At 72.8% G+C, this 55,329-nt stretch carries 55 protein-coding genes (1 of these 55 only partly in view); 26 read left to right on the forward strand and 29 right to left on the reverse strand.

The annotated features are described in order from the left end of the window. Positions 1-323: 323 nt before the first annotated feature. From rseP to rpsB, 8 genes are all read right to left on the reverse strand, one after another. Entirely contained in the window at positions 324-1,454 is a 1,131-nt protein-coding gene (gene rseP, locus QWZ14_RS21190; protein ID WP_290318870.1) for an RIP metalloprotease RseP, read from the reverse strand. 59 nt (positions 1,455-1,513) lie between these two features. Beyond that, entirely contained in the window at positions 1,514-2,695 is a 1,182-nt protein-coding gene (gene dxr, locus QWZ14_RS21195; protein WP_408903735.1) for a 1-deoxy-D-xylulose-5-phosphate reductoisomerase, read from the reverse strand. Positions 2,696-2,703: 8 nt separating this feature from the next. Beyond that, positions 2,704-3,555, reverse strand: a complete 852-nt coding sequence (locus tag QWZ14_RS21200; protein WP_290318873.1) for a phosphatidate cytidylyltransferase — start codon at positions 3,553-3,555, stop codon at positions 2,704-2,706. Between the two features lie 13 nt (positions 3,556-3,568). After that, the gene (gene uppS / locus QWZ14_RS21205) at positions 3,569-4,288 is read right to left on the reverse strand and encodes a polyprenyl diphosphate synthase (RefSeq protein WP_290319113.1); all 720 of its coding nucleotides are present in this window, start codon (positions 4,286-4,288) and stop codon (positions 3,569-3,571) included. Positions 4,289-4,338: 50 nt separating this feature from the next. Then, positions 4,339-4,911: a ribosome recycling factor gene (gene frr, locus QWZ14_RS21210; RefSeq protein WP_290318874.1), complete on the reverse strand. Its 573-nt coding sequence runs from the start codon at positions 4,909-4,911 to the stop codon at positions 4,339-4,341. Positions 4,912-4,990: 79 nt separating this feature from the next. Continuing rightward, positions 4,991-5,716, reverse strand: coding sequence for a UMP kinase (gene pyrH, locus QWZ14_RS21215; RefSeq protein WP_290318875.1), 726 nt, complete (start codon positions 5,714-5,716; stop codon positions 4,991-4,993). A gap of 154 nt (positions 5,717-5,870) precedes the next feature. Continuing rightward, on the reverse strand, positions 5,871-6,791 hold the full coding sequence (gene tsf / locus QWZ14_RS21220; RefSeq protein WP_290318876.1) for a translation elongation factor Ts: 921 nt from the start codon (positions 6,789-6,791) through the stop codon (positions 5,871-5,873). Between the two features lie 94 nt (positions 6,792-6,885). Beyond that, positions 6,886-7,794 carry a 30S ribosomal protein S2 gene (gene rpsB / locus QWZ14_RS21225; RefSeq protein ID WP_290318877.1) on the reverse strand — a complete coding sequence of 303 codons (909 nt, stop codon included), beginning with the start codon at positions 7,792-7,794 and terminating at the stop codon, positions 6,886-6,888. A gap of 216 nt (positions 7,795-8,010) precedes the next feature. On the opposite strand from rpsB, the gene QWZ14_RS21230 reads away from it, so the two are divergent. The 11 genes from QWZ14_RS21230 (at position 8,011) to QWZ14_RS21280 (ending at position 17,275) form a co-directional block, all read left to right on the forward strand. Continuing rightward, a complete protein-coding gene (locus QWZ14_RS21230; protein ID WP_290318878.1) occupies positions 8,011-8,907 on the forward strand; it encodes an ROK family protein in 897 nt (298 codons plus the stop codon). A gap of 69 nt (positions 8,908-8,976) precedes the next feature. Then, on the forward strand, positions 8,977-9,756 hold the full coding sequence (locus tag QWZ14_RS21235; RefSeq protein ID WP_290318880.1) for an SDR family oxidoreductase: 780 nt from the start codon (positions 8,977-8,979) through the stop codon (positions 9,754-9,756). Between the two features lie 72 nt (positions 9,757-9,828). After that, positions 9,829-10,221 carry a dihydroneopterin aldolase gene (gene folB / locus QWZ14_RS21240; protein WP_290318882.1) on the forward strand — a complete coding sequence of 131 codons (393 nt, stop codon included), beginning with the start codon at positions 9,829-9,831 and terminating at the stop codon, positions 10,219-10,221. 308 nt (positions 10,222-10,529) lie between these two features. After that, positions 10,530-12,470 (forward strand): excinuclease ABC subunit UvrC, encoded by a 1,941-nt coding sequence (gene uvrC / locus QWZ14_RS21245; protein ID WP_377750668.1) that lies wholly within the window; start codon positions 10,530-10,532, stop codon positions 12,468-12,470. A 64-nt stretch (positions 12,471-12,534) separates the two neighbouring features. Beyond that, on the forward strand, positions 12,535-13,203 hold the full coding sequence (gene pgsA / locus QWZ14_RS21250; protein ID WP_290318883.1) for a CDP-diacylglycerol--glycerol-3-phosphate 3-phosphatidyltransferase: 669 nt from the start codon (positions 12,535-12,537) through the stop codon (positions 13,201-13,203). A gap of 106 nt (positions 13,204-13,309) precedes the next feature. Further along, entirely contained in the window at positions 13,310-13,993 is a 684-nt protein-coding gene (locus QWZ14_RS21255) for a hypothetical protein (RefSeq protein WP_290318884.1), read from the forward strand. A 22-nt stretch (positions 13,994-14,015) separates the two neighbouring features. Then, positions 14,016-14,270: a molybdopterin converting factor subunit 1 gene (moaD, locus tag QWZ14_RS21260; protein ID WP_456307264.1), complete on the forward strand. Its 255-nt coding sequence runs from the start codon at positions 14,016-14,018 to the stop codon at positions 14,268-14,270. Then, positions 14,267-14,788, forward strand: a complete 522-nt coding sequence (locus QWZ14_RS21265; RefSeq protein WP_290318885.1) for a molybdenum cofactor biosynthesis protein MoaE — start codon at positions 14,267-14,269, stop codon at positions 14,786-14,788. Before moaD ends, QWZ14_RS21265 begins: the two co-directional genes overlap by 4 nt. Then, positions 14,785-15,147 carry a VOC family protein gene (locus tag QWZ14_RS21270; RefSeq protein ID WP_290318886.1) on the forward strand — a complete coding sequence of 121 codons (363 nt, stop codon included), beginning with the start codon at positions 14,785-14,787 and terminating at the stop codon, positions 15,145-15,147. The genes QWZ14_RS21265 and QWZ14_RS21270 overlap by 4 nt, the downstream gene beginning before the upstream one ends. Further along, entirely contained in the window at positions 15,144-16,514 is a 1,371-nt protein-coding gene (locus tag QWZ14_RS21275; RefSeq protein WP_290318888.1) for a hypothetical protein, read from the forward strand. Before QWZ14_RS21270 ends, QWZ14_RS21275 begins: the two co-directional genes overlap by 4 nt. Positions 16,515-16,522: 8 nt before the next feature. Further along, a complete protein-coding gene (locus QWZ14_RS21280) occupies positions 16,523-17,275 on the forward strand; it encodes a sulfite exporter TauE/SafE family protein (protein WP_290318889.1) in 753 nt (250 codons plus the stop codon). 108 nt (positions 17,276-17,383) lie between these two features. On the opposite strand, the gene QWZ14_RS21285 is transcribed toward QWZ14_RS21280, so the two are convergent. Then, complete coding sequence (locus tag QWZ14_RS21285) at positions 17,384-18,589, reverse strand: E22 family MetX-like putative esterase (protein WP_290318890.1); 1,206 nt, start codon at positions 18,587-18,589, stop codon at positions 17,384-17,386. Positions 18,590-18,821: 232 nt separating this feature from the next. Between QWZ14_RS21285 and QWZ14_RS21290 the strand changes: the two genes are divergently transcribed. Continuing rightward, complete coding sequence (locus QWZ14_RS21290; RefSeq protein ID WP_456307265.1) at positions 18,822-20,930, forward strand: sodium-translocating pyrophosphatase; 2,109 nt, start codon at positions 18,822-18,824, stop codon at positions 20,928-20,930. An 86-nt stretch (positions 20,931-21,016) separates the two neighbouring features. Here QWZ14_RS21290 and QWZ14_RS21295 read toward each other — a convergent pair whose 3' ends face one another. The 8 genes from QWZ14_RS21295 to QWZ14_RS21330 form a co-directional block, all read right to left on the reverse strand. Continuing rightward, positions 21,017-21,235 carry a hypothetical protein gene (locus QWZ14_RS21295; protein ID WP_290318893.1) on the reverse strand — a complete coding sequence of 73 codons (219 nt, stop codon included), beginning with the start codon at positions 21,233-21,235 and terminating at the stop codon, positions 21,017-21,019. Between the two features lie 30 nt (positions 21,236-21,265). After that, on the reverse strand, positions 21,266-21,460 hold the full coding sequence (locus QWZ14_RS21300; protein ID WP_290318895.1) for a hypothetical protein: 195 nt from the start codon (positions 21,458-21,460) through the stop codon (positions 21,266-21,268). 105 nt (positions 21,461-21,565) lie between these two features. Next, positions 21,566-21,778 carry a hypothetical protein gene (locus tag QWZ14_RS21305; RefSeq protein WP_290318896.1) on the reverse strand — a complete coding sequence of 71 codons (213 nt, stop codon included), beginning with the start codon at positions 21,776-21,778 and terminating at the stop codon, positions 21,566-21,568. A gap of 75 nt (positions 21,779-21,853) precedes the next feature. After that, on the reverse strand, positions 21,854-22,060 hold the full coding sequence (locus tag QWZ14_RS21310; protein WP_290318897.1) for a cold-shock protein: 207 nt from the start codon (positions 22,058-22,060) through the stop codon (positions 21,854-21,856). Positions 22,061-22,292: 232 nt separating this feature from the next. Continuing rightward, on the reverse strand, positions 22,293-22,865 hold the full coding sequence (locus tag QWZ14_RS21315; protein WP_290318898.1) for a GNAT family N-acetyltransferase: 573 nt from the start codon (positions 22,863-22,865) through the stop codon (positions 22,293-22,295). Then, entirely contained in the window at positions 22,865-24,790 is a 1,926-nt protein-coding gene (rpoD, locus tag QWZ14_RS21320) for an RNA polymerase sigma factor RpoD (RefSeq protein ID WP_290318899.1), read from the reverse strand. The genes QWZ14_RS21315 and rpoD overlap by 1 nt, the downstream gene beginning before the upstream one ends. A 58-nt stretch (positions 24,791-24,848) precedes the next feature. Continuing rightward, the gene (dnaG, locus tag QWZ14_RS21325; protein WP_290318900.1) at positions 24,849-26,738 is read right to left on the reverse strand and encodes a DNA primase; all 1,890 of its coding nucleotides are present in this window, start codon (positions 26,736-26,738) and stop codon (positions 24,849-24,851) included. A 9-nt stretch (positions 26,739-26,747) separates the two neighbouring features. After that, positions 26,748-27,209: a GatB/YqeY domain-containing protein gene (locus QWZ14_RS21330; RefSeq protein WP_290318902.1), complete on the reverse strand. Its 462-nt coding sequence runs from the start codon at positions 27,207-27,209 to the stop codon at positions 26,748-26,750. A gap of 131 nt (positions 27,210-27,340) precedes the next feature. Here QWZ14_RS21330 and carA point away from each other — a divergent pair, with 131 nt between their 5' ends. The 9 genes from carA (at position 27,341) to QWZ14_RS21375 (ending at position 37,159) form a co-directional block, all read left to right on the forward strand. Beyond that, positions 27,341-28,792, forward strand: a complete 1,452-nt coding sequence (gene carA, locus QWZ14_RS21335; protein ID WP_290318904.1) for a glutamine-hydrolyzing carbamoyl-phosphate synthase small subunit — start codon at positions 27,341-27,343, stop codon at positions 28,790-28,792. Continuing rightward, positions 28,789-29,898 carry a hypothetical protein gene (locus QWZ14_RS21340; RefSeq protein WP_290318906.1) on the forward strand — a complete coding sequence of 370 codons (1,110 nt, stop codon included), beginning with the start codon at positions 28,789-28,791 and terminating at the stop codon, positions 29,896-29,898. Before carA ends, QWZ14_RS21340 begins: the two co-directional genes overlap by 4 nt. Positions 29,899-29,924: 26 nt before the next feature. Continuing rightward, entirely contained in the window at positions 29,925-30,692 is a 768-nt protein-coding gene (locus QWZ14_RS21345; protein ID WP_290318908.1) for an SDR family NAD(P)-dependent oxidoreductase, read from the forward strand. A gap of 3 nt (positions 30,693-30,695) precedes the next feature. Continuing rightward, complete coding sequence (locus tag QWZ14_RS21350; RefSeq protein ID WP_290318909.1) at positions 30,696-31,328, forward strand: LysE family translocator; 633 nt, start codon at positions 30,696-30,698, stop codon at positions 31,326-31,328. Next, positions 31,328-31,588 (forward strand): hypothetical protein, encoded by a 261-nt coding sequence (locus QWZ14_RS21355; protein ID WP_290318910.1) that lies wholly within the window; start codon positions 31,328-31,330, stop codon positions 31,586-31,588. The genes QWZ14_RS21350 and QWZ14_RS21355 overlap by 1 nt, the downstream gene beginning before the upstream one ends. Then, a complete protein-coding gene (locus QWZ14_RS21360; protein ID WP_290318912.1) occupies positions 31,585-31,875 on the forward strand; it encodes a hypothetical protein in 291 nt (96 codons plus the stop codon). The genes QWZ14_RS21355 and QWZ14_RS21360 overlap by 4 nt, the downstream gene beginning before the upstream one ends. 14 nt (positions 31,876-31,889) lie before the next feature. After that, positions 31,890-35,135, forward strand: coding sequence for a carbamoyl-phosphate synthase large subunit (carB, locus tag QWZ14_RS21365; RefSeq protein WP_290318914.1), 3,246 nt, complete (start codon positions 31,890-31,892; stop codon positions 35,133-35,135). Between the two features lie 238 nt (positions 35,136-35,373). Further along, on the forward strand, positions 35,374-35,847 hold the full coding sequence (greA, locus tag QWZ14_RS21370) for a transcription elongation factor GreA (protein ID WP_290318916.1): 474 nt from the start codon (positions 35,374-35,376) through the stop codon (positions 35,845-35,847). Between the two features lie 82 nt (positions 35,848-35,929). Continuing rightward, on the forward strand, positions 35,930-37,159 hold the full coding sequence (locus QWZ14_RS21375) for a threonine ammonia-lyase (RefSeq protein WP_290318918.1): 1,230 nt from the start codon (positions 35,930-35,932) through the stop codon (positions 37,157-37,159). Positions 37,160-37,355: 196 nt separating this feature from the next. Here QWZ14_RS21375 and QWZ14_RS21380 read toward each other — a convergent pair whose 3' ends face one another. Beyond that, positions 37,356-37,835 (reverse strand): Lrp/AsnC family transcriptional regulator, encoded by a 480-nt coding sequence (locus QWZ14_RS21380; RefSeq protein ID WP_290318919.1) that lies wholly within the window; start codon positions 37,833-37,835, stop codon positions 37,356-37,358. Positions 37,836-38,014: 179 nt separating this feature from the next. Here QWZ14_RS21380 and trxB point away from each other — a divergent pair, with 179 nt between their 5' ends. The 3 genes from trxB to QWZ14_RS21395 all read left to right on the forward strand — a co-directional run bounded on the left by trxB (position 38,015) and on the right by QWZ14_RS21395 (position 41,174). Next, entirely contained in the window at positions 38,015-38,992 is a 978-nt protein-coding gene (trxB, locus tag QWZ14_RS21385) for a thioredoxin-disulfide reductase (protein ID WP_290318920.1), read from the forward strand. Between the two features lie 2 nt (positions 38,993-38,994). Further along, complete coding sequence (locus tag QWZ14_RS21390) at positions 38,995-39,882, forward strand: LysR family transcriptional regulator (RefSeq protein ID WP_290318921.1); 888 nt, start codon at positions 38,995-38,997, stop codon at positions 39,880-39,882. Between the two features lie 317 nt (positions 39,883-40,199). Then, positions 40,200-41,174 carry a Bug family tripartite tricarboxylate transporter substrate binding protein gene (locus QWZ14_RS21395; RefSeq protein WP_290318923.1) on the forward strand — a complete coding sequence of 325 codons (975 nt, stop codon included), beginning with the start codon at positions 40,200-40,202 and terminating at the stop codon, positions 41,172-41,174. 5 nt (positions 41,175-41,179) lie between these two features. Here QWZ14_RS21395 and QWZ14_RS21400 read toward each other — a convergent pair whose 3' ends face one another. Further along, positions 41,180-42,145: a Bug family tripartite tricarboxylate transporter substrate binding protein gene (locus QWZ14_RS21400; protein WP_290318924.1), complete on the reverse strand. Its 966-nt coding sequence runs from the start codon at positions 42,143-42,145 to the stop codon at positions 41,180-41,182. Positions 42,146-42,302: 157 nt separating this feature from the next. Between QWZ14_RS21400 and QWZ14_RS21405 the strand changes: the two genes are divergently transcribed. Then, entirely contained in the window at positions 42,303-42,521 is a 219-nt protein-coding gene (locus QWZ14_RS21405) for a hypothetical protein (protein ID WP_290318926.1), read from the forward strand. A gap of 13 nt (positions 42,522-42,534) precedes the next feature. Here the strand turns inward: QWZ14_RS21405 and QWZ14_RS21410 are convergent, their stop codons facing one another. The 6 genes from QWZ14_RS21410 to QWZ14_RS21435 all read right to left on the reverse strand — a co-directional run bounded on the left by QWZ14_RS21410 (position 42,535) and on the right by QWZ14_RS21435 (position 50,490). Next, positions 42,535-43,350 (reverse strand): amidohydrolase family protein, encoded by an 816-nt coding sequence (locus QWZ14_RS21410; RefSeq protein ID WP_290318928.1) that lies wholly within the window; start codon positions 43,348-43,350, stop codon positions 42,535-42,537. 29 nt (positions 43,351-43,379) lie between these two features. Continuing rightward, complete coding sequence (locus QWZ14_RS21415; RefSeq protein WP_290318929.1) at positions 43,380-45,056, reverse strand: M3 family oligoendopeptidase; 1,677 nt, start codon at positions 45,054-45,056, stop codon at positions 43,380-43,382. Between the two features lie 36 nt (positions 45,057-45,092). Then, positions 45,093-45,593 carry a HutD/Ves family protein gene (locus QWZ14_RS21420; RefSeq protein ID WP_290318930.1) on the reverse strand — a complete coding sequence of 167 codons (501 nt, stop codon included), beginning with the start codon at positions 45,591-45,593 and terminating at the stop codon, positions 45,093-45,095. Between the two features lie 5 nt (positions 45,594-45,598). Beyond that, positions 45,599-46,192 (reverse strand): glutathione S-transferase family protein, encoded by a 594-nt coding sequence (locus QWZ14_RS21425; protein ID WP_290318931.1) that lies wholly within the window; start codon positions 46,190-46,192, stop codon positions 45,599-45,601. A 37-nt stretch (positions 46,193-46,229) separates the two neighbouring features. Continuing rightward, positions 46,230-47,960: a DEAD/DEAH box helicase gene (locus QWZ14_RS21430; protein ID WP_290318932.1), complete on the reverse strand. Its 1,731-nt coding sequence runs from the start codon at positions 47,958-47,960 to the stop codon at positions 46,230-46,232. A gap of 67 nt (positions 47,961-48,027) precedes the next feature. Next, the gene (locus QWZ14_RS21435; RefSeq protein ID WP_290318933.1) at positions 48,028-50,490 is read right to left on the reverse strand and encodes a helicase-related protein; all 2,463 of its coding nucleotides are present in this window, start codon (positions 50,488-50,490) and stop codon (positions 48,028-48,030) included. Positions 50,491-50,729: 239 nt separating this feature from the next. Here QWZ14_RS21435 and QWZ14_RS21440 point away from each other — a divergent pair, with 239 nt between their 5' ends. Further along, positions 50,730-51,662 (forward strand): DMT family transporter, encoded by a 933-nt coding sequence (locus QWZ14_RS21440; RefSeq protein ID WP_290318935.1) that lies wholly within the window; start codon positions 50,730-50,732, stop codon positions 51,660-51,662. A 25-nt stretch (positions 51,663-51,687) separates the two neighbouring features. On the opposite strand, the gene QWZ14_RS21445 is transcribed toward QWZ14_RS21440, so the two are convergent. The 4 genes from QWZ14_RS21445 to QWZ14_RS21460 all read right to left on the reverse strand — a co-directional run. Next, entirely contained in the window at positions 51,688-51,909 is a 222-nt protein-coding gene (locus QWZ14_RS21445; RefSeq protein WP_290318936.1) for a hypothetical protein, read from the reverse strand. A gap of 69 nt (positions 51,910-51,978) precedes the next feature. Further along, entirely contained in the window at positions 51,979-54,288 is a 2,310-nt protein-coding gene (locus tag QWZ14_RS21450; RefSeq protein ID WP_290318938.1) for an ATP-binding protein, read from the reverse strand. A gap of 249 nt (positions 54,289-54,537) precedes the next feature. Then, entirely contained in the window at positions 54,538-55,251 is a 714-nt protein-coding gene (locus QWZ14_RS21455) for a metallophosphoesterase (RefSeq protein ID WP_290318939.1), read from the reverse strand. Between the two features lie 6 nt (positions 55,252-55,257). Then, positions 55,258-55,329: the 3' portion of an ABC transporter substrate-binding protein gene (locus tag QWZ14_RS21460; RefSeq protein WP_353959328.1), read on the reverse strand. Its footprint extends 1,518 nt past the window's final position; the window shows 72 of its 1,590 coding nt (coding positions 1,519-1,590); its start codon lies off the right edge, out of view; it ends in the stop codon at positions 55,258-55,260.

Raw genomic sequence — 55,329 nt, forward strand, 5'->3', positions numbered from 1 at the left:
CTGCTGGCCGGGCGCCGGCCGGGCCCGGGCGGGCTGGCCCGCCCCCCGCTCCTCGGCGCGGGAGGGCCGGGGCTGCGCCTCGGCCACCGCCGGGATCAGGCCCGTGCCGAGGCAGGCGGTGGCAAGCAGGAGGACGCGAAGGGAAAGGGACAAAGGGCAGGCCCGTAGCTTATGGGTTCAGCGAGCGGCCGGAGAATAGCCGCCACCACCCGCCACCGCCACCCCGCACCTCGCGCCTTCTGGCGCAGTCTTGCCAAAGGGTTATGCGCAGGCGCTCAGCGGAGGCGAAAACCGCGCCGCCGCGGCGGGGCCGGGCCGCCGGCTCAGCCGACCAGGCCGGCCACCCACTTGCCGATCGGCCCGCCGGCGATGTCGTTCCAGGACGCGAAGAGGAACAGCGTCACCAGCACCGCGAAGCCGGCGCGGAAGCCGTATTCCTGCGCCCGCGGCGGCAGCGGCCGGCCGCGAATCGCCTCCGCCGCGTAGAAGACCAGGTGGCCGCCATCCAGCAGCGGGATGGGAAAGAGGTTCAGCAGGCCGAGGCTGACCGAGAGCAGCGCCATCAGGTTGATGAGCGGGACGATGCCGAGCGAGGCGGCCTCGCCGGAGACCTCGGCGATGCGGATCGGCCCGCCCAGCTCCTTGGCGCTGCGCGCGCCGGTGAACATCTCGCCGATGCCCTTCAGCGTCTGCCAGGTGACGTCGGCGGTCTGCACCGCGCCGGCGGCGACCGCCGAGACCGGGCCGAGCCGCTCGAATCGCGCCGCGCCGCCCTCGATGCCGAGCACCCCGACCGGGCCGTCGGCGCCCTCGCGCGACTGCGGCACCACCTGCAGGGTCAGCTCGGCGCCGTCGCGGCTGACCGCGACCGCCACCGGCTGGCCGGCGCGCGGCTGGATGTAGCGCTGCACCTGCTCGAAGCGGGCGACCTTCTGGCCGTCGAGCGAGAGGATGGCGTCGCCCGGCAGCAGCCCCGCCTGGGCGGCGGCGGAGTCCGGCCGCACCGCGTTGATGCCGGTGCCGCCGACCGGCTGGCCGACGGTCGCGTAGAGCGCGGCGAACAGCAGGATGGCGAGCAGGAAATTCGCCACCGGCCCGGCGGCGACGACGATGGCGCGGCTGCCGACCGGCTTCTCGTGGAAGGTGTGGCCGGCGCGCCAGGCGGCGCGGGCCTCGGGCGTCGCATCCTCCGGCGTCTCCTGCCCGTGCAGCTTCACGTAGCCGCCGAGCGGGATCCAGCCGAGCCGCCAGGCGGTGCCGCGCTTGTCGGTGCCCTGCAGCAGCGGCCGGCCGAAGCCGATGGAGAAGGCGTCCACATGCACCCCGCGCCAGCGGGCGGCGAGGTAGTGGCCCATCTCATGCACGAAGACCAGCACGCCGAGGACGACCGCGAAGGCGATCAGCGTCCGCGGCAGCGACGGCAGCAGGTTCCAGAGATTGCCGAAGAGTTCCAAGGCGATCGCTCCTGCCGCCCGGGGGCGGCGTCATGAATTCTGTCGCCCGCAGCGGCCGCTCAGGCCGCCGCGCGGCGGGCCGCGAGGCGGGTGGCTTCCTGCCGGGCCGCGGCATCGAGGGCCAGCACCTCGTCGAGGCCGCTGGTCGCCGGGTTGCCGAGCGCCGCCAGGGCCTCCTCGACGACCGTTGCAATATCGAGGAAGCCGAGCCGGCGGTCGAGGAACAAGGCAACGGCCACCTCGTTCGCCGCGTTCAATATGGTGGTGGCGCCCTGCCCGGCCTGCAACGCCAGCCGCGCCAGCCGTAACGCGGGGAAACGATCGGCATCGGGGGCGAAGAATTCCAGCCGGCCCAGCGTCACCAGGTCGAGCCGCGGCAGCACCACCGCCATGCGGTCCGGCCAGGCCAGGGCATGGGCGATCGGGGTGCGCATGTCCGGCGTGCCGAGCTGGGCCAGCACCGAGCCGTCGGCATACTGCACCAGGCCGTGCACCGTGGATTGCGGGTGGACCAGGATCTCGATCCGCTCCTCCGGCACCGGGAAGAGCCGGGCGGCCTCGATCAGCTCGAGCCCCTTGTTCATCATGGTGGCGCTGTCGACCGAGATCTTGGCGCCCATCTTCCAGATCGGGTGGCGCACCGCGATCTCCGGCGTCGCCGCCCGCATGGTCGCCAGGTCGGCGTTGCGGAAGGGCCCGCCCGAGGCGGTCAGCACGATCTTCTCGATCGCTGTGGGGTCGCGCGCGTCGAGCGCCTGGAAGATGGCGTTGTGTTCGGAATCGACCGGCAGCAGGGTCGCGCCGGACTTCGCCGCGGCGGCCAGCACGATCTCCCCGGCGCAGACCAGGCTCTCCTTGTTGGCCAGCGCCAGCGTGCCGCCATGGCCGAGCGCGGCCAGGGTGCTGCGCAGCCCGGCGGCGCCGACGATGGCCGCCATGGTCCAGTCGACCGGGCGGCTCGCCGCCTCGATCACCGCCTCGGGCCCGGCCGCGGTCTCGATCCCGGTGCCGGCCAGCGCCGCCTTCAGCGCGCCATGCATCGCCGGGTCGGCGACCACCGCGAGCCGGGCGTCGAAGCGCCTCGCCTGCGCCGCCAGCCGCGCCACGTCGCGGCCGGCGACCAGCGCCTCCACCGCAAAGCGCCCGGGCGGGGCGGCCTCCAGCAGCGCCAGCGTGCTCTGCCCGACCGAGCCGGTACTGCCGAGCACGGTGATCCGGCGCGGTTCGGTCACGCCAGCCATCCTGTCCATCATCGCCACAGCGCTTCCCCGGGGCCCAATGCCACGCCCAGCAGTGCCGCCACGGGGGCAGCCGACAATACGCCGTCCAACCGGTCCAGCAGGCCGCCATGCCCGGGGATGAGGGAGGAACTGTCCTTCACGTGGAAGCGCCGCTTGATCCAGCTTTCAAACAGATCCCCGACCTGCGCCAGCAGGCCGAGGGTGGCCGCGACCAGCGCGACCCGCAGCAGCGGCACCGCCGCCGGCTCCATCACATAGGCGGCCAGCACACCGACCGCCATGGCCGCGGCCAGGCCGCCGGCGGCGCCCGACCAGGTCTTGTTGGGCGAGATGGCCGGCGCCAGCTTCGGCCCGCCGAAGCGCCGGCCGGCCAGGTAGGCGCCGATGTCGCTCGACCAGACCACGAGGAAGAGGAACAGCACGTTGACGAGCCCGGCCGCGGCATCGCCGCGGAGCTGGATCAGCCCCAGCCCGGCGAAGCCGATGTAGGGGATGCCGAAGGCCAGCCAGAAGCCGGGCACGGCACGGCGGAAGCGCGGCGGCTCCGCCACCGCCCAGAGCCCGACGAAGCCGAGCAGCAGCAGCGCCAGCGCCCAGCCCCAGGCCCCGCCCACCGCCAGCACCCCGGCCGCCAGCACCAGCACCGGCACCGCCAGCCCCGGCAGCCGCTTGGTGGAGAACCCGCAGAGCCGCACCCATTCCCAGGCCAGCAGCGTGACCGCCGCCGCCATCAACGCGGTCCAGGCCTCGGCCCCGAGCCAGATGCAGAGGATCGCGGCCGGCACCAGCAGCGCCGCCGACAGCGCCCGCTTGCGCAGGTCCGGCCAGCGCGAGGCGGGAGGTTGCGGCGGAGGGGTCACGCGCGGCCGCGGCTCATCCGGTGCGGGCGCCGTAGCGGCGTTCCCGCCGGCCGTAGTCGCGCAGCGCCCGCGCCAGGTGCTCGGCGCCGTAGTCCGGCCAGAGCACCTCCTGGAAGACGAATTCGGCATAGGCCGCCTGCCAGAGCAGGAAATTGGACAGCCGCTGCTCGCCCGAGGTGCGGATGATCAGGTCCGGATCCGGCATCCCCGCGGTGAAGAGCCGGCCGGCGAAGGCGGCCTCGTCCAGGCTTTCCGGGTCGAGCGTGCCGGCCTGCGCCGCCCGGGCGATGGCCCGGGCCGCCGCCACGATCTCGTCCCGCGCGCCGTAGGAGAGCGCGACGTTGAGGTTCAGCCGGGTGCCGCCGGCGGTGACCGTCTCGGCCCGCTCGATCTCGCGCATGGTGTCGGTGCCGAAGCGGGCGCGGTCGCCGATGACCCGCAGGCGGATGCCTTCCTTGGCCAGGGTCGCCACCTCGGAGCGGAGGTAGAGGCGCAGCAGGCCGGTCAGCGCCCGCACCTCCTCGGCCGGCCGCAGCCAGTTCTCGGAGGAGAAGGCGAAGAGCGTCAGCCAGCCGACGCCCTGCGCGGCGCAGGCCTCGATGGTGCGGCGCACCGCCTCGGCCCCGGCCTTGTGGCCGAGCGCGACGGGCAGGCCGCGGGCCTCGGCCCAGCGCCGGTTGCCGTCCATGATGATGGCGACGTGCTCCGGCACCGCGCCGCCGGAGGCCGGCATCGGCGCGGCGCCGGCCAGGGGGGAGAGTTGGGGGGCGCCGGACACCGACGTCAGACCTGCCTGATGTCCTTTTCCTTGTCGGCCAGGGTGGTATCCACCAGCTTGATGTACTGGTCGGTCAGCTTCTGGACCTCGTCCGCCCAGTTCTTCGATTCATCCTGTCCGATCGGCGCCTTCTTGTCCTTCTCCTGCGCCTTGATCTGCTCCATGCCGTCGCGGCGGACGCCACGGATGGCGACCTTGGTCGCCTCGGCATACTTGCCGGCGGTCTTGATCAGGTCGGCGCGGCGTTCCTGGGTCAGCGGCGGCAGCGGCACGCGGATCACCTGGCCCTCGGTCTGCGGGTTCAGCCCGAGACCCGAGTCGCGGATGGCGACCTCGACGGCCTTGGTGATGGACTTGTCCCAGACCTGCACCGAGAGCAGCCCGGGGCCGCCGACCGAGACATTGGCCACCTGGTTTAGCGGCTGGTTGTTGCCATAGGCCTCCACCCGGATCGGCTCCAGCAGCGCCGGGCTGGCGCGGCCGGTCCTGAGACCGGTGAATTCCTTCTTCATGGTCTCGATCGCGCCATCCATCCGGCGCGTGAGGTCCTGCTTCAAGGTCTTGAGATCGGCCGGCATGGCCACTGTCCCCCGATCGATGGTTAAGGGCCGCTGCCGCACCAGACCATCCGAAGATGGCCGGACGCGGGCGCCCGGTTCAATGTTGTTCGATCACCGTCGTGAACTTGCCTTCGCCCTTCAGGACGGCGGTGAAGGCGCCGGGTTCGTGGATGTTGAAGACGATGATCGGCAGGTTGTTCTCGCGCGCTAGGCTGATCGCCGCGGCATCCATCACCAGGAGGTCGCGTGCCAGCATGTCCAGGTAGGTAAGCGTAACGTAGCGTTCCGCCTTCGGGTTCTTGCGGGGATCGGCGGAATAGACGCCATCCACCTGCGTGCCCTTGAAGAGCGCGTCGCATTCCATCTCGGCCGCCCGCAGCGCGGCGGCGGTATCGGTGGTGAAGAAGGGGTTGCCGGTGCCGCCGGCGAAGATGACGACGCGGCCCTTCTCCATGTGCCGGATGGCCCGCCGCCGGATATAGGGCTCGCAGAGCGACTGCATCGGGATGGCGGACTGCACCCGGGTCGGCAACCCCGCCTTCTCGAGCGCGGACTGCATCGCCAGCGCATTCATGACCGTGGCCAGCATGCCCATGTAGTCGGCCTGGGAGCGGTCCATGCCGGCGGCCGCCCCGGCGATGCCGCGGAAGATGTTGCCGCCGCCGATGACCAGGCAGACCTGCACGCCGAGCTCGACCACGCCCTTCACATCCTCGGCGATGCGCCGGCAGGTGGCGGTATCGAGGCCGTAGTCGCGGCTGCCCATCAGCGCCTCACCGGACACCTTGAGCATGACACGCTGATAGTTGGGCGGGTTGTTCATTATGCGACCGTGACGGGAGCGGGGAACCATATTCAGCGGCCCCTGCCCCCGCAAGGCCCTGGACAGCCGGCGGAATTCCCATGGGGGTGAGCGGCGGCCACCCCCAGGGCAACGGCCGGCGGGAGGAGCACGCCCCTGCCGCCGGCAGCCGCAATCAGGACTTGGGCACGCCCGAGACCGCCGCCACCTCGGAGGCGAAGTCGGGGCCGGCCGGCTTGTCGATGCCCTCGCCCAGGGCGAAGCGGGCGAAGCCGGTGAGGTTGCCGCCGGACTTCTTGACCACGGCCTTCACCCGGCTCTCGCCGTCATGGACCCAGATCTGCTCCAGCAGCACCACTTCCTCGTAGTACTTGCGGATGCGGCCCTCGACCATCTTCTCGATGATGGCCTCCGGCTTGCCGGAGGCGCGGGCCTGCTCGGTCAGCACCGCCTTCTCGCGCTCGAGCGCCGCCGGGTCCACGGCCGAGGCATCCAGCGCCTCCGGCCGGGTCGCCGCGACATGCATGCCGATCTGGCGGCCGAGCTGCTCGAGCGCGTCGATCTCCGAGGCGCCCTCGAGGCCGACCAGCACGCCGATCTTGCCGAGGCCCGGCTTGATCGCGTTGTGGGTATAGGTGGCGACCACGCCCTGGGCGACCTCGATCCGCCGGGCGCGGCGGATGGTCATGTTCTCGCCGATGGTGGCGATCAGCCGGGTCAGCTCCTCGGAGACGCTGTGGCGGCTGCCCGGGTAGGTCGCCGACTTCAGCGTCTCGACGTCGTCGCCGACCGACAGGACCAGGCCGGCCACCTCGGCGACGAAACCCTGGAACTGCTCGTTGCGGGCGACGAAGTCGGTCTCGGCGTTGACCTCGACCATGCCGGCCACGTTCGGGCCGCTGGCGACGCCGACCAGGCCCTCGGAGGCGAGCCGGCCGGACTTCTTGGCGGCGGCCGAGAGGCCCTTGGCGCGCAGCCAGTCGATCGCGGCCTCCATGTCACCGTCCGCCTCGACCAGGGCCTTCTTGCAGTCCATCATGCCGGCGCCGGTCTTGTCACGCAGGTCGCGGACCATCAGCGCAGTGATTTCGGCCATGGATCAATCCTCCATCTGCTGGCGACCCGACGGCCGCCCCATCTCGGTCAGGCGGCCACCGCCCCATCCGGGACGGCGGCCGCCACGGCGCAGGTCAGGCCTGCGCCGGGGTCTCGACATCGGCTGGGGCGGCGGCCGGAGCGGCCTCGCCGGCGATCTCGGGGGTGCCCTCGGCGGCCGGGGCCTCGGTGGCGGGCCCTTCCTCGGCGGCGGCGGCGAGGAACTCCTCCGGGGTCGAATCCTCGGCGGCGGCGACCAGCGCCTCGTCCTCGGGCAGCTCCTCGACCGAGCCCATGTCCACGCCCGAGGCCTGCAGCCCGGCCGAGATGCCGTCGATGACGGCGCCGGCGATCATGTCGCAGTAGAGGTTGATGGCGCGGATGGCGTCATCGTTGCCCGGGATCGGGAAGGCCACGCCCTCCGGATCGGCGTTGCTGTCGACCACGGCGATGACGGGGATGCCGAGCTTGTTGGCCTCCTCGATCGCCAGCTTCTCCTTCACCACGTCGATCACGAAGATGATGTCGGGCAGGCCGCCCATCTCCTTGATGCCGCCGAGCGCGCGGTCGAGCTTCTCCTTCTCGCGGGTCAGCATCAGGATCTCTTTCTTGGTGAGACCGGTGATGTTGCCGCCGAGCTGCTCTTCCATCTGCTTCAGGCGCTTGATGCTGCCCGTGATGGTCTTCCAGTTGGTCAGCATGCCGCCGAGCCAGCGGTGGTTCACGTAGTACTGGCCGCAGCGGGCGCTGCTTTCCGCCACGTACTCGGCCGCCGCCTTCTTGGTGCCGACGAAGAGCACGCGGCCGCCGGCGGCGACCACGTCGCGCACCGCCTTCAGGGCGCGCTCCAGCATCGGCACGGTCTGCTGCAGGTCGAGGATGTGGACCTGGTTGCGGATGCCGAAGATGTACGGCGCCATCCGCGGGTTCCAGCGGCGGGTGTGGTGGCCGAAGTGGACGCCTGCCTCGAGCAGGACGCGCATGGAAACCTGTGGCATCGCCATGGGGCGAGATCCTTCCTGTCAGTCCGGTTGAGCCTCCGCGGCGCATTTCCCGATGATCCGGGACCGGACCCTGCCGGATGGTAGGGCGCGCCGCGTGCGTATTTGCCGCGCCGGGCGGACCCCGGCGGCGACGGCCGGGGATATGGCACAGCCGCCGCCGGGCGGCAAGGCAGGGGATGGGCTTGCCGCCGCCGCGGCGGGACGCGATCCTGGGGCATGGCGATACGGCTCGGCATCGACCTCGGCGGCACCAAGACGGAGATCGTCGCCCTCGACGCGGCGGGGGCGATTCGGCTGCGCCGGCGGGCGCCGACGCCCCCCGCCTATGCCGGGGTCATCGCCCTGATCGGCGAGCTGGTCGAGGCGGCCGAGGCCGAGCTCGGCGCGCGCGGCAGCCTCGGCCTCGGCATCCCCGGCAGCCTGTCGCCGGCCACCGGCCTGGTGCGGGGGGCCAATTCCACCTGGCTGAACGGCGGCCGGCTGGACCGCGACATCACGGAGCGGCTGCAGCGCCCGGTCCGCCTCGGCAACGACGCCAATTGCCTGGCGATGAGCGAGGCCGCCGATGGTGCCGGGGCCGGCTTCCGCACCGTCTTCGCGGTCATCCTCGGCACCGGGGTCGGCGCCGGCATCGTCCGGGACGGCCGCATCCTCGAGGGCCGCAACCGCATCGCCGGCGAATGGGGCCACAACCCGCTGCCCTGGATGACCGCGGCGGAATACCCCGGCCGGGCCTGCTGGTGCGGCCGGGCCGGCTGCATCGAGACCTTCCTCGCCAGCCCGGCCATGGCCGCCGCCGCCGAGGGCCCCGGCGCCCGCGACGCCGGGCCGCTGGCCGCCCGCGCCGCCGCCGGGGATGCCGCCGCCGCCGCCGCCCTGGCCCGCCACGCCGACCGGCTGGCGCGGGCGCTGGCGCATGTCGTCAACCTGCTGGACCCCGACTGCATCATCCTCGGCGGCGGCCTGTCCAACCTGGCGCACCTCTATGCCACGGTGCCGGCGCGCTGGCGCGACTTCGTCTTCAGCGACACGGTGACGACGCCGCTGCTGCGGGCCGCGCATGGCGACAGCTCGGGGGTGCTGGGCGCGGCGCGGCTCTGGGACGGCGGCTAGGGCGCCGGCCAGGATGTTCCGGCCCGGTCAGGCGACAAGCCGCCGCCGGCCTGCTACAGCGCGCAGCCCATGCAGCCGATTCCCCCCCTCATCCCGCGCGCCGCCCTGGTGACCGGCGGCGCCCGGCGACTCGGCCGCGCCATCGCCCTCGGCCTGGCCGGGGCCGGCTTCGACGTCGCCGTCCACTATGCCGGCAGCGCCGCCGAAGCCGCGGCCACCGCGGCCGAGATCCGCGCCCTCGGCCGCCGCGCCGTCACCCTGCAGGCCGAGCTCGGCGAGGAGGCCGCGGTGCGCGGGCTGCTCCCGGCGGCGACCGCGGCGCTCGGGCCGATCGGGGTGCTGGTGAACAACGCCTCGACCTTCGAGCGCGACGAATGGGCCGATGCCACCCGGGAGAGCTGGGACCGCCACCTCGAGCCCAACCTCCGCGCCCCCTTCGTCCTGGCCCAGGCCATGGCCGCCGCCCTGCCGGCCCCGGCCGAGGGGCTGGTGCTGAACATGCTGGACCAGCGGGTCTGGTCGCTGACCCCGCATTTCGTCTCCTATACGGTGTCGAAGGCCGGGCTCTGGGCGCTGACCCAGACCCTGGCCCTGGCGCTGGCGCCGCGCATCCGGGTGAACGGCATCGGCCCCGGCCCGGCCATGCCCAGCCCGCGCCAGAGCCAGGCGCAGTTCGACCGGCAATGCGCCTCCGTGCCGCTGCAGCGCGGCACCTCGCCCGAGGAGGTGGCCCGCGCGGCGCTCGCCATCCTCGGCCTGCCGGCCATGACCGGGCAGATGATCGCCCTCGACGGCGGCCAGCACCTGCAATGGGCGCCGGGCGGCGGCGCCGGCGCGATGGATGAGTAAGGGCAGGAATGTATGCCGCCCCCCGACCAGCCGATCCTATCCCCGCCCCCGCCGCAGCAAAGGTCCGCAAGGATGAATTTCGCCCCGGACGCCGAGCAGCGGCTGCGCCTGGTCTTCGTCCGCGGCCTGGCGCTGCAGGCCCGGCTCGGGGTCTATCCGCATGAGAAGGCGGCGCCGCAGCGGGTGATCATCGGCGTCGAGCTGGCGGTGGAGGACGAGGCGGCGCCCGCCTCGGTCGGCGCCGACGACCTCCGCCGGGTGGTGGACTACGAGCGGGTGGTGCGCGCTGCCCGGGCCGCCGCGGCCGATGGCCACACCCTGCTGGTCGAGACCCTGGCCGAGCGCATCGCCGCCGCCGCCCTGGCCGACCCGCGGGTGCTGCGGGCCCGGGTTTCGGTCGAGAAGCCCGATGCCTTCCCCGATGCCGCGACGGTGGGCGTCGTCATCGAGCGGATGCGCGGCTGAACGGCCCACCCGCGCGGCCCTGAAACGGTTCCCTGCCGGAAATCATCCACCGCAGCTTTGTCACCGCGCAGCCGTCCCGGCCTGTCAAGCGCAACCTCGCTCTTGACCTGGGGTTTGCCGCAACAAAAACAAAACACCGAGCCAATCCAATGACTTATGAAAATGCCTCAAATTAAGGCAAACACTTATGTCCGGCAGATGACAGCCAATTTTCACCTGATACCCGCCGCCCATCCACAGAGTTTTCCACAGCATCGGTGGAGAAGACCGGGTTGCGGCGCCCAGGGGCGGCCCCCTAATCCAGCCGCATGAGCGACGCCGACCCCAGCCCGCCCGGAAACCCGCCGGAAAGCCTGCCCCGCACCGAAGCCGCGCCGCCCCCGGAGCCGGAGGCCGGCCCGGTCATGGAGGGCGTGCGGGTGATCGAGACCGCGCTCGCCACCCTGCCGCTCTCGCCCGGCGTCTACCGCATGCTCGATGCCAAGGGCGACGCGCTCTACGTCGGCAAGGCCCGCGCCCTGAAGAAGCGGGTCGTCGCCTATACCCAGGTCGGCCGCCTGCCCGAGCGGCTGCGCCGAATGGTGCACGAGACCCGCAGCCTCGAGGTCATCACCACCAGCTCCGAGGCTGAGGCGCTGCTGCTCGAGGCCAACCTCATCAAGAAGTTGCGCCCCCGGTACAACATCGTTCTGCGCGACGATAAATCCTATCCCTGGCTGGTCCTCACCGAGGACCATCCCTTCCCGCAGATCACCAAGCACCGCGGCGAGCGCCGCAAGGGCGCCAGCTACTGGGGCCCCTTCGCCAGCGCCTGGGCGGTGAACCAGACCCTGACCGCGCTGCAGCGGGTCTTCCTGCTGCGCTCCTGCCGGGATACCGTCTTCGACAGCCGCGACCGGCCCTGCCTGCTGCACCAGATCCGCCGCTGCTCCGCCCCCTGCGTCGACCGCGTGAGCCGCGACGACTACGCCGAGCTGGTGCGGGAGGCGAAGCAGTTCCTCTCGGGCGAGACCCCCTCGATCCAGCGCAACCTGGCCAAGGAGATGGAGGAAGCGGCCGAGCGCCTGGAATTCGAGCGCGCCGCGGCGCTGCGCGACCGCATCCGCGGCCTGACCCACATCCAGGGCCGCGACCGCATCAACCTCGACGGCGTCGGCGATGCCGACGTGGTGGCGCTGCACCAGCTCGCCGGCCAGACCTGCGTCCAGGTCTTCTTCTTCCGCGGCGGCCGCAACAACGGCAACCGGCCCTATTTCCTGACCCATGCCAAGAACGAGCAGTCGCCCGAGGAGGTGCTGGGCGCCTTCCTCGGCCAGCTCTACGAGGACCTGCCGCCGCCGCCGCTGGTGCTGCTGAGCCACGAGCTGCCCGAGCGGGCGCTGATCGCCGAGGCGCTCGGCATCAAGGCCGGCCGCAAGGTGGAGCTGCACCGGCCGCAGCGCGGCGAGAAGCGCGAGGCGGTGGTCCATGCCGAGACCAATGCCCGGGAGGCGCTCGAGCGCCGCATGGCCGAGGGCACCGCGCAGCAGGCGCTGCTGGCCGGCGTCGCCACGCTGTTCGACCTGCCGGCCCAGCCGGAGCGGATCGAGGTCTACGACAACAGCCATATCCAGGGCACCAACGCCTATGGCGTCATGGTCGCCGCCGGGCCTTCCGGCTTCCTGAAGCAGGCCTACCGCAAGTTCTCGATCAAGTCGGCGGTCGCCCCGGGCGACGACTTCGGCATGATGCGGGAGGTCTTCGAGCGCCGCTTCGGCCGGGCGCTGAAGGAGGACCCCGGGCGCGAGAGCGGCACCTGGCCCGACCTGGTGCTGATCGACGGCGGCCTCGGCCAGCTCAACGCCGCGCGGGAGATCCTGGCCGAGCTCGGGGTCGACGACGTGCCGCTGGTCGCCGTCGCCAAGGGGCCGGACCGCGATGCCGGGCGGGAATGGTTCCACCGCACCGGGCGGGAGCCCTTCCAGCTGCCGCCGCGCGACCCCGTGCTGTATTACCTGCAGCGGCTGCGGGACGAGGCCCACCGCTTCGCCATCACCACCCACCGCGCCGGGCGGTCGAAGGCGCTGACCCGGTCGGAGCTGGACGAGATCCCCGGCGTCGGCAGCGCGCTGAAGCGGAAGCTGCTCAACCACTTCGGCTCGGCCCGCGGGGTGCGGAACGCCGCGCTCGAGGATCTGGCGAATGCGCCGGGGGTGGGTCCCGCGGTCGCGCGGAAAATTCACGGTCATTTCCACCCCGGCGGCGGCTGAGGCGAGGGGCGGCGCCTTCCGGAGGCTTGCCCCGCGCCGCGCCCTCCGCCATGACTGCGCCGGCATGCCAACCGACCTCCCCAACCTGCTGACGCTGTCGCGCATCGCCGCCATCCCGCTGCTGGTGGCGCTGGTGGCGCTGCACAGCCCCTGGGGGGATGCGGCGGCCTGCTTCGTCTTCTCGGTCGCCGCCATCACCGACTACTTCGACGGCAAGATCGCCCGCCAGCGGAAGACGGTATCGGGCCTCGGCCGCATGCTGGACCCGATCGCCGACAAGCTGCTGGTCGCCGCCGCGCTGATGCTGCTGGCCGGCCAGGGCCGGCTGCCGGGCCTCTCGCTCTACCCCGCCATCCTGATCATGCTGCGGGAGATCCTGGTCTCCGGCCTGCGCGAATACCTGGCCGAGATCCGCATCGGACTGCCGGTGACCAGGCTGGCCAAGTGGAAGACCGGCTTCCAGATGGGCGCGCTCGGCACCCTGCTGGCCGGGGAGACCGGCGCCGCGGTGCTGCACCTCTCGTTCCTGCCGGTCGCGCTGATCGGCGAGGCCATGCTCTGGACCGCCGCGGCGCTGACCCTGGTGACTGGCTGGGACTACCTGACCGCCGGCATCCGCCATGCCGGCCAGCCGCAGAACCAGGCGCCGCCGGCCGCCCCCGCCGCGCCCCCCTCCCTCGGCCCGGGCGGCAAGCCGCAGCCCGGCCCCGCCGGACCGCTCGCCCGGCCCTGACCATTCCCCCCTGGGTGGGGCTTCGCCGCGGAGGCCCCTTGAGAGCCTTGTGCCGGCGGCGCATGTTGCAGTCTGTCCCGCCATGGCGGGAGCACAGGAGTGGGCGATGCGACGGATTGGCGGATCGGCGGTGATGCTCGGCATGGTGGCGCTGCTCAGCGGCTGTGCGGTGACCGACAGGGCCAGCTACGGCGTGGCGAACGGCATCGCCACGGTCGGGGAGCGGATCGGCGCACCCTGGGGCGGCATGGCGCCGAAGCGCACCGAGGACAGCGACACCATCGCCCGCGTCCGCGGCGAGCCGCGGCAGCTCGCGGGGCTCGAGACCGAGCCGGGCAACGTCTGGCCGGCCCAGGAAGGCCCGCGCGCCACCCTGGCCAACCCGGATGCCGCCCTGCGCAACATCCCGAGCTACCGCCCCGGCGAGCTGGACCGCATGTCGGCCCCGGCCGGCCGCTCCACCTGGCAGCCCGAGGATCCGCCGCCGGTGCGGCCGATGCCGCCCGGGCTCAGCGGCAGCAGCTCCCCGCCGCCACCGCCGATCCGCGCCATCGACCCGCCGCGCGCCAGCGTGGTCCCGCCGCCGCTGTCGCAGCCCGGGCCGGCCCCGCGGGCGGACGGACGGGTCTACCCGACGCCGGGCGGCAACCTGACCACCACCGGCGGCACCGACCGGGTGCAGACCTACGTCGCCCCCGGCGGCGGCACCGGCACCATCCACAACGACGGCGGCATCAGCACCATCTACGGCCCGAACGGCCAGGTGCAGACCATGCCGACCCCGCGCTGAGCGGGGTCGCGGCGGGATTGCCATGATGCGCGTGCTGTATTTCGCCTGGGTCCGGCAGAAGGTCGGCCTGGGCCAGGAGGAGGTCTCCCCGCCGCCCGCGGTGCGCGACGTCGCCGGGCTGGTCGCCTGGCTGAGCGAGCGCAGCCCCGGCCACGCCGCGGCCTTCGCCAATGCCCGGACCATCCGCGCCGCGGTGAACCAGGACTTCGCCACCCCCGACCATCCGGTGGCGGCGGGGGACGAGATCGCCTTCTTCCCGCCGGTGACCGGCGGATGACCACGCCGACCATCCGGGTGCAGGAGGCCGCCTTCGACCTCGGCGCCGAATCCGCCCTGCTGACCGCGGGGCGCGAGGATGTCGGCGGCCTCGCCAGCTTCGTCGGCCTCTGCCGGGCCGACGACGGGCTCGCCGCCCTGGTGCTCGAGCACTACCCCGGCATGACCGAGCGCGCCATCGCCCGCATCGCCGCCGAGGCCTGCGCCCGCTGGCCGCTGACCGGCTGCACCGTCATCCACCGGGTCGGCCGGATCCCGCCGGGGGGGCCGATCGTGCTGGTGCTCACCGCCTCCTCGCACCGCGCCGCCGCGCTCGAGTCCTGCGCCTTCCTGATCGACTGGCTGAAGACCCGCGCCCCCTTCTGGAAGCGCGAGGAATTCGCCGATGGCGCCTCCCGCTGGGTCGAGGCCAAGGCGGCCGACGACGCCGCCGCGGCGCGCTGGTCCGCCGAAGCTGACACCGGCCCTACCACTGGCCCCACCACCGGCCCCACCACCGGTCCGGGACCGGCGGCTTGAGCCCTGGTCCGCTGGCCCGGCTGGAGCTGCCCTGCGGCGACCCGCTGCGGCTGCAGGATTTCTACGGCCGCATCCTCGGCCTGCCCGCCCTCGGCCCCGGCTCGAGCCTGCGCTTCTCGATGGGCGGGGTGGAGCTGGTGCTGCGGCCGCGCGGCGACGCGCTCTTCCCGCCCGGCGGCGAGGCGGGGGCGCTGCTGGCCTTCGCCGTGCCGGAGGCCGAGCTGGACCGCTGGCACCGGCGGATGCTGACCCTCCGCGTCGCGGTGCTGGATGCGCCGGGCCCCGGCGGCGCCCCGCCGCGGCGGCTGCGGATCGCCGATCCCGAAGGCAACGTGGTCGAGCTCTTCGCCGCCCCGTGAGCCTGCCCCGCCCCGCCGGCCAGCCGGCCGCCGCCCTGGCCCTGGGGCTCGGCGCCGCGCTGCTGCTCTGGCCGGCGCTGCTGAACGGCTATCCGCTGGTCTTCAGCGACACCGGCGCCTTCCTGGCCCAGACCGTCGAGGGCTGGGCGATCTGGGACAAGCCCTTCGTCTACGGGCCGGCGCTGCACGCCTTCCACGGCCGGCTGACGCTCTGGGGGCCGGCGCTGGCGCAGGGGCTGCTGCTCTCCTGGCTGGCCTGGCTGGCGCAGCGGGGCTTCCTCGGCGGCGCCCGGCCGGGCCGCCATCTGGCCCTCTGCGCCGGCCTCGCCGCGGGCAGCGCGGCGCCCTGGTTCACCGCCCAGCTCATGCCGGACATCCTGGCCCCCGCCCTGGTGCTGGCCCTGGCGCTGCTCGGCTTCGCCGCCGACCGGCTGTCCCGCGCCGAGGCCCTCGGGCTGCAGGGGGTGGCGGCGCTGGCGGCGGCCGCGCATCTCTCCCACCTGCCGCTGGCGGCGGCGCTGGTGCTGCTGGTGCTGGCCGCCACCCGCCGGGCGCGGCCGGCGCTGCGCTGCGCCGCGCCGCTCGGGGCGGCGGTGGCGCTGCTGCTGGCCGGCAACCTGGCGACCCAGGGGCGCCTCGCCGTCTCGCCCTATGGCGCCGTCTTCGCCCTGGCCCGGCTGGTCGCGGATGGGCCCGCGGCGCGCACCATCGCCGCCCGCTGCCCGGACGCCGGCTGGCAGCTCTGCCGCTGGGCCGGCCGGCTGCCCACCGATTCCGACCTCTTCCTCTGGTCCGGCGATGGCCCGGTCTGGTCCCCCCGGACCGATGGGCTCCTGCCCGGCGGCCCGATCAGCCTCGCCCCGGAAGCCGGCGCCATCCTCGCCGAGACGCTGCGGCGGGAGCCGCTGGCGGTGCTGCGGGCCGCGCTCGGCAACGGCTGGGCGCAGCTGCGCCGCGCCCGGGTCGGCGATGCGCTGGGGCCGGAGAACCTGGAAGCCTCGGTCGGGCGGCAGCTGGCGCTGGGCTTCCCCGCCGCCGAGCAGGCCCGCTTCGCCGCCGGGCTGCAGGCGCGCGGCCTGCTGCCGTCGGCGGCGGCGCCTGTCCTGGCGCTGCAGCCGCTGCTGCTGCTGCTCGGCGCCGGCGCCACGCTGCTGGGCTGCTGGCGGGCGGCGCGACATGGCGATGCACGGATGCTGGGCCTGCTGCTGGCGGTGCTGGTCGGGGTCACGGTGAATGCGCTGGTGACCGGCGCGCTCTCGGGCCCGCACGACCGCTACCAGGCCCGCATCGCCTGGCTGCTGCCGCTGGCCGGGCTGCTGGCCCTCGCTTCGCCGCGCAGCGAAGCGGCCCGCCGGCGGCCGGGCTAGGAGGGCGCATGGAGCTTCCCTTCGACCCCGCCTATGCCGCCCTGGTCCTCGGCACCTTCCTCTTCGCCGGCTTCGTCAAGGGCATCGCCGGCTTCGGCATGCCGACCGTCACCCTCGGCATCCTGGCGCTGGCGCGGCCGCTGCCGGAGGCGATGGCGCTGATGCTGGTGCCGACCCTGGCCGCCAATGTCTGGCAGGCGCTGGCCGGGCCGGCGCTGCGGCCGATGCTGCGGCGGCTCTGGGGCTTCCTGCTGGCGGCGGGGCTCGGCGCCCTGGCCGGGGCGGGCATCCTGGCGCGCACCGATGCGGTGCTGCTCTCCGGCCTGCTGGGGCTGCTGCTGGTGCTCTCGGCCGCCCTGGCGCTCTCGGGCCGGCCGCTGCCGCCGCCGGGCCGGCGCGAGCGCTGGGTCTCGCCGCTGATGGGCCTCGCCTCCGGCCTGCTGACCGGCCTGACCGGCAGCTTCCTGATGCCGGCGGCGCCGTATTTCGCCGCGCTGAAGCTGCCGCCGCAGGATTTCGTCCAGGCCTTCGGCCTTGGCGTGGTGGTGGCGACCGCCGCGCTGGCGCTGGGCATGGCCGGCGGCGGGCTGCTGCCGGCCGAGATGGGCCTCGCCTCCCTGGCCGGGGTGGCCCCGGCCTTCGCCGGCATGGCCCTCGGCCAGCGGGTGCGGCAGGGCCTGCCCGAGGCCCGCTTCCGCCAGCTGGTGCAGGCGGCGCTCGGGGTGCTCGGGCTCTGGCTGGCCTTCCGGGCCTTCCGTTGAGGGACCAGAGCGGGTTCCGCTCGCACCGGATCACGGAACCCGCTCTAGCCTGTTGGTCCGGCGAGCAGATATCTCCGGTCTGATGCGTCCATCGGACCGGAGTTTGCTCTAGCGCGCCAGGAAGGCGCGGATCGTCTCGCCCACCGGCGCCATGCCGACGACGCCGTTGAGATGCCCGAGCGGCCCGTCCAGCGCCGCCGTCGCCACCTGCTTGCCGGCGGTCCGCAGCGCGGCGGTGAACTCGGCCACGCCTTCGGCCAGGAAGACCCGGTCGGAGGCCGTCGAGACCACCAGCCAGCGCGCCGGGGCGCCCGCCAGCGCCGCCGCCAGGCTGGGGTACTCGTTCAGGAACAGCTGGTTGGCCCGGACCATGTAGAGGAAGGCATTGGCATCCGAGGTCCGCGCCCGGGCCAGCGCCGCCGCATCGAGCCAGGATTCGATGGCGAACCGGTCGCCGATCCGCCGGGCCGGATCCTGCCCATCGGCGGGGCGGCGGTCGTACTGCTTCGCCCAGAGCCGGTCCCGCGCCTGCAGGGTGACGATCTTCCAGGCCTCCGCCAGGCCGCGGATCGGCAGGTCCCGCCCCTGCGCGTAGTAGTCGCCGTCCCGCCAATTCGGGTCCAGCCGGATCGGGCTCTCCCAGAGGTCGAGCCAGCCCTGCATCCAGGCGTCGATCTCGGCGGCGATCACCGGCATCACCCGCTCGACGAAGCCGGGATAGGCCGCGGCCCATTCGATGCTCTGCAGCCCGCCGTTGGAGGGCCCCGCCACCAGCGCCAGGCGCTTGACGCCGAGGCTGTCCAGCAGCCGCTTCTGGGTCTCGACGAAGTCCCGCATCGAGACCACGGGAAAGGTCATGGCATAGGGCCGGCCGGTGTCCGGGTTGATGCTGGCCGGGCCGGTGGTGACGGTATTGGCGTCCGGCACGTTGACGTTGACCAGCGTGTCGGCCGAGACGACGAAGTACTTGTCGGTGTCGATCGGCTTGCCCGGGCCGATGATGGCATCCCAGTAGCCGGCCGGGCCGGTGGCCGAGAGCCGGCCGAAGGCATGGCTGTTGCCGCTGAAGAAGTGGCAGATGAGGATCGCGTTGGTGCCCTCGGCGTTCAGCCGGCCCATGGTCTGGTAGCCGATGCGGAGGTTGCCGATGGTCCCGCCGCCGCGGGTCTGGTAGGCGCCGCCCTCGAAGACGCGCTTCTCCAGCACCTCCTGCGCCGGCGCCGCGCCGGGCGCGGCCAGCAGGCCCATCGTCAGCGCCAGGGCCAGGACGCCGCCCCGCACGCCACGCCGCATCCCACGCCGGATCAGGTCCATGCTTCCCCCCTGGAGTCGCCGCCAGGATGCCGGGGCCGCCCGGCCGCGGCAAGCCGGGCGGCCCGGCGGAAAAGCGCCGGCAGGCCGTTGCGCCTCCATCGCCGGCCGCATAGCCTTCTCCATGTTAGCGCCTCGCGACAGGGTGGGTGCCGGCCAGGCCAGGCCCGCGGCATGCCCTGCCGAAGAAGGTGCGGCTAACCCTTGGGGGGCTACCGTCTTGATGACATTGACGTTGTTGCTCGTGATCGCGTTGGGCGCCCTGTCCATCGCCTATGGCGTGGTCACCGCCAGGCAGGTGATGGCCCTGCCGGCCGGCACCGCCCGCATGCAGGAGATCGCCCAGGCGATCCAGGAAGGCGCCCAGGCCTATCTGAAGCGCCAGTACCTCACCATCGGCATCGTCGGCGTGGTGCTGTTCGTGCTGCTGTTCATCTGGCTCGGCTTCGGGGTGGCCATCGGCTTCCTGATCGGCGCGGTGCTCTCGGGCCTGGCCGGCTTCATCGGCATGAACGTCTCGGTGCGGGCCAATGTCCGCACCGCGGAGGCCTCGAGCCAGTCGCTGGCCGCCGGGCTCGACGTCGCCTTCAAGTCGGGGGCCATCACCGGCATGCTGGTCGCCGGCCTCGCCCTGCTCGGCGTCGCCGTTTACTTCTTCATCCTCGTCGTGCTCGGCGGCCATGCCCCGAACAGCCGGCCGGTGATCGACGCGCTGGTGGCGCTCGGCTTCGGCGCCTCGCTCATCTCGATCTTCGCCCGGCTGGGCGGCGGCATCTTCACCAAGGGCGCCGACGTCGGCGGCGACATGGTCGGCAAGGTCGAGGCCGGGATCCCCGAGGACGACCCGCGCAACCCCGCGACCATCGCCGACAACGTGGGCGACAACGTCGGCGACTGCGCCGGCATGGCGGCCGACCTGTTCGAGACCTACGCGGTCACCATGGTCGCCACCATGGTGCTGGCGGCCATCGCCTTCGCCCCCGACCAGCTGATGCTCGGCATGCTCTACCCGCTGGCGATCGGCGCGGTCTGCGTCGTCACCTCGATCATCGGCACCTATTTCGTCAAGCTGCCGGCCAACCAGTCCATCATGGGCGCGATGTACCGCGGCTTCATCGTCGCCGGGGTGCTCTCGCTGGTGGTGCTGCTGCCGCTCACCTTCCTGGTCTTCGGCAGCGGCACCATCACCGCCGCCGGCGCCAGCTTCACCGCCTGGTCGCTGTTCTTCTGCGGCGCGGTCGGGCTGGTGGTCACCGGCCTCATCATCGTGGTGACCGAATACTACACCGGGACCAACTTCCGACCCGTGCAGGCGATCGCCGAAAGCTCGGTCACCGGCCACGGCACCAACGTCATCCGCGGCATCGCGGTCAGCATGGAGAGCACCGCCATCCCGGCGCTCATCATCATCTTCGGCGTGCTGATCAGCTACAACCTGGCCGGGCTCTACGGCATCGCCATCGCGGTCACCACCATGCTGGCGCTGGCCGGCGTCGTGGTCGCGCTCGATGCCTTCGGCCCGGTGACCGACAACGCCGGCGGCATCGCCGAGATGGCCGGGCTGCCGAAGGAGACCCGCGTCACCACCGATGCGCTGGACGCCGTCGGCAACACCACCAAGGCCGTCACCAAGGGCTATGCCATCGGCTCGGCCGGCCTGGGCGCCCTGGTGCTCTTCGCCGCCTATACCCAGGACCTCACCTACTTCGCGGCGAATGCGGCGACCTATCCCTACTTCGCCGGGATCGGCACGCTGACCTTCAGCCTCACCAGCCCCTATGTCGTGGTCGGGCTGCTGTTCGGCGGGGCCCTGCCCTTCCTGTTCGGCGGCATGGCGATGACCGCGGTCGGCCGCGCCGCGATGTCGGTGGTCGAGGAGGTGCGGCGCCAGTTCCGCGAGAAGCCCGGCATCATGGCCGGCACCGAGAAGCCGGACTATGCCCGGGCGGTCGACATCCTGACCAAGGCCGCCATCAAGGAGATGATCATCCCCTCGATGCTGCCGGTGCTCTCGCCGCTGGTCTGCTACTTCGGCATCCAGGCCATCGCCGGCAAGGCGGCGGGCTTCGAGGCGCTGGGCGCCATGCTGCTCGGCGTCATCGTCACCGGCTTCTTCGTGGCGGTCAGCATGACCACCGGCGGCGGCGCCTGGGACAACGCCAAGAAGTACATCGAGGAGGGCCACCACGGCGGCAAGGGCTCGGAGGCGCACAAGGCCGCCGTCACCGGCGACACCGTGGGCGACCCCTACAAGGACACCGCCGGCCCGGCGGTGAACCCGATGATCAAGATCACCAACATCGTGGCGCTGCTGCTGCTGGCCGTGCTCGCGCATAGTGGCTGACCGGGGCGGCTGACCCGGGGAGGCCGAATTGGAAAGGGCCGGCGGATCGCTCCGCCGGCCCTTCTTCCATCAACGGCAGGCGGGGCTCAGCGCCCGGCCCGCACCAGCGCCAGGATCCCGCGCTGCGGCTTGCCGGAGGCATCCGCGATGCGCTTGTCCTGGGCCTCGATCTCCGTCCGGGCCGGCTCGTCGCCATCGAGGCCGCCGAGCAGCTCGGTCGGCACCTTGCGGTTGGAGGCCCGGCTGCCGTCGGCATAGGAGACGTCGAACAGCACGTATTTTCCGTCGTCGCGGCGCTTGGCCATCGTCTCTGTCCTTTTGCCGCTCGCAGCGGCCTATTTGTCCTGTGCGGCCGGCTCGTCGTCCGGCGGCAGGGTGCCCTCGGGCTCCGGCGGCAGGCCGAGGCCCTCGCGTTCCGTCTTGCGACGGGCGACGGCTTCCTCGCGCTCGCGCTGCTTGGCTTCCTGCTTGGCTTGCTTGCCGCGGTTGATCTCGGCCCGCTGCTGGCCGTAATTCGGTCTGCGTGCCATCGGCGCCTCTTGTCTCGTCCGGCCTTATGGCGCGGCCCTAGGGGCTGGTCGTGCCCAGGCCAGGGCCGGCGGCTGGGACTGGTCGCGGTGGGCCTTCGGTGCGGTTCAACCGAAGAGTGCGGGCGGGCCTACGCGCAACTGGCTTTCCAGCACGATCCGCTCGTGCCCGTCCTTCTGGTGCTTCACCCGGTATTCCCGGTCATTGGCCGGGCCGGGGAGCTGCCGCACCACCGTGTAGAGACCACGCGGCACATTCCCGTCGAACCGCCCGGCGATGAACTCGACGTGCTGGCCGATGGTATAGAGATGCGTCGACATGGGTCCCTCCCGGGGATGCGGAGATGGGCCGGGCCCGGCTTCGCCTCGCGGCGCGCCAGGCCCGGCCCAGGCAACTCAGTCGAGCTTCAGGTTGCAAGCGGAGAGCTTGCCCTGCTGGCCGCGCTGGACGTCGAAGCTCAGGCGCTGGCCGTCATTGAGGCCCTGGAGGCCCGAGCGCTGCACGTCGGAAATGTGGACGAAAACGTCAGCGGTGCCGTCCTCGGGCTGGATGAAGCCGTAGCCCTTGGTCGCGTTGAACCACTTAACAGTGCCGGTAGACATGCGGGGAATCCCATCATGCAAGGGTGCCGCCCCACGCCATCGCGGGACGGGCCAATCTGCCTTTGAGGGACGGAAACCAGGCTCGGGCCCCGGGGGGCAATCGAAACAGGCCGAACCAGACGGGTTGACGCCCGATATATGGGCCTTTGCAAGCCGCCGTACAATGCTTTCCTGCGCCTTGTCGCGCGTCCGGAAGGTTGCGTCCCGGCACCCGGGGCGCCCCCCCCGGCCCTCAGCCCAGCCGCAGGTGGGGCGGGATCGGCAGGCCGAGGCGCAGCGGCACGTGCCAGACCTCGCGCACCGTGCGCAGCTTGGCGAAGCCCGCCGCCAGGTAGTTCGGCAGCGCCCGGGGATGGTCGGCGGTGCAGGTGTTCACCGTCAGCGCCCGGGTGCCCTGCGCCCAGCCGTCCTCGACCGCCTGGCGCAGCAGGGCGCGGCCTAGCCCCGCCCCCACCGCCTGCGGCAGCAGGCCGAAGTAGGAGAGGTTCACCAGCGGCCGGTTGCGCCGGTCCAGCTCGTAGAAGCCGACCGGCTCGCCGTCCCGGTAGAGCACGTGGACGGAGACCGCCGGGTCGCGCAGCACCTGCGCCAGCTCGTTGTCGGTCAGCGTCCGGCGCAGCCACCAGACATGCGCCTCGCCCACGGTGTCGTAGAGGTAGCGGTAGAAGCCGGTCGAGCAGCGGGTGGCGACCTCGAGCCGCAGCCCGGGCGGCAGGCCGGGCCAGGCATCGCCCGGCCGCCGGTCCATCCGCAGGAAGGTGACGTCGACGGCGACCGCGGTGGTGCGGTCGGCCACGAGGCTCATCAGTTGTCCAGGAAGCTGCGCAGCTTCCGGCTCCGGCTGGGGTGCTTCAGCTTGCGCAGCGCCTTGGCCTCGATCTGGCGGATGCGCTCGCGGGTCACGTTGAACTGCTGGCCCACTTCCTCCAGCGTGTGGTCGGTGTTCATGCCGATGCCGAAGCGCATCCGCAGCACCCGCTCCTCGCGCGGCGTGAGCGAGGACAGCACCCGCGTCGTCGCCTCCCGCAGGTTGGATTGGATGGCGGCATCGAGCGGGATGATCGCCGCCTTGTCCTCGATGAAGTCGCCGAGGTGGCTGTCCTCCTCGTCGCCGATCGGCGTCTCGAGGGAGATCGGCTCCTTGGCGATCTTGAGCACCTTCCGCACCTTCTCGAGCGGCATGCCGAGCTTCTCGGCCAGCTCCTCGGGCGTCGGCTCGCGGCCGATCTCGTGCAGCATCTGCCGCGAGGTCCGGACCAGCTTGTTGATGGTCTCGATCATGTGGACCGGGATGCGGATGGTCCGCGCCTGGTCGGCGATGGACCGCGTGATCGCCTGGCGGATCCACCAGGTCGCGTAGGTGCTGAACTTGTAGCCGCGGCGGTACTCGAACTTGTCCACGGCCTTCATCAGGCCGATGTTGCCCTCCTGGATCAGGTCCAGGAACTGCAGGCCGCGGTTGGTGTATTTCTTGGCGATCGAGATGACCAGCCGGAGGTTGGCCTCGATCATCTCCTTCTTCGCCTGGGTCATGTCCCGCTCGCCGCGCGAGACTGTGGCATAGACCCGGCGGAATTCGCTGACCGGCAGGCTGGTGTCCTGGGCGATGGCCGAGAGCTGCGCCCGCACCGCCTCGACATCCTCGCGCGAGCGGGTGATGAACATCTTCCAGGCCTTGCCCGGCAGCTTGTTCAACCGGTCGAACCAGGCCGGGTCGAGCTCGGAGCCGCGCCAGTGCTGCAGGAACTCCTCCCGCTTCACCTTGGACTGCTCGGCGATCCGCAGCACCTGGCCCTCGAGCGCGGTCTGCTTGCGGTTCAGCAGCTTCAGCTGCTCGACCAGCTCCTCGATCCGGTTGTTGTGCAGGTGCACCTTCTGCACCAGGGTCACGATCTCGGAGCGGGTCTTCTCGTAGGTCTTCTCCGAGCGGCTCTGCAGCTCCTCGCCGGCGGTATAGGCCTCCATCCGCTTGAGCTGGAGCTTCTGCAGCCGGCCGTAGCCCTGCTCGATCGCCTCGAAGGCGGCCAGCGCCTCGGGCTTCAGCTTCTCCTCGAGCGCCGAGAGCGACAGGCCCATGCCCTCGCCCTCCTCGCCCTCCTCGAATTCCTCGTCCGGGTCGGGCGGGGCGGCGCCTTCCGGGCTGTCGGCGGCGGCGGTCGCCTCGAGGTCGATCACGTCGCGCAGCAGCATGCGGCCGCCGCGGACCGCGTCGTGCCAGCCGATGATCGCCTTGAAGGTCTGCGGGCTCTCGCAGAGCCCGCCGATCATCATGTCGCGCCCGGCCTCGATCCGCTTGGCGATGGCGATCTCGCCCTCGCGCGAGAGCAGCTCGACCGAGCCCATCTCCCGCAGGTACATCCGGACCGGGTCGTCGGTGCGGCCGAGGCTCTCCTCGTCGACGTTGCCGCCCGACTCCTCCTCGTCCTTCTCTTCCTTGTCCTCGGAGGCCGGCTTGGCGACGGCCACCGCCTCGCCATCCTCGGTCTCCTCAGATTCGACCACGTTGATGCCGATCTCGCTCAGCATCGCCATGGTGTCCTCGATCATCTCGGAGGAAACCTGCTCTGAGGGGAGCGCCGAGTTCAGCTCGTCATAGGTGACGTAGCCGCGCTCCTTGCCGCGGGCGATCAGCTTCTTGACCGCGGCGGTCATGGTGTCGAGCAGCACGCCCTCCACCACCTCGTCGCGCGTCTCGACCGTATCCGTGCCGCCCGCGGTCTTGCTCGCCATGCCTCAGCTCCATAAACGCGCGAGGCGGCCCGGACCCGGGACACCCCTGCAAACCCACCTAACCTATGTGCCCCGTCGGGGCCGCTGCCGGCTCGCCCGGCTGGTCGGCTTCGCCGCCGCGAAGCGCGTTCAGCGCTTCCTGCAGGCGGATGAGGCGCTGCTGCGCGATGGGATCATTGGTTTCCACCAGCATCCTTTGCGCCTCGGCCCGATCCTCGACCAGTTCCGCCTCGCCTCGCAGCAACCCGAAGAAGTGCCACCAGCCGTCGATGGCATCCTTCGGCTGGGCCTCCGGGTGCGCTGCCTGGGACAGGCCCATGCTCCGCACCGCCCAGGCCAGGGGAGACTCCAGCCCAGCCTGCCGCAGGTGGTCCATCAGGCCCTGCGAGTCAAGGACGTCCGCCACATGCAGCCAGCGAAGAAGTGCGGCCCGCAGCACCTGGCACTCCCCCGCGGGCAGGTCCAGCGCCCCCAGCGCCTCCTCCACCTCCGGCAGGATGGCGGGGTGGCGGACCAGGATGGCCAGCAGGTTGCGGGCCCGCTCCAGCCGGATGCCGGGCTGGTCGATCGCCACCCGCTGCAGCCCGGCGATGCTGGACAGCTCGCCCGGCCGGCCCCGCCCCTTGCCCGGGGTCCAGGCCGGGCGCGGCTTGCCCCCCGGGGCGAAGGCCGGGCGGGCGCCGCGGCCGGAGGCGAAGAAGCGGTCGAGCAGCGCCCGCTTGTACTCCGCCGCCAGCGCCCGGTCCGGGATGGCCTTCGCCGCCTCCTCCAGCCGGTTGCGGAAGCCGGCCCGCTGCTCCGGCGTCGCCGGCGGGCTCGCCCCGGCCAGCAGGTCGTAGAGCGCGACCGACAGGGGCCTGGCCGCGTCCAGCACCGCCTGGAAGGCGGCCGGCCCGCCCTTGGCGACCAGCGTGTCCGGGTCCTCGCCGCCGGCGATGGTCGCCAGCCGCAGGCTGCGGTCGGGTGCCAGCAGCGGCAGCGCCAGCTCGGCCGAGCGCCCGGCCGCCTTCACCCCCGCCGCGTCGCCGTCGAAGCAGAGCACCGGCTCGGGCGAGACCTGCCACAGGGCCTCGAGCTGCTCGGCCGTCAGCGCGGTGCCGAGCGGCGCCACCGCCCCGGAGAAGCCGGCCTGGTGCAGGGCGATGACATCCATGTAGCCCTCGACCACCACCACCGGGCCGCCGCGGAAGGCCCCCTCCCGCGCCAGGTCGAGGCCGTAGAGGCTGCGGCGCTTGGAGAACAGCTCGGTCTCCGGGCCGTTGACGTATTTCGGCTGGCCGTCGCCGAGGATGCGGCCGCCGAAGCTGATGGTCCGGCCGCGGCGGTCGCGGATCGGGAAGATCACCCGGTTGAAGAACATGTCGACCACGCCGGCCTCCGGCCGGTCGGGGTCGCGCGGCTTCATCAGCCCGGCGGCGACGAGCTGCTCGGGCGTGATCCCCTCGCCCTTGAGGTCGGCGGCCAGGGCCCCGCGCCCCTCGCCGGACCAGCCCAGGCCGAAGCGGGCGATGGTCGCCTCGCTGAGGCCCCGGCGGCGCAGGTAGGCCAGCGCCTCCCGCCCCTCCGGCAGCGTCAGGCGGCGGCGGAAGGCGGCCTCGGCCGCGGCGCAGACGCCATGGAGGTCCTTCGCCCGGCGCTCCCGCTCGGCCGCCTGGGGCGTTGCCCTCGGCACCTCGAGCCCGGCCTCGCCGGCCAGCCGCTCCACCGCCTCGGGGAAGGCGGCGCCCTCGGTCTGCATGACGAAGCTGATGGCATCGCCATGGGCGCCGCAGCCGAAGCAGTGGAAGTGGTCGTCGTAGACGTAGAAGCTCGGGGTCTTCTCGTTGTGGAAGGGGCAGCAGCCCTTCCACTGCCGGCCGTTCCGCACCAGCCGCGTCTTGCGCCCGATCAGCCCGTGCAGCGGGGTCCGGGCGCGCAGCTCGTCGAGGAAGGCGGGCGGCAGGGCCATGGCCGCATTCTACCCGCCGAGCGCGGCCTTCACCAGCGGCCCGGCCTTGGCCATGTCGAGGCTGGCGGCATGCCGCGCCCGCAGCACCGCCATCACCTTGCCCATCTCCTTGATGCCGGTCGCACCCGCCTCGGCCACCGCCGCGGCGACCGCCGCCTCCGTCGCCGCCGCGTCCATCTGCTGCGGCAGGAAGCCCTCGATCACCGCGATCTCGGCCTCCTCCTTGGCCGCCAGCTCCGGCCGCTTGCCCTGGGCGTACATCTCGGCGCTCTCCCGCCGGCTTTTGACCATGCCGCGCAGCATGGCGACGATCTGCTCGTCCGGCACCCGCTCGGCGGCCGGGCGGGCGGCGATGTCGGCATCCTTCAGCTTGGCCATGACCATGCGGATGGCCGAGGTCCGCGGCGCGTCCTTGGCCAGCATGGAAGCCTTCATCGCCTCGGTGAAGCGGCTGCGCAGATCGTCGGCCATGGGGCCCTCCGGGTGGTCGGCGAGACAAAAAAGGGTGGGCGCTGTAGCATGGGAAGGGAAGCGCCTGGGAAGTTTTTTCCCAATCCCGGGCCGGGCTTGCATTGGGAAATGCTTTCCCACATGTTCTGGCCATGCGGACGGTCGAAGATATCATCGCCTTGCTCGGTGGCCCGGAGGCCGCCGCGGCGCGTTGCGGCATCGGCACCGAGGCGGTGCGCAAGTGGCGGCAGGCCCGGGCCATCCCGCCCCGCCACTGGCCGGCCATCCTCGCCGCCACCGGCCTCGGACTGAACGACCTGCCAGGGGCACCGGTCGGGGCCGCGACCAGCGCCCCGGCCGGCAGCCCGGAACCTCCTGCGGAGACGACCATGCCCCAGCCCGACGCTACCCCAGACCAGGTGCCCGATGGCCAGGATCAGCTCCGCGCGCCTGACGGCGCGACCGCCTGCCTCGTGCTCGGCGACGGCAGCGTCTTCTGGGGCCGCGGCTTCGGCGCCTTCACCCCGGCGGGCGCCGCCCCGGTCGCCGAGCTCTGCTTCAACACCGGCATGACCGGCTACCAGGAGACGCTGACCGACCCCTCCTATGCCGGGCAGATCATCACCTTCACCTTCCCGCAGATCGGCATCGTCGGCGCCAATGCCGAGGACCTCGAGGCCACCACCCCCTTCGCCCGCGGCCTGGTGGTCAAGCAGGACCTGACCGAGCCCGCGAACTACCGCGCCACCCGCCACCTGGACGACTGGCTGAAGTCCCACGCCGTGCCCGGCATCGCCGGCATCGACACGCGGGCGCTCACGCTCCGCATCCGCGACGGCGGCCCGCCGAACGGCGTGCTCTGCTTCCCCGCCGATGGCGCCTTCGACCTCGCCGCGCTGCGCGCCCAGGCCGCCGGCTGGGCCGGGCTCGAGGGCATGGACCTGGCGAAGGAGGTCTCCTGCCGGCAATCCTACGGCTGGGACGAGACCACCTGGGCCTGGCCGGACGGCTTCGGCCGGCAGACGGCGGCCAAGCACAAGGTCGTCGCGGTCGACTACGGCGCCAAGCGCAACATCCTCCGCTGCCTCGCCGCCGCCGGGCTCGACGTGACGGTGGTGCCGGCGACCGCGACCGCCGAGGAGATCCTCCGCCACGGCCCCGACGGCGTCTTCCTCTCGAACGGCCCGGGCGACCCGGCGGCGACCGGGGCCTATGCGGTGCCCGCCATCCAGGGCGTGCTGGCCAAGGGCGTGCCGATCTTCGGCATCTGCCTCGGCCACCAGTTGCTCGGCCTGGCGCTCGGCGGGACCACCTACAAGCTGGACCGCGGCCACCGCGGCGCCAACCAGCCGGTGAAGGACCTGACCACCGGCAAGGTCGAGATCACCAGCCAGAACCACGGCTTCGCGGTGGACGGCAAGACCCTGCCGGACACCGTCCGGATCACCCATGTCTCGCTCTTTGACGGCTCGAACGAGGGCCTCGCCGCCACCGACCGCCCGGCCTTCTCGGTGCAGTACCACCCGGAGGCCTCGCCGGGGCCGAGCGACAGCCACTACCTCTTCCACCGCTTCGTCGACCTGATCGAACAGCACAAGGCATGAGCGGTCGGCAGCCCCGCGCGCTGCTGGCCAATGCCGAATTCGCGGTGGTGGCCGGCTCGGAGCTGGTCCTGCTGGAACTGGCGGAGGAGCTGCTCGGCCGCGGCTGGGCCTGCGACCTGCTGGCCTGGTCGATGGCCGACCCGATGCAGGCCATGGCACGCCAGGCCGGGCTGGGGCTGCTGCACGACCCCGCCGCGGCGCGCCCGCTCGGCTACGACCTGGTCTGGATCCAGAACCGCATGGAGGCGGTGATGGACTACGCGCCGGCGCCGGAGGAGGCCCCGCGGACCCTGTTTGCCTTCGCCCATCTCGACCGCGACTGGAGCTTCGCCCAGCCCGGCGTTGTGGCCGAGGGGCTGCTGGGCGGCGCCTTCCTGGTGACCTCGGAACGCGCGGTCGAGCGGGTCGCCGCCGGCGGCCTGCCGCACGGGCGCATCCGCATGTTCCGCAACGCCGCCCCGGCCGCCTTCGAGCAGCCGGCCCCGCCCCCGGCGGCGGCGCCCGCCCGGATCCTGCTGGTCTCGAACCACGCCCCGCCGGAGCTGCTGGAGGCCTGCGCCCTGCTGCGCGCCGCCGGCGTCGCGGTCAGCCACCGCGGCCTGGGCGGGGATGTGCGGGACAGCCGCGTCACCCCGGCCGACCTGGCCTGGGCGGATGCGGTGGTCAGCATCGGCAAGACCGTGCCCTATGCCCTGCGCTCGCGCCGGGCCGCCTATGTCTACGATCATTTCGGCGGCCCGGGCTGGCTGCTCGACGCCAATTTCGCGGCCGTGGCCGAGCGCAATTTCAGCGGCCTCTGCTGCGGGCGCCGGCTCGAGGCCGCCGCCATCCAGGCCGAGATCATGACCGGCTACCCGGCGGCGGCCGCGGCCGCCGCCAGCCATGCGCCCGGGCGGCTGGAGGCCTTCCGGCTGGAGGGCATCGTCGACGCGGTGCTGGCGCTGGCCGCCGCGGCCCCGACGCCGGACCAGCACCGGGCCGCCCTGGCCCCGCATGCGGTGATGCTGCAGGCCGAGCGCAACCTGGCCCATGCGGCGGGCAGCGCCTTCGCCAACTGGCGCTTTGCCCACCGCGCCCTGGACGCCAGCCGGGCCGCGTCCTCATGACCCACCAAGGCGGGAGCGAACCAGCCATGCAGACCAGCTTCGACCTCACCGGCCGCGTCGGCCTCGTCACCGGCGGCAACGGCGGCATCGGCCTCGGCTTCGCCCGCGGCCTGGCCAGGGCCGGCGCCGCGGTGATGGTCGCCGGCCGCGACGCGGCGAAGAACGCCGCCGCCGTCGCCGAGCTCAAGGCGCTCGGCGCCGAGGCCGATGCCGTGGTGGTGGACGTCACCGAGGAGGCCAGCATCAATGCCATGGTCGCGACCACCGTCGCCCGCTTCGGCCGGCTCGACGTGCTGGTGAACAATGCCGGCATCAACATCCGCAACCGGCCGGAGGCCTACGACCTCGCCGACTGGCACAAGGTCATCGCCACCAACCTGACCAGCGCCATGCTGGCCTCGAAGGCGGCGCATCCGCACCTCAAGGCCGGCGGCCATGGGCGGGTGATCAACAACGGCTCCATGCTGTCGATCTTCGGCCTGCCGCTGCACATCGCCTATGCCTCCTCGAAGGGCGGCGTGGTGCAGCTGACCAAGTCGCTCGCCGTCGCCTGGGCGGCCGACGGCATCACGGTGAACTGCATCCTGCCGGGCTGGATCGACACCGACCTGACCCGCAAGGCCCGCAGCGACATGCCCGGGCTCAACGACAACGTCATGGCCCGCACGCCCAAGGGCCGCTGGGGCTCGCCGGCGGATTTCGAGGGCATCGCCGCCTTCCTCGGCTCGGATGCCAGCGCCTTCGTCACCGGCGTCGCCATCCCGGTGGACGGCGGCTTCTCGGTCCACGGCTGAGCCGTGCCCTCCGCCGACGCCCTGCTGGTCTTCGCCGCCCTGTCGCTCGGCCTCGCCCTGACGCCGGGGCCGAACATGCTCTACCTCGTCTCCCGCTCGCTCGCGCAGGGGACCGGGGCGGGCATGGTCTCGCTGCTCGGCTGCCAGGCGGGCTCGCTCGCCATCATGCTGGCGGCGGCGGCCGGCATCACCGCGGCGCTGCTCGCCATCCCCCATGCCTGGGACATCCTGCGGCTGGGCGGCGCGGCCTATCTGCTGTTCCTCGCCTGGCAATGCGTGCGTCCCGGCGGCCAGCCGCTGTTCGCGCCGCGGGCGATGCCGCGCGAGCCGGCCGGGCGGCTGTTCGCGGTCGGCGCCGCCACCGCCGCGCTGAACCCCAAGGTGGCGCTGTTCTACATGGCGGTGCTGCCGCCCTTCCTCGACCCGGCGCGCGGCTCGCCCTTCCTGCAGGCGGCCGTCCTCGGCGCGGTGCAGATCGCCATCTGCACCGCCTTCGACGCGCTGCTGGTCTGGGGCGCCGCCGGCACCGCCCGCTTCCTCGGGACGCGGCCGGGCTGGATGGCGGTGCAGCGCTGGGTGCTCGGCGCCGCACTCGGGCTGCTGGCGCTGAAGCTGGCGACGGAAAGCAGAGCCTGATGCCCTTCCCCGCCCTGGTCATCCTCGCCCTCGCCTATTCCGGCCTGGTGCTGGCGACGCTCGCGCATGCGCTGCGGAAGATCATGCCGGCACCGCGGGCGGTGCTGGTCGCCTTCGCCATCTCGGCCGTGGTGCATGCCGCCAGCACCTTCCTCGGCACCGAGCCGGACCGCTGGTTCACCCTCAGCCTGTTCTGGCTGCTGCCGCACCTGCTCTTCGTGCCCATCCTGCTGATCGCCACCCGGTTCCAGCGGCCGTGATCCTGCATTCGACGCTCGTCACCGGGCTGATCGGCACGCTGCTGTCGCTGCTGGCCTGCGTCGCGCTGCGCCGGCGCGGCCGGCCGCGGCTGCTGGCGGCGCTGCTGGGCCCGGCCTTCTCGGTCGTCGCCCAGCTCGCCCTGGCCTCGCTGGCCATCGGCATCGCGGTGGCGCCGCGGGCCGCCGTCGAAGCCACCCTGTTTGCCGCCCCGCTGCAGCTCCTGCTGCACCTGCCCATCCTGCTGGCCCTGCTCGCCTGGGCCGCCCTTCCCCGCCGCGCCGCCTGACCGGAGGTCTCCCCATGCCGAAACGCACCGACATCAAGTCCATCCTCATCATCGGCGCCGGCCCGATCGTCATCGGCCAGGCCTGCGAATTCGACTATTCCGGCGCCCAGGCCTGCAAGGCGCTGCGGGCCGAGGGCTACCGCGTCATCCTGGTGAACTCGAACCCCGCCACCATCATGACCGACCCCGGGCTGGCGGATGCCACCTACATCGAGCCGATCACCGTCGAGATGGTCGAGAAGATCATCGCCAAGGAACGCCCGGACGCGCTGCTGCCGACCATGGGCGGGCAGACCGCGCTGAATACCAGCCTCAAGCTGGCCGAGGCCGGGGTGCTGGCGAAATACGGCTGCGAGCTGATCGGCGCCAAGGCCGAGGTCATCGACAAGGCCGAGGACCGGCTGAAATTCCGCGACGCCATGACCAAGATCGGCATCGAGAGCCCGAAATCCGCGGTCGCCCACACCATGGACGAGGCCCGCGCCGCGCTCGACCTCGTCAAGCTGCCCTGCGTCATCCGCCCGAGCTTCACCCTCGGCGGCACCGGCGGCGGCATCGCCTACAACCGCGAGGAATTCGAGCAGATCGTCGCCTCCGGCCTCGAGGCCTCGATGACCACCGAGGTGCTGGTCGAGGAGAGCGTCCTCGGCTGGAAGGAATACGAGATGGAGGTGGTCCGCGACACCGCGGACAATTGCATCATCATCTGCTCGATCGAGAACCTGGACGCCATGGGCGTCCATACCGGCGACAGCGTCACCATCGCCCCGGCCTTGACCCTGACGGACAAGGAATACCAGCGGATGCGCGATGCCAGCATCGCCTGCCTGCGGGAAATCGGCGTCGACACCGGCGGCTCCAACGTCCAGTTCGGCATCAACCCCGCCGATGGCCGCATGGTCATCATCGAGATGAACCCGCGGGTTTCCCGCAGCAGCGCCCTGGCCTCCAAGGCGACCGGCTTCCCCATCGCCAAGATCGCGGCGAAGCTCGCGGTCGGCTACACGCTCGACGAGCTCACCAACGACATCACCATGGTGACGCCGGCCAGCTTCGAGCCGACCATCGACTATGTCGTGGTGAAGATCCCGCGCTTCACCTTCGAGAAATTCCCGGGCACCCCGGCGACGCTGACCACCAGCATGAAGTCGGTGGGCGAGGCCATGGCGATCGGCCGCAGCTTCGCGGAAGCCCTGCAGAAGGGCCTCCGCAGCCTCGAGACCGGGCTCTCGGGCCTCGATGAGATCCCCGCCCCCGGCGACGGCAGCGCCCAGGCCTTCCACGCGGCGCTGGCGACCCCCTGCCCCGACCGCATCGTCATGGCAGCCCAGGCCATGCGCGCCGGCATGTCGGTCGCCGAGATCGCCGCCGCCACCCGCTTCGATCCCTGGTTCCTCCGCGAGGTCGAGAAGATCGTCGCCGCCGAGCGGGTGGTCCAGGCCGAGGGCCTGCCGCGGACGCCGACCACGCTCCGCAACCTCAAGGCGCTCGGCTTCTCCGACCGCCGCCTCGGCCAGCTCGCCGGGGTCACCGAGCTGGCGGTCGAGGCGCATCGCCTCTCGCTCGACGTGCAGCCGGTGTTCAAGCGGATCGATACCTGCGCCGGCGAATTCGCCTCCGACACGCCCTACATGTACTCGACCTACGAGGGCGGCTTCGGCACCCCGGACTGCGAGAGCCGGCCGACCGCGCGGGACAAGATCATCATCCTCGGCGGCGGCCCCAACCGGATCGGCCAGGGGATCGAGTTCGACTACTGCTGCGTCCATGCCTGCTACGCGCTGAAGGAGGCCGGCTTCGAGACCATCATGGTCAACTGCAACCCGGAGACCGTCAGCACCGACTACGACACCTCCGACCGGCTGTACTTCGAGCCGCTGACCGCCGAGGACGTGCTCTCGCTGATCCGCAAGGAACAGGGCAACGGCACCCTGCTCGGCTGCATCGTGCAGTACGGCGGCCAGACCCCGCTGAAGCTCTCCCAGGCGCTGGCCCGGGCCGGCATCCCCATCCTCGGCACCAGCGCCGAGGCGATCGACATCGCCGAGGACCGCGAGCGCTTCCAGATCCTGCTGCGGGGCCTCGGCCTGCGCCAGCCGCAGAACGGCACCGCCCGCACCCTGGAGGAGGCCGCGGTCGAGGCCGAGCGCATCGGCTACCCCGTGGTGGTCCGCCCGAGCTACGTGCTCGGCGGCCGCGCCATGGAGATCGCCCACAACCGCGAGCAGCTCATGCGCTTCGGCATCGAGGCGGTGAAGGTCTCCGGCGAGAACCCGATCCTGATCGACCAGTACCTGGCCGACGCCATCGAGGTCGACGTCGACTGCGTCGCCGACGAGGATGGCGAGGTCTATGTCGCCGGCGTCATGGAGCACATCGAGGAGGCCGGCATCCATTCCGGCGACAGCGCCTGCTCGCTGCCGCCCTACTCGCTCTCGCCGGCCATCATCACCGAGCTGAAGGCCGAGACCGAGGCCATGGCCCGGGCGCTGAAGGTCCGCGGGCTGATGAACGTGCAGTACGCGGTCAAGGACAACGAGATCTTCGTCCTCGAGGTCAATCCCCGGGCGTCGCGCACGGTGCCCTTCGTCGCCAAGGCGACGGGCGTGCCGGTCGCCAAGATCGGCGCCCTGGTCATGGCCGGGCGGCGGCTTTCTACCTTCGACCTCGATGACAGCGCCATCAACCGCCACGTCGCGGTCAAGGAGGCGGTCTTCCCCTTCAATCGCTTCCCCAACGTCGACGTCATCCTCGGCCCCGAGATGAAGTCGACCGGCGAGGTCATGGGGCTGGACAGCAGCTTCGAGCGGGCCTTCGCCAAGGCCCAGCTCGGCGCCGGGGTGAAGCTGCCGCTGGCCGGCACGGTCTTCCTCTCGGTCAAGGACAGCGACAAGGCGGCCGCCGTGGTGCTGGCCCGCCGGCTCAACGACATGGGCTTCACCGTGCTGGCGACCCGCGGCACCGCCGGGCGCATCCGCGACGCCAGCCTGGCCTGCGAGGTGGTGAACAAGGTGCTGGAGGGCCGGCCGCATTGCGTCGATGCCATCAAGTCCGGCGACATCCAGCTGGTGATCAACACCACCGGCGGCGGGCAGTCGGTGGCCGACAGCTTCGACATCCGCCGCTCCGCCCTCACCCACGGCGTGCCGCACTACACGACGGCGGCCGGCGCCCGGGCGGCGGTGCATGCCATCGCCGCGCTGCGGGCCGGCACCCTTGATGTGGCCCCGTTGCAGTCCTATTTTAACCGCTCGTTCTGACCCCGGCCGCGGGCTCCAGCAAAGGCCTGCCAGCCGCCCCCCAAAGGGCGGCCCGGCGGGTCGGAACCGCCGGCCGGGTATCCGTGTTTACATTCCCCATCCTGGCCGCGAGTATCCGGCCCGGATGGGCCTACCGACGGTGCGCGCCCGCGTTTCTGGCCCGGGCGTTTTTTTAGTCGCATTCGCGGCGGCGGACCGCGCACACTCCGCTTCGATACGCTCAAGGGAAGGGCTAGCCGTGCAGAAGTTCCCCATGACCGCGGAAGGTCTGGCGAGGCTGGAAGAAGAGCTGAAGGTGCTGCGGGCCGAGGAGCGTCCCGCGGTCATCCGCGCGATCGCCGAGGCGCGCGCCCACGGCGATCTTTCGGAAAACGCCGAATACCATGCCGCCCGGGAACGCCAGTCCTTCATCGAGGGCCGCATCGCCGAGCTGGAGACCATCATCCCGGCGGTCGAGGTGATCGACGTCTCCAAGCTCTCCGGCGACCAGGTGAAATTCGGCGCCCGCGTCACCGTGGTCGACGAGGAGACCGAGGAGCCCAAGACCTACCGCATCGTCGGCGCCTACGAGGCCGACATGAAGGTGCATTCCATCTCCATCTCCTCGCCGCTGGCCAAGGCGCTCATCGGCAAGAAGGTCGGCGACAGCGTCGAGGTCCCCGCCCCCGGCGGCGCCCGCGCCTACGAGATCACCGGCGTCCGCTACACCTGAGGCCCGCCCCGCGCCGGCCGGGGCTCGCCAGCCCCGGCCCGGCGCGGTAAGGCGCAGCGATGAACGCCAAGCGCCGCGACCGATGACACCCCCCGCCGGCCCGCCCGACACGGCGGTGCGCCTCTCCGACGTGCGCGCCGCCGCCGCCCGCATCCAGGGCGCCGTGCTGCGCACCCCGACCATCGAATCGGATGCCGTCTCCCGCGCCACCGGCGCCCGGGTCTTCCTCAAGCTCGACAATCTGCAGCCGACCGGCGCCTTCAAGGAGCGCGGCGCCGCCAACCGCATCGCCCTGCTGACCCCGCGCGAGCGCCGGGCCGGCGTCGTCGCCATGTCGGCCGGGAACCATGCCCAGGCGGTCGCCCGCCATGCCGCGCTGGCCGGCATCGCCGCCACCATCGTCATGCCGCGCTTCACCCCGGCGACCAAGGTGGTGCGCACCGAATCCTGGGGCGCCCGGGTGGTGCTGCAGGGCGAGACCCTGGCCGAGGCCGCCGCCCATGCGCATGCCCTGGCGCTGGCCGAGGGGCTGGTCTTCGTCCACCCCTACGACGACCCCGCGGTCATCGCGGGACAGGGCACCCTGGCGCTGGAGATGCTGGAGGATGCCCCGGCGCTGCAGGCCATGCTCTTCCCGGTCGGCGGCGGCGGCATGCTGGCCGGCTGCGCCGGCGCGATCCGCGAGCTGCGGCCGGACATCGCCGTGCTCGGCGTCGAGGTCGAGGGCTACCCCGCCATGGCGCAGCGGCTGGCCGGCACGCCGGTTTCGGTCGGCGGCCCGACCATCGCCGAGGGCATCGCCGTCCGCGACATCGGCGAGGTCCCGCTGGCCCAGCTGCAGCGGCTCGGCATCGAGGTGCTGGTGGTGCCGGAGCGGGCGGTCGAGCAGGCCATCGCCCTGCTGGCCGAGGGCGCCAAGCTGGTGGCCGAGGGCGCCGGCGCCACCGGCCTCGCCGCCCTCCTCGCCTTCCCCGAGCGCTTCGCCGGGCGGTGCGTCGGCACCGTCATCTGCGGCGGCAACATAGACGCCCGCATCCTGGCCAACGTGCTGCTGCGCAACCTGCTGCGGGACGGCCGGATCCTCCGCCTGCACCTCAGCATCCCGGACCGGCCGGGGGTGCTGGCCGACATCGCCACCCGGGTGGCGGCGGCCGGCGGCAACGTCATCGAGGTGAGCCACCAGCGTCTCTTTGCCGCCCCCTCGGTGCAATCGGCCGAGCTGGAGCTGATGATCGAGGTGCGCGACACCGTCCAGGGCAACGCGATCATCGCCGCGCTCGAGGCCGGGCAGTACGAGGTGCGCCGCGGCTGAGGCTTGCCGCCGGCGTTCCGTTCTGTTATAGGAATAATGTCCGGTGGCGCCGCTTGGCCGTGACCGGTCAAATCCCTCAATTCTAAAATTCCGGCGCCGGAAGCAGAGGGAAATCAGAGGGTTGGGCGGCCAGGCTTGGCCGGAATTTTACCGAATTGAGCGGAATTGAGCGGATTTGAGCCGAATTGAGGGAGGCTCAGACCGCCACCGGCACGCCGCCCTCGTCCTTCGAGGTGCGGATGGTCTGCAGCGTCTGCACCCGCGCCACCGCCTCCACCGCCGTGAGGCGGGAGGTCAGGGCGTTCTCATGCGCGGTGTCCCGCGCCACCAGCCGCAGCAGGAAGTCGCCGCCGCCGCGGATCATGTGGCACTCCCGCACCTCGGGCCAGCCGAGCACCATCTGCTCGAAGGCCCGCAGCACCGCCTCCTTCTGGCTCTCGAGCCCGACCAGGGCGAAGAAGGTGATCTCGTAGCCCAGCGCCACCGGGTCGAGGTCGGCGTGGTAGCCGCGGATGATCCGCTCCTCCTCCAGCCGCCGCACCCGCCGGAGGCAGGGCGGCGCCGAGAGCCCGACCCGGCGGGCCAGCTCCACGTTGGTCATGCGGCCATCCGCCTGCAGCTCGGCCAGGATCTGGCGGTCCACCTCGTCCAGGGATGCGTCGGTCTCGATGGTCATGGTCCCGTGATTCGTTGCGGCGGTCCGGCCCTCGGCGCAATATCATTGCAGCGGGCCGCCGCCGCAAGGCATGGAAGGCCATCGTCGCCGCGCCTGCAAAGTTGCGCTTGTGGCGGGCCCTCCCGGGACAAATATGCCGGCCCAACCTGTCCCCCACTCTGGCTATCGGGAATCGACCTGTGCCCAGCACCCACCGCACGCGCCTGCTCATCCTCGGCGCCGGCCCCGCCGGCTACACCGCCGCCATCTACGCCGCCCGCGCCGGGCTGAAACCCTTGCTGGTGGCCGGGATGCAGCCCGGCGGCCAGCTCACCATCACCACCGAGGTGGAGAACTACCCGGGCTTCGCCGGCCCGGTGCAGGGGCCCTGGCTGATGGAGCAGTTCAAGGCCCAGGCCGAGCACGTCGGCGCCGGGATCATCCAGGACGTCATCACCCATATCGATCTCGCCGCCCGGCCGATTCGCGCCACCGGCGACAGCGGCGACGAATACCTCGCCGAATCGCTGGTCATCGCCACCGGCGCCCAGGCCCGCTGGCTCGGCATCCCCGGGGAGCAGGCGCTGTCCGGCTTCGGGGTCTCGGCCTGCGCCACCTGCGACGGCTTCTTCTTCCGCGGCAAGGCGGTCGCGGTCATCGGCGGCGGCAACACCGCGGTCGAGGAGGCGCTGTACCTTTCGAACCTCGCCCGCCACGTCACCGTGGTGCATCGCCGCGACAGCTTCCGGGCCGAGCGGATCCTGCAGGAGCGGCTTTTTGCCAGGCCGAACGTCACCGTGCTGTGGGATACGGTGGTGCAGGAAGTCCTGGGCACCGAGGGCCGCTTCCCCGCCGTCCGCGCCATCGCCACCCGCCATGCGCGGACCGGCGCCGCCGGGGAGCTGGCGGTGGACGGGGTCTTCGTCGCCATCGGGCATGACCCGGCCACCGCCCTGTTCCGCGGCCAGCTCGGGATGGATGGGGAAGGCTATGTCGTGACCGAGCCGGGCAGCACCCGCACCAGCATCCCCGGCGTCTTCGCCGCCGGCGACGTCCAGGACCGCATCTACCGCCAGGCGGTCACCGCCGCCGGCACCGGCTGCATGGCGGCGCTCGAGGCGGAGAAGTGGCTGGCCCACATGCCGGCCGACGCCCCCGCCGTCGAAGCCTGGACCTAGGCATGCCGCTGGACTGGGACAAGCTCCGCGTCTTCCACGCGGTCGCCGAGGCAGGCTCCTTCACCCATGCCGGGGAGACGCTGAACCTCAGCCAATCCGCGGTATCCCGCCAGATCCAGGCGCTGGAGGAGGCGCTGCAGGTTCCCCTCTTCCACCGCCACGCCCGCGGGCTGATCCTGACCGAGCCGGGCGAGACGCTGAACCGCACGGTGCGGGAGGTCTTCGCCAAGCTGGCGATGACCGAGGCGCTGCTGACGGAAAGCCGGGAACGCCCGGCCGGGCGGCTGAAAGTCACCAGCACCACCGGCTTCGGCAGCACCTGGCTGGCGCCGCGGCTGGCGCGCTTCCTCGCCCTCTACCCCGAGGTCAGCGTCACCCTGCTGCTCGACGACAGCGACCTCGACCTGGCGATGCGGGAGGCCGACGTCGCCATCCGGATGCATCCGCCGAAGCAGCCGGACCTGATCCAGCGGCACTTGGCCAGCTTCGGCTGGCGGGTCTGCGGCGCCCCCGGCTACCTCAAGGGCGCCGGCATCCCGTCCCGGGCGGAGGAGCTGGATGCCCACCGGATCATCTGCTGGGGCGACCACCGGCCGCCGATCGACGAGGTGAACTGGCTGGCCGAGGCCGGCCGCCGCCCCGGCTCCGCCCGCCGCGCCGCGGTCGAGGTGAACAGCCTCACCGGCATGCTGCGGGCGGTCCAGAGCGGGCTCGGCCTGGCCGCCCTGCCGGACTACATGGGCCGCGACCTGGACGGGCTGCTGCAGGTGCTGCCGGAGCTGAAGGCGCCGCGGCTGGATGCCTATTTCGTCTACCCCGAGGAGATGCGCCATTCGAAGCGGGTCTCGGTCTTCCGCGACTTCCTGGTGGCCGAGTTGGCCGGACATTAGTTTCATGCAACCTGCGCATGGGTGGTGGCGGCTTTCATCAATGCTGCATAGCGGCAGGAGGCATAAGCTACGTCTCGTTCCGACGTACTGCGTTGGAAGAGGGTTTCGGGCCTTGGCCCGGACTCCTTCGTCTCCCAGACGTGAAGCCTCCCTGTTTACCTCGGCCTGCTAACCCAATGGGTTAGCGGGCCTTTCTTTTGCCCGGGCCATGGCTCGGGCGCGCCAGGCAACGCCTTCCCCTTGGCGCGAGGCGGGCGGCGCCGCAGGATGCCGCCCGAACCCCGGCCGCAGAGCCGGGCGAATGGGGGATCCCGTCCATGCGCCGCCTGCGTCTCGCCAGCCTCGTCCTGCTCGCCCTCGCCGCCGGCCCGGTGCGGGCCCAGGAATTCCCCCAGCGCACCGTCACCGTCATCGTCCCCTCCGCCCCCGGCGGCACGCTGGACGCGCTGGCGCGCTTCTTCGCCCAGGCCATGGCCCCGGCGCTGCAGCGCGGCGTGGTGGTGGAGAACGTCAGCGGCGCCGGCGGCCTCATCGGGCTGCAGCGGGCCGCCCGGGCGGAGCCGGACGGGCATGTGCTGGTCTTCGGCAACATGGGCGTGCTCGCCGCCGGCATGGCGCTGAACCCTGACAGCGGCTTCGACCCGCGGCGGGACTTGGCGCCGGTCGGCGTCGTCGCCGAGGTGCCGATGGTGCTGGCGGCCAGCCCGGCGAGCGGCATCCGCAGCCTGCCTGCCCTGCTCGACCGCTTCCGCCGGCAGCCGGGGCGGCTCAGCTTCGGCACCGCCGGGCTCGGCACCACCAGCCACCTCGCCCCGGGCTTCCTGCTGCACCTGACCGGGCTGCAGGCGACGCTGGTCGCCTATCGCGGCTCCGGCCCGGCGATGAACGACCTGGCCGCCGGGGTGGTGGATGCGGTCATCGACCAGACCGTGACGATGATCCCGGCGCACCGGGGCGGCCAGGCCTTCGCCCTGGCGGTCGCCGGCCCCGGCCGCATCCCGCAGGTGCCGGATGTGCCGACCTTCGCCGAGGGCGGCGTCCCCGGCTTCGACATGGTCATCTGGAATGCCTTCGCCGCCCCGCGCGGCACCCCGGCCGCCGCGATCGCCCGGCTGCACGACTCGCTCGAGGCGGCGCTGCGCGACCCCGACCTGCAGCGGCGGCTGGCCGAGCTCGCCAGCAGCATCCCGCCCGCCGAAGCCCGCGGGCCGGCGGCGATGGGCCGGCTGATCGCCGCCGACGTGGCGAAATGGACCGAGTTCGTCCGCCAGTCCGGCCTCGCCAAGGAATAGCCGGCTCAGTCCAGGCGGACGTCCGCCGCCTGGGCCACGGCCCGCAGCTTGATAAGCTCGCTGCGGATGAAGCCGCCGAATTCCTCCGGCCCCAGTGGCGCCGGGGTGGCGCCCTGGTCGATGATCCGGGCCGCCATCGGGGCGCCGCGCACCGCCTCCAGCACCGCCGCCGCCAGCCGAGCCACCACCGGCGCCGGGGTGCCGGCCGGGGCGATCAGCCCGGCCCAGCCCAGCACCTCGAAGCCTGGCAGCCCGGCCGCCTCGGCGACGGTCGGCAGCTCCGGCAGCTGCGGCATGCGCGCGGCCGAGGTGACGCCGAGCGCCTTCACCCGGCCGCCCTGGATATGCGGCAGCGCCGCCGCCAGGCTGTCGAACATCAGCTTCACGTTGCCGGCGATCAGGTCGGTCATCGCCGGGGCGGAGCCGCGGTAGGGGATGTGGTTCAGCCTGATCCCGGCCTGCTGGCAGAAGGCCTCCGCCGCCAGGTGCAACGAGCTGCCAGGCCCGCCCGAGGCATAGTCGAGCTGCCCCGGCGCCGCCTTGGCCCGGGCCACCAGCGCGGCCAGGGACTCGATCCCGGCGCCGGGATGCACCACCGCGATCAGCGGCGTGGTGAAGACCAGGGCGATGGGGACGAAGTCCCGCTCCACGTCGTAGGGCAGCTTCGCCATGACCGCGGGGTTGATGCTGAGCGGCCCGGAGCTGGCCATCCCGAGGGTATGGCCATCGGGCGCCGCCTTGGCGATCAGCTCCATGCCCGGCAGCCCGGCGCCGCCGGCCCGGTTGTCGACGACGAAGGGCTGGCCCAGCCGCTGGCCGAGCTGCTCGGACAGCAGCCGGGCCATGATGTCGGTCGCCTGCCCCGGCGGGAAGGGCACGATGACGCGGACCGGCCGGGCCGGCCAAGCGGGCTGCGCCCGGGCGAGGCCGGGCAGGAGGAGGGGGGTGGCGAGCAGGGACCGACGGTGCATGCCGCATGCTCCCGCAGCGGCCGGCCGCTGGCAAATCCGCCCCGGCGGCGGCCGCCGCCGCCGCCGCTCACGCATTGCTGTAAAGCGGGGTTGATCCGGCGCAAACCCGGCTCGTCCGCCATCCGCCACCCTGCCCGCCTCACTCGGGATGCAGGCCATGGTCAGTCACTTCCAGGATTTCGTCCGCCGGCACCTGGTGGAGACGGTGCCGGAGGCGATGGACCTCTGCCTGAGCTGCAAGCAGGCGCAGTGCAGCCCGGAGCATTTCCGCCAGTGCCGGCCGCGGCAGGACCGGGCCGAGGAGCTGCGGGCGGCGGAGGCGGCCCCCGCCCCTGGCCCCGCCCCTGGCCCCGCGGGCGGCCGGCCGCGGCGGTGACGCGGCGCCCCGGCTAGCGCAGGTCCCAGCCGATCCAGTCGCAGAGGCCGCGGCCCATCACCAGCTCCAGGTCGCGGCCGCGCAGCCAGGGCAGCTCCTCGGTGAAGAAGGTCACGCAGCGCCGGTAGCTGCAGGGCATCCGGGTGATGTCGGTGCCCCAGAAGAAGCGCTCCGGGCCGAAGGCGTCGAAGATCCGCTGCAGCCCGTCGTGCAGGTTGCGGTAGGGATAGGGCTCGGTCGAGTAGTGCGGCGCCCCGGTCGCCTTGACCGCGACATTGGGCAGCTTCGCCAGCGCCATCAGTTCATCGAGCTGGGCGAAGGCGGCCGCGTCCCGGCCGGTGCGGACCAGGCCGCAATGGTCGAGGATCAGCTTGAGGCCGGGATGCGCCTCGGCGATCCGGCGGAATTCCGGCAGGAAGAGCCCGCCCATGGTGGCGACCGGCAGGCCCTCCCGCTCGGCCGCCGGCCAGAGCCAGTCGAGCGTCCCGTCCCGCAGCCAGGCCTGCTGCTCCGGCGCGAGCAGCGCCCAGCGCAGGCCCTTCATGCCGGGCCGGGCACGCCAGCCGCGGATCAGGTGGCGCTGCGCCGGATCGTCGGGCGGGAACTGGCCCATCACCGCGAAGCGCTCCGGGTAGGCCCTGGCCGCCGCCTCCGCCTGGGCGTTGGAATCCGGGTCCCAGCTCGCCGGCGGGTGGATCAGCGCGGCGTCGACGCCGGCCGCGTCCATCTCGGCCAGCGCCTCCTCGGCGGTGAAGGAGGCGACCTTGCGGTGCAGGCCGGAGGGCATGCCCTGCGACCAGATATGGATCTGCGCATCGACGATCTTCATCGGTGTCCCCCCCGGGGTCGTGCCGCCGTTCAGCCGGCGAGCATCGCCTCCGCCTCCCGCACCACCGCCTCCAGCGCGCCGGGCGCGAAGGGCGAGACCAGCCCGGCGGAGGCGACCAGGGCCTGGAAGGGCGCGGCGCCGCCACGGCCACACAGGGCGACGTAGTCGGCCAGCGCCGCCGGTGCATCTTCCCGCGCCTTCACCCAGAACTGCAGGGCGCAGCAGAGCGCCAGCGTATAGTCGATGTAGTAGAGCGGCGAGTTGTAGATGTGCTGCTTGGCCTGCCAGCGGCCGCCCTTGGCGGGGTAGGCGAGGTCGCCGTAGTCGGTCCAGGGCATGTAGCGCCGCTCCAGCCGCTGCCAGATGGCGTGGCGCTCGGCCGGGGTCGCCGTCGGGTTGGCATAGACCTCGTGCTGGAAGTGGTCGACGCAGACGCCGTAGGGCAGGAAGGCGAGCGAGGATTCGAGGTGCATGCGGCGGAAGCGCTCGGCGGCCTCGGCGCCGACCAGCAGGTCCATGTGCGGATGGGTCAGGAATTCGAGGCCCATGGAGTGGATCTCGGCGGCTTCCATGGTCGGCCAGAGGTAGTCGATGCCGGGCTGGAAGCGGCTTTCCCAATTCTGGAAGGCATGGCCCATCTCATGGGTGAAGACGCCGATGTCGTGATGGGTGCCGTTGAAATTGGCGAAGATGAAGGGCACGCCGGCCGAGGGGAAGCTGGTGCAGAAGCCGCCCCCCGCCTTGCCCGGGCGGTTCTTCATGTCGAGGAAGCCGCCTTCGTTCATCAGCCGGTAGAAGCCGGCGAGGCGCGGATCCATGCGCTCGAACATCTCCTGCGCCGCCGCCACGAGCACGTCGTGGTCGCCGATCGGCTTGGGATTGCCGGCCGGGTCGATCAGCGCCTCGTCCCAGGCGTGCAGCCTGTCCCAGCCCTGCTGGCGGCGGCGGGCCTCCAGCAGCTTCGCCACCAGCGGCACGACATGCTCGGCGACCTGGTCGCGGTAGCGGGCGACATCGGCGGCGTCGTAGTCGACCCGGCGCATGCGGCGGTAGCCGAGCGGGATGTAATTCTCGTAGCCCAGCTTCAGCGCCATGCCGTGGCGCAGCGCGACCAGCTGGTCGTAGATCTCGTCGAGCTCGGCGCCGTGTCCGGCGAAGAAGTCCCAGCGCAGCGCCTCGGCCTGGTGGCGCTTGGCCCGGTCCGGGTCCTCGGCATAGGGCGCGAGGCCCGCGAGGTTGATGGTCCGGCCGTCGATCTCGAGCCTGGCCGAGGCCATCAGCGCGGTGTAGCGGGCGGTGAGCTTCGCCTCCTCCTCGAGGTCCTCGGCGATGGCCGGGTCGAAGGTGGTGATGTCCATCTCCCAGAGCCGCAGCGCATGGGCGCCGGCCAGGGCCTCGAGCCCGGCCCGGTCGGCCAGGCCCAGCAGGCGGCGCTTCAGCGCCACCTCATGGCCGGTCGCCTCGGGCGAGAGCGCGTCGCTGTACTCGCGGGCGGCCTTGGCCTCGGCATCCGCCGTGTCCTGGGCGAAGCGCAGGTGCACCAGCGCCGACCAGCTGTCGTAGTCGCGCCGCAGCGCATCCCAGGCGGCCAGCGCCGCGGCCACCTCCCCGGCATCGAGCCGGGCGTGGAGGTAGCCGTAGCTGGCGGCCAGACCCTCCCGCGTCGGGGTGGCGAAGGAGAGTTCGTCGAAGCGGGGTTCGGTCATGCGCGAAGGGCTCCGGGGGGCCGAGGCGAGCGAGGCTCAGGCGATCGGCGTGAAGTGGAAGACGGCGCAGGTCACGGCGTCGATGGCCAGCGGCAGGGAGATGGTATCCAGCGGCTGCGCCAGCGTGCCGTCCGGCAGGATGGCGCCGCCCGAGAGCAGCACCGCGAAGCCGGTGTCCCCGGAGCGGGGCGCGCGGATCTCGACGGCGTGGCGGACGCGGGCGCGGTCGGAGATGGCGTTGACCACCAGGCAGGGCCCGTCCAGCAGCCGGCAGCGGCAGGCGCGGCCGCCGTCGAAGGCGCTCGGCACCAGCGGCTGGTCGACCAGCAGCGGCGGACCCTCGGCGAAGTCGAGCGCGAAGCCATGGCCGCGCAGCAGGGTGATGGTGCGGTCCTGGCCCTGGTAGTCGGAGAACTCCGCCGCGGCGTCGAGCCAGGCGAAGCCGAGGAACCAGCCCGGGCCGCCGGCGATGTCGGCCTTGCGGCCGGCGCCGTTGCGCCAGGGGGAGACGGGCAGCTCGGCATGGCGCAGCAGCATGGCGGTCAGATCCCGCTGAGGGGTGGGAGGGTGTCCCGGAAGGAGGGGCGCTCCGCCAGGGTATCGAAGACGCGGGCCAGCGCCGGGTGGCCCTGCCGCCAGGGCCAGGCGCGGTGGCGCCGCTCGGCATAGCCGAGGGCGCAGCCGAGCAGGATATCCGCGGCATCGGGTCGGGCGGGGGCGGTCCAGCCTTGGGCCTCCAGCGTATCGGCGACACGGTTCACCCGCGTCGTCTCCAGCGCGATGACGCCGGGGGAACGCTCGTGCTCCGGCCGGCGCAGCTCGCGGTTCCAGACCGCCATGCCTTCCAGCAGCCCCAGCACCTGGCCGCAGCGGGACAGCGTGGCCGGCGGCAGCAGCGGGTAGGCGCCGCCGAGGGTATCGAGGTAGGGCAGGATCAGCGCCGTCTCGGTCAGCACCGTGCCGTCGGCCAGCACCAGGGTCGGCACCCGGCCGACCGGGCTATGCGGCAACACCACCGCCCCGGGATCGCGGAGGGTGGTCTCCCGCTCCGCCACCCGGGCCAGCAGGCCGGTCTCGCGCAGCGCGACCCGGACCGCGCGGGCATAGGGGGAGCCGGAGGAATAGAAGAGCTGCATCGGCCGGACTGTTGCCCGGCCGAGGCCCTGCGTCCAGCTAGCGAGGACGGCGCGGCGGGCCGGCGGGCCGCGCCGGGTAGGTCGGGCGCGGGCCCCCCTCCCTCGGGAAGGCCGACCGCGGCCGCGGGGTATCGGCCAACGGCGCCTCGGCCGGGATGATGCGGATATGCGCATCCTTCGCCTCGGTCGCGGGGCGGGAGGCGGCGGCGGCGAAGCGCTCGGCCGCCCAGGGGGCGACCTCGAAGCGGGTCTCCCGCTCCTGCACCTGGATGCGGCCGATGTCCTGGCGCGTCACGTTGCCGCGGCGGCAGAGGAAGGGCAGCACCCAGCGCGGGTCGGCATTCCCGTTGGTCCGGCCGAGGTTCATCTTGAACCAGGCGCCGGGGGCGCTCGGCCCGCCGTTGGGCGGCCGCGGCGCGCGGTCCTCGGTATAGGGCCGGGTCGGCCGGTCGGTGATCTCGGCGAGGTCCTCGGGCGCCGGCAACGGGCCGCGCATCACCCGCATCAGGGCGACGGCGATGGCCTCCGGCGTCTGGCTCTCGAGCAGGGAGCGGGCCAGGACGAGGTCGCCCTCGCCGGCTTCCTCGCCCGCCAGCTCGCCGGCCTGGACCAGGATGCGGGCATCATCCTGCGCCTTGATGGCGGCGGCGGAAGGCGCCGGACCCCAGGCGGCCTGCACCCGGGCCTCGTTCAGCAGCCGCTCGGCGGCCCGCCTGCGGTTGTGCGGCACCAGCAGCGCGCTGATGCCCTTGCGCCCGGCCCGGCCGGTCCGCCCGCTGCGGTGCAGCAGGGTTTCCGGGTCGTTCGGCAGCTCGGCATGGATGACCAGGCCGAGGTCGGGCAGATCGATGCCGCGCGCGGCCACGTCGGTCGCCACGCAGACCCGGGCGCGGCCGTCGCGCAGGCTCTGCATGGCGCGGTTGCGCTCGGCCTGGGACAGCTCGCCGGACAGCGCCACGGCGGCGAAGCCGCGTTCGGCGAGGTTGCCGTGCAGGCGCGTGACGGTGGCGCGGGTGCGACAGAACACGAGGGCGGAGCGCGCCTCGAAGAAGCGCAGGCAGTTCACCACCGCCCGCTCGATCTCGTGCGGGGCGATCAGCAGGCCGCGGTACTCGATGTCGCCATGCTGGGCGCCCTCGTCGCCGGCGGCAATCCGCAGCGCGTCCTTCTGGTAGGTGCGGGCGATGGCGGCGATGCCGTTTGGCACCGTCGCCGAGAAGAGGAAGGTGCGGCGCTCGGGCGGGGTGGTCTCGAGGATCGCCTCGAGCTCCTCGCGGAAGCCGAGGTCGAGCATCTCATCCGCCTCGTCCAGCACCACGGCGCGCAGGGCGGCCGGGCGCAGGTTGCCGCGCTCGAGGTGGTCGCGCAGGCGCCCCGGGGTGCCGACGACGATATGCGCGCCGCGCTCCAGCGCCCGGCGCTCGGCGATCGGGTCGGTGCCGCCGACGCAGGTGACGACCCGGCCGCCGGCCTTGGCATAGAGCCAGGCCAGCTCGGTCTGCACCTGCAGCGCCAGCTCGCGGGTCGGCGCCACCACCAGGGCCAGCGGGTTGCCGGGGTTGGGCAGGCGGTCGGTGTCGCCCATCAGCGTATGGGCCATGGCCAGGCCATAGGCGACGGTCTTGCCGGAGCCGGTCTGGGCGGAGACCAGCAAGTCCCGCCCCTCGGTCTCCGGCTGCAGCACGGCGGCCTGGACGGGGGTCGGTTCGGCATAGCCGCGCTCGGCGAGGGCGACCTGGAGGGGGGCGGGCAGCGGAGGAAAGGGCATGCGGTACTTTACGGACGGATGGCCGGGACGGGCCCGGCCATGACGGGAAAGGGATTCGGCACGGCGGTCAGGCGATGAGCTTCGAGCGGCGCTGCTGGCGCAGCACGTCCTCGATCCAGCGATCGAGGCGGGTGGTCTCGGCCTCGGCCTCGGCGCGCTCGGGATAGGCGCGTTCGAAGCGCAAGGCCAGCCAGCGCCAGGCGACCAGGCGCTTGTGGACCTTCTCGGCCCGCTCCAGCTCCTCCCGCGCGGCGCGCTCGGGCGCCGGCAGGCGGCCGGCCATCGGCGGCGGGACGGGGCGGCCGGCGCCATGCTCGATGGCCCAGCGGGCGAGGCGGGAGACGCCGTTGTCCCGCTCGTCGACCGGGCACAGCGCGTAGGTCCAGCGGTCCAGCAGGGTCAGGCCGGCGACGCCATCCACCGCGGTGGCGACGGCCATCGCCTGGGTCATGTCGGCCAGGCGGTAGTTCGGGTCGTCGGTGCGGAGCACGGCGCGCTTGATGCGGGCCAGCACGCCGAACAGGCTGTCCGAGTTGATCTCGGCGGCGACGGCGGCGACGATGTCGGCATCCGGCTGCACCTGCGGGCGGAGGTCCTCCGGCACGCCGGGCGCGGCGTTCAGCATCAGCCGGATGAAATCCGGGCTGCCGCCGCCGGCGAGCACGCTGACGACACCTTCCTCGTGCTGGCCGAAGCGCCCGGCCCGGCCGCCGATCTGCTTCACCTCCTGGCTGTTCAGCTCGCGCCGGCTCTCGCCGTCGAACTTCCGGAGCGTCGAGAAGACGACCCGGCGGATCGGCAGGTTGAGGCCCATGCCGATGGCATCGGTCGCCACGATCACGTCGGCGTCGCCGTTGCGGAAGCGGGCGGCCTCGGCGCGGCGGACCTCGGGGCTGAGCGCGCCATAGACCACCGCCACGCGCTTGCCGCGCTTGACCAGCTCGGCGCGCAGGTCGAGCACGTCGCGGCGGGAGAAGGCGACCAAGGCATCGCCGGTGCGAAGGTCACCGAGGCCGACCGGGGCGCGGGCGGCGGTCAGCGGGTTCTTCCGCTCCAGCTTCACCTCGTCCATGTCGTCGTCGCAAAGGCGCGCGATGCGGCGGACCAGCGTCGCGCATTCCGGGGCGCCAAGGACGAAGACCTCGCGCGCCGGGGCGCCCATGATGGCGGCGGTCCAGGCGGCGCCGCGGTCGCGGTCGCCGAGCATCTGCGCCTCGTCGATCATCGCCACGTCCACCGGGTTGTGGAAGGGGCACATCTCGACCGTCGCGGCCAGGTGGCGGCTGCCGGGGACCGGCATGCGCTCCTCCCCGGTCGAGAGCGAGGCGGCGACGCCGCGGCTGGCCAGCGCCTCGCGGAATTCGTGCGCCAGCAGCCGCAGCGGGGCAAGCGCCATGCCGCTGTCGGAGGTGGCGAGGCGGTCGAGCGCGGTGTGGCTCTTGCCGGAATTGGTCGGGCCGGTGACCAGGGTGATGCGGCGGTTGAGCGCGCGGGCGGTGGCGAAGTGGCCGGCGTAGCGGTCGAGCGCCGCCACCCGGGCGACGGCGGCATTGGCGCCGCGGCCGAGCTTCAGCGCCGGGGCTGCCGGGTTGCCGGGGCGCTTCCTGGTCTCGCGGGTGTCGGTCTCGCGCCAGGCCGGGATATTGGCCCGCAGCGCGGTGATCTCGCTGGGGTCGAATTCCCACTTCTCCTGGCCGTTGCCGCGGGCCGGGATGCGCCGGGCGACGGGGATGAGCCCGCCGCCGATCCATTTCAGCACTTCCTTGTCGGTGGCCCCGAGCAGGCCGGGCAGCGCGCGGAAGTCGACCAGGCTCCGCTCCCAGTCGCGCAGCCGCTGCACCTCCTCGCGGCGCTTGGCGCGCGAGGCGGCCTCGGCGTCGCGGGCGTCGCGGCGGCGGCGGGCCTCGATGGCGCCCATCCGGTCGAGGAAATCGACCTCGGCGTCGCCGGCCAGGCCGAAGCCGGCGGCGACGTCGCGGGCCAGGGCGGCATGGCGGTCGGCCGAGAGGGCGCTGCCGTTGGCCTCCAGCATCTCCGCGGCGATCGCCTCGAGCGCCGCTTCCGGCGTCGGGCCCAGCCCGCGCAGCCGGCTAGCGACGGCGGCATCGAGGGCCTCGACCAGGGTGGTGTCGTCCGGCTCCAGCACGGCGATGGCGGCGGCGGCGGCCTCGGTCTCGTTGCGGCGGACCCAGATCCGGCCGGCGCGGTTGGCGAGGTCGTTCAGCCGGGAGACCCAGCCGCGGCGGCGGGTCTCGATCAGCGCGGCGCGGATGGTCATGGCATCGGCCGGCATGCGGCGCTCGACGCGGCGGATCAGCGCCGGCATCTCCCGCGCCTCCACCGGGATGCCGGAGGCGAGGATGGCGGCCTCCGCCGGGGACACCCCGAGCAGGGGCACCGGGGCGGGGTCACCGGGAGCGGCGGCGGGAGCCGCGGCGGCCATCCGGGGGCGGGCGGGGCGGCGGGTGGGGCGTGTCTCGCGGTCCTGGCTATCGGCCGGGCCAGCGGCTGCACCATCGTATTCGGTCAAATCGGAAACTCCGCGACCGCGGAGGGGGTCGCGCAAAAGAACAAAGCCGGGGATCGGACCTGCTGGCGCCCTTCTAGGCGCAACCGGGGCATTTTGGCACCCCGTTCGGTCGCATGCCTCATATGGGGGCAGACCGCGGCTTTTCCAAGGCGCAGGGACGGCGCCGGCCGGTTGCCACCCATCCGGGGCCGGGCCATCGTGGCGGGAATGGATAGCAAGCGAACGATGGGCCGGCAGCCTTGAGTCCCTCCCCCGCGACCGGCGAGGCCAGCCGGGCCGCGCAGCAGGCGGCGGCGACGCAGAAGCTGGCGGCGGCGCACAACATCCCGCTCGGCATCCTCTCGATCTGCCTCGCCGGGCTGCTCTTCCCGGTCATGGGCGGCTTCGCCAAGATCCTCGGCACCGAGTACTCCTCGCTGCAGGTCTCCTGGGCCCGGGCCTTCGGCCATATCCTGTTCATGCTGGCGGCCTTCCTGCCGCGGCACGGCCTCGGGATGCTGCGGGCCCGGCGGCCGGGGCTGCAGCTGCTGCGGTCCTGCGGGCTCTTCACCTCCAACCTCTGCCACTTCTACGCCATCACCTTCATCCCCATCGCCAAGGCGGCGGCGATCAGCCTCACCGCGCCGCTCATCGTCGCGCTGCTCGCCTGGCCGATGCTGGGGGAGCGGACGACGCCGGTGCGGCTGGCGGCGCTGGGGCTCGGCTTCGCCGGGGTGCTGGTGGTGATCCGCCCGGGGGGCGAGGTCTTCCACTGGGCCTCGCTGCTCGTCCTGCTGAGCGCGGCCAGCTACGCGATGTACCAGATCCTGACCCGCAAGGTGGCGGGCATCGATTCGGCCGAGACCTCGGCGATCTACAGCAGCGTCATCGGCGCCTTCGGCATGCTGCTGGTGGTGCCCTTCGTCTGGCGCACGCCGGAGAGCTGGGCGCATGTCGGCATGTTCGCCGGCATGGGCGTGCTGGGGGCGATGGGGCACTACTGCGTGGCCCGGGCGCTGGGCTATGCGCCGGCCAACATCGTCTCGCCCTTCCAGTACTTCCAGCTGCTGGGCTCGGTCGCGGTGGGCTGGCTGTTCTTCGGCGACTGGCCGGATGCCGGCACCTGGATCGGCGGCGCGGTGATCGTGGCGGCGGGGCTCTGGCTCGGCGTCAGCCAGGCGCGGCGGCGGTGACGCCGCCGGCCGCCCGGCCGGGACGCTACTGGTCGTAGCCGTTGCGGCGGCTGTAGAGCAGCAGGCCGACCAACGCCGCCGTCAGCCCGAGGGTGAAGACGCCGCCGAGCAGCAGGGCGGCGATGCCATGCCCGCTCATCTCGGTGTCGCCGACCGCAGTCCAGCCGGCCCAGGCGGCATGGATGGCCAGCCCGAGCAGCAGCAGCCCCGGCAGCACCCAGAGACCGAGCTTCAACGCGTATCTCACGGCGACCCTTCCCCCTTGGCGTCGCTCCCGAGAATGGGCGCCCGGGGGCCGCGGTCCAAGGGCGGGCGGCTATTCCGCCGCGGCCGGCTGCAGCGACCGCGCCAGGATGGCGGCCAGGGTGTTCTGCAATTCCCAGGCCCGCAGCGGCTTCTCGACATGCGCATCCATGCCGGCCGCCAGGCAGGCGGCGATCTCGGCCGGGGTGGCGCTGGCGGTGACCGCCAGGATGGGCACCCGGCCGCGCGGCCCAGGCGCGGCGCGGATCCGGCGGGCGGCGGTCAGCCCATCCATGACCGGCATGTGGACGTCGAGCAGCACCGCGTCCCAGTCCCCGGCCAGCGCCGCCGCCACCGCCTGGGCGCCGTCGGCGACCACCTCCACCGCATGGCCGGCGCCGGTCAGCAGGGCGCGGGCGACCTCGCGGTTGACCAGCACGTCATCGGCCAGCAGCAGCCGCAGCGGCTGACCGAGCGGCAGGAGCGGGCGCGGGCCGGAGTCCGGCTCGGCGCCGGGAGGGGCAGGCGGCAGCGGCAGCTCGACCCAGAAAAGGCTGCCCCGGCCGGGCTCGCTCTCGACCCCGATCGCGCCGCCCATCAGGCCGACCAGCCGGGCGGTGATGGCGAGGCCGAGTCCGCTGCCCTCGGCCTGGGCGGCGCCGGGCAGGCGCATGAATTCCTGGAACAGCTGGGCCCGCTCGGCCTCGTCCATGCCCGGGCCGGTGTCGCTGACCTCGAAGCGGGTGGCACCGGCCGCGCCGGGCCGGATGCGCAGCACCACCTCGCCGCGGGGGGTGAATTTCACCGCATTGGCCAGCAGGTTGAGCAGGATCTGGCGCAGCCGCAGCGCATCGGCGGCGACCCAGCCTGCCGCGCCGGGCGCCAGCTCGACGCCGAAGCGGAGGCCCTTGCCGGCGGCGGTGGGGCGGATCAGCGCGGCGCAGGCCTCGGCCAGGCCGGCCAGGCGGACCGGCGCCGGCACCAGCCTGACCTTGCCCGCCTCGATGGCGGCGAGGTCGAGCAGCTCCCGGATCATCGCCATGAGGTGCTCGCCGCTGGCGGTGATCTGCTCGGCGCAGCGCCGCTGCATCGGGCTGAGCGCGGGGTCGGCGACGAGCAGCTGGGCATGGCCGAAGATGCCGTTCAGCGGGGTGCGCAGCTCATGGCTCAGCATCCCGACGAAGCGGGTCTTGGCGGCGCTGGCGGCGACGGCGACGTCCCGGGCGGCGGCGAGGGCCTCCGCCAGCTCCGCCAGCTCGGCATGCTTGGCCTCCAGCTCCGCCCGATGCGCGGCGAGGCGGGCGGCCATGCCGTTCACCTCCCCGGCCAGGGCGCCGAGCTCGCCGCCGAGCGGGCCGATGCTGGCCCGGGCGGCGAGGTCGCCCCGGGCGATGCGGCGGACCGCCCTGGCGAAGCGGGCCATCGGCCGCAGCACCATCCAGTGGCCGGCGGCCAGCGCCAGCAGCAGCGCCAGCAGCGCCGCGCCGCCGGAGAGCAGCAGGACCTGGCGCTGCAGCGCCCGCACCGGCGCCAGCAGCCCGACCGGATCCCGCCCGACCAGCACCACGGCGCGGGTGCCGGGGATGGGGGCGAAGCCGAAGACGCGGGGGATGCCGAGCAGGCCGGTGCCGCTGGCATGGCCCGCGCCGCCCTGCAGCGCGACGGCGAGGGCGGTGCCCTGCAGGCTGCGGCCGATCATCTCGGGGGCGCTGGGATAGCGGGCCACCACGGCACCGCCGGCATCGGCGAGCAGCATCACGTCGGCGCCGTCCGGCACCTGCGGCCGGGCGAGGTCGCCGAGCTGGGCAAGGTCGAGGCCGGCCACGACCAGCCGGCGGACGCCGCCATCGGCGCCGAGGATCGGCTGCACCGCCATGACCATGGGCCGCGGCACCAGCCCGCCGGCGACCAGGTCGGACAGGACGAAGCCGCGGCTGGCGAGGGCGGTGCGGAACCAGGGCTGATCGGCGAGGCCGGCGCCGCCGGCCGCCGCCGGCTGGACGGTGCAGACCGGCTTGCCGTCCGCGCCGTAGACGCCGAGGGCCTGCTGCCAGGCGGCATGGCCGCCGAGGCTGGCCAGCACCGGCCGGCACTCCTCCGGCGTCCCGTCGCGCAGCGCCGGCAGCCTGGCGATGGCGGCGAGGAAGGTCTGGGCCTGACCGATGAGCGCGGCCTGCTCGCGGGCGGTGTTGCGGGCGAGGCCGGCCAGCGCCTCGCCGGCCTCCTCCAGGCGGTCCTCGGCGGTGCGCCGCTGTTCCCAGAGCGTCAGCAGCGCGGGCGGCAGCACCGCCAGCAGCACCAGCGCCAGGAGCCGGAGCCTCCAGCTGCCGAGGCGGCGCGCCCAGCCACCCGGCCGGCGAGGAAGGAGAGATCCAGGACGCACGCCTCACACCTCATGAGTGGGCCGATGGGCCTGAGGCGGAATGATACGACACTTCCGCGTGAGATCAACCTAAAGTTAAATGATTTTTGAATACTTCACGTTTCGGTAAGCGGGCCTGGCGGCGATGCCACTCCCGATGGCAGGGCCGGCGCGGCGGGACCGGCCGCCGGCCCGGCATGGCCATGCCCTGGCATACAACCGCTGCCCCATGCCGATCCAGGGGAATTGCCGTCCGCGGCCCCTGCCCGCTCAGGCCTGCAGGAAGGCCAGCCGGTCGGCCTCCAGCACCAGGCAGGTCAGCTCCCGCCCGAAGACCGCGCCGGTGTCGATGCCGATCCGGTTGGGCCGCAGCACCGGGCCGCGGGTCGGCGAATGGCCATGCACCACCACCACGCCGAACTCCGCCTCCGAGGTCAGGAAGGGGCCGCGGATGCGGATGAGGTCGTCGGGCGACTGCTCGGCGAGCACCACGCCCGGGCGGATCCCGGCATGGACGAAGAGGTAGCCGCCGAGGGCATGGGTCAGCGCCAGCCCCTCGACGAAGCGGCGATGCGCGGCGGGGATGGCGGCGGCCCAGCCGGCCGGGTCGCCCTCGGGGTCGATGCCCCAGCTCGCCAGCGCCTCCCGCCCGCCGTGGAAGCGCCAGTCGGTGACGGCGGCGCGCTCGCCGGCCAGCGCATCCAGCATGGAGCGTTCGTGGTTGCCGATGAGGTTGACCATCGGCACGCCGGCCACCGGCGGGGCGCCGCAGAGCCGGGCGATGACGCCGGCGCTGTCCGGCCCGCGGTCGATGTAGTCGCCGAGGTGCAGCAGCAGCGGCGCCGCCACCGGCCGGGCGGCGAGGTCGGCGGCGACCAGCGCGTGCAGGCTGGCCAGCTTGTCGTCGCAGCCGTGGACGTCGCCGATGGCATAGACGCGGTGGCCCGGCGGCACGGTGGCGGGGGCGGGTTGGAAATCCGGCATCGGGTCCTACTGCTCGGCGCGCCGCAGCCCCATCGCCAGGCTTCGCTCATCCATCCGGGCATCGTAGCGCAGCCCGGC

This window comes from Paeniroseomonas aquatica (assembly GCF_030409335.1).
Lineage (GTDB): Bacteria > Pseudomonadota > Alphaproteobacteria > Acetobacterales > Acetobacteraceae > Belnapia > Belnapia aquatica.

Excerpts from the sequence above, each read along its gene's own strand:
- dxr (WP_408903735.1), bottom strand. The coding sequence starts at position 2,695 with ATGGCTGGCGTGACCGAACCGCGCCGGATCACCGTGCTCGGCAGTACC.
- uppS (WP_290319113.1), bottom strand. The coding sequence starts at position 4,288 with ATGCCGGCCTCCGGCGGCGCGGTGCCGGAGCACGTCGCCATCATCATG.
- frr (WP_290318874.1), bottom strand. The coding sequence starts at position 4,911 with ATGCCGGCCGATCTCAAGACCTTGAAGCAGGACCTCACGCGCCGGATG.
- pyrH (WP_290318875.1), bottom strand. The coding sequence starts at position 5,716 with ATGAACAACCCGCCCAACTATCAGCGTGTCATGCTCAAGGTGTCCGGT.
- tsf (WP_290318876.1), bottom strand. The coding sequence starts at position 6,791 with ATGGCCGAAATCACTGCGCTGATGGTCCGCGACCTGCGTGACAAGACC.
- rpsB (WP_290318877.1), bottom strand. The coding sequence starts at position 7,794 with ATGGCGATGCCACAGGTTTCCATGCGCGTCCTGCTCGAGGCAGGCGTC.
- QWZ14_RS21230 (WP_290318878.1), top strand. The coding sequence starts at position 8,011 with ATGGCGATACGGCTCGGCATCGACCTCGGCGGCACCAAGACGGAGATC.
- QWZ14_RS21235 (WP_290318880.1), top strand. The coding sequence starts at position 8,977 with ATGCAGCCGATTCCCCCCCTCATCCCGCGCGCCGCCCTGGTGACCGGC.
- folB (WP_290318882.1), top strand. The coding sequence starts at position 9,829 with ATGAATTTCGCCCCGGACGCCGAGCAGCGGCTGCGCCTGGTCTTCGTC.
- uvrC (WP_377750668.1), top strand. The coding sequence starts at position 10,530 with ATGAGCGACGCCGACCCCAGCCCGCCCGGAAACCCGCCGGAAAGCCTG.
- pgsA (WP_290318883.1), top strand. The coding sequence starts at position 12,535 with ATGCCAACCGACCTCCCCAACCTGCTGACGCTGTCGCGCATCGCCGCC.
- QWZ14_RS21255 (WP_290318884.1), top strand. The coding sequence starts at position 13,310 with ATGCGACGGATTGGCGGATCGGCGGTGATGCTCGGCATGGTGGCGCTG.
- moaD (WP_456307264.1), top strand. The coding sequence starts at position 14,016 with ATGATGCGCGTGCTGTATTTCGCCTGGGTCCGGCAGAAGGTCGGCCTG.
- QWZ14_RS21265 (WP_290318885.1), top strand. The coding sequence starts at position 14,267 with ATGACCACGCCGACCATCCGGGTGCAGGAGGCCGCCTTCGACCTCGGC.
- QWZ14_RS21280 (WP_290318889.1), top strand. The coding sequence starts at position 16,523 with ATGGAGCTTCCCTTCGACCCCGCCTATGCCGCCCTGGTCCTCGGCACC.
- QWZ14_RS21285 (WP_290318890.1), bottom strand. The coding sequence starts at position 18,589 with ATGGACCTGATCCGGCGTGGGATGCGGCGTGGCGTGCGGGGCGGCGTC.
- QWZ14_RS21295 (WP_290318893.1), bottom strand. The coding sequence starts at position 21,235 with ATGGCCAAGCGCCGCGACGACGGAAAATACGTGCTGTTCGACGTCTCC.
- QWZ14_RS21300 (WP_290318895.1), bottom strand. The coding sequence starts at position 21,460 with ATGGCACGCAGACCGAATTACGGCCAGCAGCGGGCCGAGATCAACCGC.
- QWZ14_RS21305 (WP_290318896.1), bottom strand. The coding sequence starts at position 21,778 with ATGTCGACGCATCTCTATACCATCGGCCAGCACGTCGAGTTCATCGCC.
- QWZ14_RS21310 (WP_290318897.1), bottom strand. The coding sequence starts at position 22,060 with ATGTCTACCGGCACTGTTAAGTGGTTCAACGCGACCAAGGGCTACGGC.
- QWZ14_RS21315 (WP_290318898.1), bottom strand. The coding sequence starts at position 22,865 with ATGAGCCTCGTGGCCGACCGCACCACCGCGGTCGCCGTCGACGTCACC.
- rpoD (WP_290318899.1), bottom strand. The coding sequence starts at position 24,790 with ATGGCGAGCAAGACCGCGGGCGGCACGGATACGGTCGAGACGCGCGAC.
- dnaG (WP_290318900.1), bottom strand. The coding sequence starts at position 26,738 with ATGGCCCTGCCGCCCGCCTTCCTCGACGAGCTGCGCGCCCGGACCCCG.
- QWZ14_RS21330 (WP_290318902.1), bottom strand. The coding sequence starts at position 27,209 with ATGGCCGACGATCTGCGCAGCCGCTTCACCGAGGCGATGAAGGCTTCC.
- carA (WP_290318904.1), top strand. The coding sequence starts at position 27,341 with ATGCGGACGGTCGAAGATATCATCGCCTTGCTCGGTGGCCCGGAGGCC.
- QWZ14_RS21340 (WP_290318906.1), top strand. The coding sequence starts at position 28,789 with ATGAGCGGTCGGCAGCCCCGCGCGCTGCTGGCCAATGCCGAATTCGCG.
- QWZ14_RS21345 (WP_290318908.1), top strand. The coding sequence starts at position 29,925 with ATGCAGACCAGCTTCGACCTCACCGGCCGCGTCGGCCTCGTCACCGGC.
- QWZ14_RS21355 (WP_290318910.1), top strand. The coding sequence starts at position 31,328 with ATGCCCTTCCCCGCCCTGGTCATCCTCGCCCTCGCCTATTCCGGCCTG.
- carB (WP_290318914.1), top strand. The coding sequence starts at position 31,890 with ATGCCGAAACGCACCGACATCAAGTCCATCCTCATCATCGGCGCCGGC.
- QWZ14_RS21375 (WP_290318918.1), top strand. The coding sequence starts at position 35,930 with ATGACACCCCCCGCCGGCCCGCCCGACACGGCGGTGCGCCTCTCCGAC.
- QWZ14_RS21380 (WP_290318919.1), bottom strand. The coding sequence starts at position 37,835 with ATGACCATCGAGACCGACGCATCCCTGGACGAGGTGGACCGCCAGATC.
- QWZ14_RS21390 (WP_290318921.1), top strand. The coding sequence starts at position 38,995 with ATGCCGCTGGACTGGGACAAGCTCCGCGTCTTCCACGCGGTCGCCGAG.
- QWZ14_RS21395 (WP_290318923.1), top strand. The coding sequence starts at position 40,200 with ATGCGCCGCCTGCGTCTCGCCAGCCTCGTCCTGCTCGCCCTCGCCGCC.
- QWZ14_RS21400 (WP_290318924.1), bottom strand. The coding sequence starts at position 42,145 with ATGCACCGTCGGTCCCTGCTCGCCACCCCCCTCCTCCTGCCCGGCCTC.
- QWZ14_RS21405 (WP_290318926.1), top strand. The coding sequence starts at position 42,303 with ATGGTCAGTCACTTCCAGGATTTCGTCCGCCGGCACCTGGTGGAGACG.
- QWZ14_RS21410 (WP_290318928.1), bottom strand. The coding sequence starts at position 43,350 with ATGAAGATCGTCGATGCGCAGATCCATATCTGGTCGCAGGGCATGCCC.
- QWZ14_RS21415 (WP_290318929.1), bottom strand. The coding sequence starts at position 45,056 with ATGACCGAACCCCGCTTCGACGAACTCTCCTTCGCCACCCCGACGCGG.
- QWZ14_RS21420 (WP_290318930.1), bottom strand. The coding sequence starts at position 45,593 with ATGCTGCTGCGCCATGCCGAGCTGCCCGTCTCCCCCTGGCGCAACGGC.
- QWZ14_RS21425 (WP_290318931.1), bottom strand. The coding sequence starts at position 46,192 with ATGCAGCTCTTCTATTCCTCCGGCTCCCCCTATGCCCGCGCGGTCCGG.
- QWZ14_RS21430 (WP_290318932.1), bottom strand. The coding sequence starts at position 47,960 with ATGCCCTTTCCTCCGCTGCCCGCCCCCCTCCAGGTCGCCCTCGCCGAG.
- QWZ14_RS21455 (WP_290318939.1), bottom strand. The coding sequence starts at position 55,251 with ATGCCGGATTTCCAACCCGCCCCCGCCACCGTGCCGCCGGGCCACCGC.